Genomic DNA, 43,034 nt, shown 5'->3' on the forward strand with positions numbered 1-43,034 from the left:
AGTCGGTGATCAGCTCCGGCCTCTATCTCGTCGACGACAAGACCTACGGCGTGGCGATGCCGGCGCCGATCTTGCACTTTCGGCCCCCGACTCGGGGCATATACACCCTTTGTCCGGGCCCAAAGTGCAAGATCGCGGGCGCTGTACGGGAACGGGCGCGGCACGGGAACGGGCGCTGCATGGGCGTGAGACGCGGGGAGTGGGGCAGGGGGTGGGGGTTAGTCGCGGAGGGGGACGGACCAGGAGAGTTCCGTGCCGTGGGGCTCGGCTCGGCGTACGTCGAACTCGCCGCCGTGGCGTTCGGCGCGTTCGCGGAGGTTGACCAGGCCGCTCCGCGCGGCGGCCGGGTCGCAGCCCACCCCGTCGTCGGTGACGGTCACGGTGACCCGGCCGGCGTCGACCCGCACCGCCACGGAGACGCGGTCGGCCTGCGCGTGCCGTACGGCGTTGGAGAGGGCCTCGCGCAGCACGGCGGTGAGGTCGGGGCGGACCGCCTCGGGGACGGCGCTGTCGATCGGCCCGGTCAGCTCCAGGCGGGGCCGGTAGCCGAGCGACTCGGCGGCGACCTCGATGGCCTCCCGGATCTCGGTACGCAGCGCCGCGCTCATCGGGGTACGCAGCTCGAAGATGGTGCGGCGGATGTCCTTGATCGTGGCGTCGAGGTCGTCGACGGCCGCGTTGATCCGCCTGGCGACTTCCGGCTTCGTCGTCATCGGGGCGGCGCTCTGCAACTGCAGGCCGGTGGCGAAGAGCCGCTGGATGACCACGTCGTGCAGGTCACGGGCGATGCGCTCGCGGTCCTCCAGGACCACCAGCAGCTCCCGTTCCTCCTGCCCCCGGGCCCGCTCCATGGCCAGCGCGGCCTGCCCGGCGAAACTGCCGAGCAGGGCCATGTCGTCGTCGCTGGCGGCGGGCAACCTGTCGGGGCGGTGCGCGATCACCAGCACGCCGTGCAGGACGTCGGCCGTCGCCAACGGGGAGATCACCGCCGGCCCGGTGCTCAGCAGCGCCGGCCAGGGCGCGGCGTGCGCGAGATCCGCCACCTGGTCGTGCCGGCCCTCGGCGACGGCGGCGGCGAAGCTCGTCTCGGCCGCCGGCAGCGCGGTACCGATCAGGTCGCCGGCCTGCTCGGCGGCCCCGTCCACCACCTCGACGGTGAACTCTTCGGCGTCCGGGTCGTAGAGCAGCACCAACGCCACCTCCGCCTCGGCGACCTCGCGGGCACGCCGTGCCACCAGCGCCAGGGCGTCGGTGCGGCGTACCTCGCCCAGCAGCACGCCGGTGATCTCGGCGGTCGCCGCGAGCCAGCGTTCCCGGCGGTGGGCCAGCGCGTAGAGGCGGGCGTTCTCGATCGCCACGCCGGCCGCCGCGGCGAGCGCGACGACGATCTCCTCGTCGTCCTCGGTGAACTCGGGGCCGTTCTGCTTCTCGGCCAGGTAGAGGTTGCCGAACACCTGGTCGCGGATGCGCACGGGCACGCCGAGGAAGCTGTGCATCGGCGGGTGGTGCGCCGGGAACCCGTAGGACTTCGGGTGCTGGGTGATGTCGGGCATCCGCAACGGGCGCGGGTCGTCGATGAGCAGGCCGAGCACGCCCCGCCCGTGGGGCAGGTCACCGATCCTGGCGTGCAGTTCCGCGTCGATGCCGTGGGTGATGAAGTCGTGCAGCAGGCGGTCGTGGCCGATCACGCCGAGCGCGCCGTAGCGGGCGCCGACCAGCTCGCAGGCCGCCTCCACGATCCGTTGCAGGGTGCTGCGCAGGTCCAGGTCGGTGCCGATGCCGACCACCGCGTCGAGCAGGGCACGCAGCCGCTCCCGGCTGGTCACCACCTCGCCGACCCGGTCCAGCATCTCCTGGAGCAGCTCGTCGAGTCGTACCCGGGACAGCGGGCTGAGCCCCAGCGACGGGGTCACGTGGGATTCGGGGCGGGGGTTCGGTGTGCTGGCGGCCACCGGGCGATGGTATCCGCCCGGTGGCCGTGACCCAGGGCCGCTACGCGCCGGTCGAGCGTGCCGCCGAGGTGTCGACCACCTGCGCGACGTCGAGGCGCGGGGTGTGCGGCGGGCCGGCGTGCGCCGGGTCCGCGAGCCCCAGCCGGATCGCGAGGTACGGGTAGCCGAGGCCGGCCAGCAGCCCGCGCAGCGTCTGCCGGGTGCCTGCCACCTCCACCACCCCGCTCAGCGGCACCACGGAGACCCCGAGCCGGGTCGCGGTCAGCCAGGCGGCCGAGAGCGCCTCACCGGCGCGCAGCCAGCTGTCCGGCTCGTCCTCGGTGCCGTAGAGCACCCCGTACACGGCGGCCCGGTCGTGCCCGGGGCCGACGGGCAGGGTGCCGGGGCGGCCGAAGTCACGGGCCGGCACGGTGGTCCGCGGTGGCTCGGCGGGCAGCACCTCCGGCGGCAGGCCGGTGCCGGTGCCGCTCCGGCTGGTCCAGTACTCCAACTCCTCGCGCAGCTGCGAGTCCTCCGACTCGACCGACGCGGCGCGGCTGGCGACGGCGGCCAGCTCCAGGACGTTGTCGCGGTCGAGGAACTGGAGCTGGCAGCCCTCGGCGGCGACCGCCGCGGCGATCTCGGAGAGGGTGGCCGCCGGCACCGGTTCGTCGCTGACGGGGCGCCGGTCGGTGTGCCGCACCTGCATGCACTGCACCAGGCGCATGGCCTCCGGGTCGGCCCCCGTACGGACCAGCCCGGTCAGCCGGGCCAGCAGGTCCGCCTCGTTCGGGTCGGGCATCCGCTGCACCGCGGCCGTCCAGCCCTCCGCGGTCAGCGCGACCCGTGCGTGGTGCAGCGCGGCCCCGCAGCTGTACGCCACCAGCCGGCCCTCCGGGTCGGTCGCCGTCAACCGGGGATCGCGGACCACCCGCAGCTCCAGGGCGTCCGGCAGCACCCGCCACCGCCACGGTTGGCTGTTGTGCACCGACGGGGCGTGCCCGGCCGTCGCGGCGGCCTCCGCGAGTGCGGTGGTCAGCGGACGGCCCGTCGCCGGCGTCTCGTGGCTCATCGTCACGACCTTTCCGTTTCTCCCCATCGTGCCCCAGCCCTGCGGTGCCCCGGGCGGGGTTGCCGCTCCATCCTGCTCCATCCCCCGTGCCGACGTACGGTACGCAGGTCCCGACGCGGCCGGGCGGTTCGCCCCGCCGGTTCGCCCGGATGCCCTCGGGGGCACGGTGGGCGCTGAGACGATCCGCAGGTGGGATCGCAGCCGCAGGAGTGCGTGCCGGAGCAGCCGGTACGGCGGGACCGGTCGCGCCTGCTGCTGTGGGCGCCGCTGGCCGCGGTGACGGTGCTGGTGCTGGCCGGGGCGGCACTGCGGCTCACCGGCCACCGGAACGCGGCCGACCTGGTGTGGGCGTCCGCCACCGTGGCCGCCCTGGCGCCGGCCGCCTGGTCGACGCTGCGGCAGCTGTGGCGGCGGCAGTTCGGGGTGGACGTCATCGCCGTACTGGCCCTGGTCGGCGCGCTGGTCGTGCGGGAGTACCTGGCCGGAGCGGTGATCGCGGTGATGTTGGCCACCGGGCGGGCGCTGGAGGCGTACGCCCAGGGGCGGGCGACCCGCGACCTGCGCGAGCTGCTCGCCCGTGCTCCCCGCACCGCCCGGCGGCGCGGACCGGGCGGCGACATCGAGGTGGTGCCGCTGGACCGGGTGGCGGCGGGGGACCGGCTGCTGGTCGGCCCGGGCGACGTGGTGCCGGTCGACGGGCAGGTCGACGAACCGGTGACCCTCGACGAGTCGGTGGTGACCGGCGAGTCCCGGCTGGTGCGGCGCGGGGCCGGGGAACAGGTCGCCAGCGGCGTGGTCAACGCCGGCGCCGGCTTCGGGATGCGCGCGACGAGGAACGCGGCGGGAAGCACGTACGCGGGGATCGTCCGGCTGGCCGAGGAGGCGACCGCCCACAAGGCGCCGATGGTGCGCCTCGCCGACCGGTACGCCGCCGCGTTCGTGCCGTTCACCCTGATCCTGGCGGGGCTGGGCTGGCTGCTCTCCGGCGACTTCGTCCGGGCGGTGGCCGTGCTGGTGGTGGCCACCCCGTGCCCGCTGCTGCTGGCCACCCCGATCGCGATCGTGTCCGGGCTGTCCCGGACGGCCCGGCGCGGGGTGCTGGTCCGCGACGGCGGCTCGCTGGAGCTGCTCGGCCGCGCCCGCACCCTGCTGGTCGACAAGACCGGCACGCTGACCGCCGGCCGTCCCCGGGCCGCCGAGGTCGTGGCCGCCCCCGACGGAGACCGCGACGACGTGCTGCGCCTCGCCGCCTCGGTCGAGCAGCTCTCCCCGCACGTGCTGGCCCGCGCGTTGGTGGCGCAGGCGCGCGAGCGGGGCCTGCCGCTGACCGAGCCGGCGGGGGTGACCGAGGAACCGGGGCGGGGCGTACGCGGGACGGTCGACGGGCGGCAGGTCCGGGTCGGGCAGCTCGACGGCGACCTGCCCGAGTGGGCGGCGCGGGCCCGGTCCCGGGCCGAGTTGGCCGGTCGCTCGGTGGTCTGGGTCAGCGGCGACCGGGGCCCGCTCGGCGCGATCCTGCTGGAGGACCCGGTACGCCCCGACGCCCGCCGCACCGTACGCCGGCTGCGCGAGGCGGGGCTGCGGCGCATCGTGATGGTCACCGGGGACCGGCCCGACACCGCCGCGCAGGTCGCCCGGACGGTGGGCGTGGACGACGTGGTGGCCCGGTGCTCGCCGGCGGAGAAGGCGACCCGCGTACGCGAGGAGGCGCACCGGGCGGTCACCGTGATGGTCGGCGACGGGGTGAACGACGCTCCGGCGCTGGCCGAGGCACACGTCGGTGTGGCCATGGGCGCCACCGGGGCGACCGCCTCGGCCGACGTCGCCGACGCGGTGCTCACCGTCGACCGGCTGGACCGGCTCGCCGACGCCGTGGAGATCGCCCGGTACGCCCGCCGGATCGCGGTGCAGAGCGCCACCGTCGGGATGGGCCTCGCGGTGCTGGCGATGCTGGTTGCCGCCGCCGGCCGGCTGCCCCCGGTCGCCGGGGCGTTCCTCCAGGAGGGCATCGACGTGCTGGTGATCCTCAACGCGCTGCGCGCCCTCGGGGGTGGGCTGCGTGGCCGCGAGGTGCCGCCACGCACCCGTGAGCTGCTCGACCGGTACGCGGGCGAACACGGCGGGATCCGCGATGCGCTCGCCGCACTGCGGGACACGGCCGACCTGCTCGCCACCAGGCCGGACGCGCCGGAGTGCCTGCCGGCGCTGCGCGAGACGTACCGCCGGCTGACCGGGGAGGTGCTGCCGCACGAGGAGGCCGAGGAACGTCAGCTCTATCCGGCGCTGGCCGACCCGCTGGGCAGCGCCGAGGCGACCTCGACGATGAGCCGCGCCCACGTCGAGATCCGGCGGCTGGTGGACCGGGTCGGCGCGCACCTCGCGCAGGCCGGCGACGGGCCCCTGCGCCGCGACCAGCTCACCGACCTGCTGGCCGCCCTCTACGGCCTGGAGGCGGTGCTGCGGCTGCACCTCACCCAGGAGGAAGAGGACTACTTCTCCCTCAGCCCGGCCGAGCCGGCCGACGGCCGGTAGGTGAAGGAAGGTCCCCCTGCACCTCAGAATGCGACAGCAAGGGGCCCTTCCTCACATCTCACCGTTCCCGGACGACCGCCACCGGGCAGTGTGCGTGCTGGATGAGCTGCTGGCTGACCGAGCCGAGCAGCATCCCCTTCAGGCCGCCCCGGCCCCGGGTGCCGACCACCACCAGACACGCGTCGCGGCTGGCGTCGACCAGCAGGGACGAGGCACTGCCCTCCTCCACCCGCACGGTGACCGGCACGTCGGGGAACGTCGCATCCCACCGGACCAGCAGCTCGTCCAGTTCGGCCCGGTCGGCCGCCGTGGCCTCCCGCGCATCGGGGCCCGACGGCGGGCGCTGGCCGGTGGGCGGGTGCCAGGCCCGCACCACGTGCAGGGGCACCCGCCGGGCCGCGGCCTGCTCGAACGCGAAGCCCAGCGCCAGCAGCGAACACTCGGATCCGTCCACGCCGACCACCACGTGCCCGGTGCGCCCGCCGGCGGCGGCCTCGCCACGGACGACCACGACCGGGCAGTGCGCATGGGAGGTGACCGCGACCGCGGTCGAGCCGACGAGCAGCCCGCCGAAGCCGCCGTGCCCCCGGGTGCCCAGCACCAGCAGGTCGGCCTGCGCCGAGCGCTCCTGGAGCACCAGCGTGGGCGGCCCGTCGAACACCTCCCCGGTCACGGTCAGCTCCGGGTGCGCGGCGCCCGCGTCCGCCGCCGCCTTGTGCACCAGTTCCTCGACCTGCCGGCGGGCCGTCTCGTCCGGCCAGATGCCGGGAGCGACGCCGGGACCGATCCAGCCGGCCACGGTGAGCCACTCGAAGACGTACGCCAGCCGCACCGGCCGCCCGCTGCGGCCGGCCTCCCCCAGCGCCCACTCCAGCGCGGCGGAGGCGTCGGTGGAGCCGTCGTAGCCGACCAGGATCTCGTTGCTGCTCATCGCTTCCACCTCTCGATCGCGGCTGCGGGAAGGGCGAGGTCACTCCTCGCGCTCACGGTGCTTGCCTCTTGTTCGCGACTGCGGGGCTCGCAAGCTCACTCCTCGCGCTCACGGTGCTGGCCTTTCGTTCGCGACTGCGGGGCTCGCAAGCTCACTCCTCGCGCTCACTGGTCACCTCGCAGTCCAGGGTCCGTCTCGTGGACCCAACGCCACTCCGCGACCCGCGGGTCGTCCTCGCCGTGGCGGCGGGTGTGGTCGCGGCAGGACTGGCGCGCGTCGACCATCTCCTGACGCAGGTGGGCGGCCCGGGCGGCCAGCCCCGGCACCCGGTCGATCACGTCCATGACCAGGTGGAAGCGGTCCAGGTCGTTGAGCATCACCATGTCGAACGGCGTGGTGGTGGTGCCCTCCTCCTTGTAACCGCGTACGTGCAGGTTCTCGTGGTTGGCCCGGCGGTAGGTGAGCCGGTGGATCAGCCACGGATAGCCGTGGTACGCGAAGATGAGCGGCTTGTCCCGCGTGAAGATCGTGTCGAACTCCTTGTCCGACAGCCCGTGCGGATGCTCCGTCGGCGGTTGCAGGCGCATCAGGTCGACCACGTTGACCACCCGCACCTTCAACTCCGGCAGGTGCCGGCGCAGCAGGTCCGCGGCGGCCAGCGTCTCCAGCGTCGGCACGTCGCCGGCACAGGCGAGCACCACGTCCGGTTCGCTGCCGGCGTCGGTGCTGGCCCAGCCCCAGATCCCGAGGCCGCGCCGGCAGTGCTGCACGGCGTCCTCCATCGACAGCCAGTTCGGGGCGGGCTGCTTGCCGGCCACCACCACGTTGACGTAGTGCCGGCTGCGCAGGCAGTGGTCCATGGTGGAGAGCAGCGTGTTGGCGTCCGGCGGCAGGTAGACCCGCACCACCTCCGCCTTCTTGTTCATCACGTGGTCGATGAAGCCCGGATCCTGGTGGGAGAAGCCGTTGTGGTCCTGCCGCCACACGTGGCTGGAGAGCAGGTAGTTCAGCGAGGCCACCGGCTTGCGCCACGGGATGCCCCGGGTCACCTTCAGCCACTTGGCGTGCTGGTTGACCATCGAGTCGACGATGTGGATGAACGCCTCGTAGCTGGTGAAGATGCCGTGCCGGCCGGTCAGCAGGTAGCCCTCCAGCCAGCCCTGGCAGAGATGCTCGGAGAGGACCTCCATCACCCGCCCGTCGGGGGAGAGGTGTTCGTCGCCGGGCACGGTGCCGGCCATCCAGGCCCGGTCGGTGACCTCGAACGCCGCGCCGAGCCGGTTCGAGGTGACCTCGTCCGGGCCGAAGAGGCGGAACGTCTGCGGGTTGGCGGCGATCACGTCGCGTACCCACGGGCCGAGGGCGCCGGTCGCGCCGGCCACGGTCTCGCCGGGCCGCTGCACGTCGACGGCGTAGTCGCGGAAGTCCGGCAGCGCCAGGTCGCGCAGCACCAGCCCGCCGTTGGTGACCGGGTTGGCGCTCATCCGCCGCTCGCCCCTCGGCGGCAGCGCCGCCAGCTCGGCGACGGGTGCGCCGGTGGCGTCGAAGAGCTCCTCCGGCCGGTAGCCGCGCATCCAGCGCTCCAGCTCGGCGAGGTGCTCCGGGTTCTTGCGTACCTCGGACAGCGGCACCTGGTGCGCGCGGTAGGTGCCCTCGACCTGCTTTCCGTCGACGTCCCGCGGCCCGGTCCAGCCCTTCGGCGTACGCAGGACGATCATCGGCCAGCGGGGGCGCTCGACGGCACCACCCGAGCGGGCCCGCCGCTGAATGGCCGCGATCTCGTCCAGCACCCGGTCCAGGGTGCCGGCGAGGGCCTGGTGCACCGTCGCCGGATCGTCGCCGGCGACCACGTACGGCTGGTAGCCGAAGCCGCGCATCATGGCGAGGAGGTCGTCCTCACCGATCCGGTCCAGCACCGTCGGGTTGGCGATCTTGTAGCCGTTGAGGTGCAGGATGGGCAGCACCGCGCCGTCACGGGCCGGGTTGAGGAAGACGTCGGAGAGCCAGCTGCCGGCCAACGGGCCGGTCTCCGCCTCCCCGTCGCCGATGACGCAGGCCACCAGCAGGTCGGGGTTGTCGAACGCCGCGCCGTAGGCGTGGCTGAGCGCGTACCCCAGCTCGCCGCCCTCGTGGATCGAACCCGGCACCTCCGCCGCCACGTGGCTGGGGATGCCGCCCGGGAAGGAGAACTGGCGGAACAGCCGGGCCATGCCGGCCTCGTCGCGGCCGATGTGGTGGTAGAGCTCGCTCCAGGTGCCCTCCAGCCAGGTGTTGGCGACGATCGCCGGGCCGCCGTGGCCGGGGCCGGTGACGAACATGGCCGACAGGTCACGGGCGACGATGACCCGGTTGAGGTGGGCGTAGAGCAGGTTCAGGCCGGGACTGGTGCCCCAGTGCCCGAGCAGGCGCGGCTTGACGTGCTCGGGTGTCAGCGGTTCGCGCAGCAGCGGATTGTCCAGCAGGTAGATCTGCCCGACGGTCAGGTAGTTCGCCGCCCGCCAGTAGGCGTCCAGCCGCCGCAGCTCGTCTTCGGTCAGGGGGCTGTGCAGGTCGAGAGCGGTGTCCATACTGCATGAGCCTCTCGCGGATAGGGGAATCCTGCATCCTCGAAGCGCGGATTCGTCCGGGCCGGTCTCAGTTTCCCGGTCGCCACCGGTGTGGATCAGGGCCGTTGGTCCCGCGCGATGCTGGCATTGCGCCCGTCCGTCGGCACCTCCCTCAGCCCGCGTACCACGATCAGCGGCGCGGGAGAGTGGTAGAGCAGCGCCTGGCTCACCGCGCCGAGCATGCCCCGCCACGGCTCGTCGCCCCGGGCGGCGACCAGCGCCAACTGCGCGGAGCGGGACTGCTCCACCAGAACGGCGCCGGGATCGCCGTGGATCGTGTGGCACTCCGTGGCCACCGACGGGAACCGGCGCGAGGACCGCCCCACCAACCCCACGAGCAGCCCGGGATCCCCGGCGCCCTCCTCCGGCTCGACGACGCGGACCGCGAGCAGCCGCGCCGCCCGCCGGGCCGCGCAGTCGAACGCCCACTCCAGCGCGGCCTGCGAGCTGTCGGAACCGTCCACGCCGACCAGCACCGGACCCTGCGGCGGCGGCTCCCGGCGGACCACCAGCACCGGGCAACCGGCCCGGGCGGCGACCTGCACCGCCGGCGCCTCGGCCGGTACGCAGTCGCCGCAGGTCGCCATGCCGCCGTCCCCGACGGCGAGCAGGAACGCGGACTCCGAATGGCGGAGCAGGGTGGCCACGGGGGCGCCCTCGACGATCTCGCCGCTGACCGGCAGCCCCGGCTCGACCTCGTTGGCGATCTCCGCTGCCCGGGCGATCAACTCCTCGGCGTCGGCGCGCGGCCCCGCGATCGACGGAGCCTCCAGCGCGGCCGTCCAGTTGAACGCGTGCAGCAGGCGCAGCGAACGGCCGTGCGCGGCAGCCTCCAGCGCGGCCAGCCTGACCACCGGCAGGTTGCGTTCCGCGCCGAGCCCGACCAGCACCGCCGCGTCGGTGGCTACGGCCATCCGAATCACCTCCGCAGGCGTCGCGCCCGGCCCTCCTGTCGAGGCTAGTCCCGGCGACAGCACGGTGGGGCGGGATCGCGGCGTCGGCCGGTCGCGTCTCACGGTGCGGCGGCGTGGCGCGCCGACCGGTGAGTACGTTCATGCCATGCGCGACGCCGGGCGGCCGGAGGCCACCGCCGACGAACTGGACCGCCCGGGTGCCCGCGTACCACAAATTTCAGGAGGACAGATGACTTCCGACGACGAGAAGTTTCTCCGTCGTGCCGTGGAACTCGCCAGCCAGGCCGGGGCGTCCGGCGAACGGCCCTTCGCCTCGTTGCTGGTCGGTGCGGACGGCGCCGTCCTGATCGAGGACCACAACACCGTGCTCTCCGACTCGGACATCACCGCGCATCCGGAACTGAAGCTGGCCCGCTGGGCGGCTCGGGAACTCGCCACCGACGTGGCCGCCGGCACCACCATGTTCACCAGTTGCCAGCCCTGCCCGATGTGCGCGACCGCGATCGACCAGTCCGGCCTCGGCCGGGTGGTGTACGCCCTGTCCAGCGAGCAGCTCGGGGAGGTCAAGCCGGCCACCTCGCCGCTGCCCCCGGTGCGGTACGAGGGGCCGGCGCTGTTCGACGAGGCGCGCCAGCCGATCGACAACTACTACTAGCGCCTCCGGGGAAGCGCGCAGCGGGGGAGCCGGCGGATAAACCCGGAGCTGGTGCGCGTTATGTCACCGGCCGCCGGGTCGCTGCCCTGCCGGATCTGCTGCACACTGGCGCCGTGGACGCTCGACAGGACAAGCGACGCGCGGGGCGCCACGGCGGTCTGCGCTCCGCCGTGGTGGTCAACCCGGTGAAGGTGGCCGACCTCGACGAGCTGCGTCGTACGGTCCACGACGCCCTCGGCGCGGCCGGCTGGCCCGAGCCGCTGTGGTTCGAGACCACGGTCGAGGACCCGGGCCGCGGCCAGACGGAGAAGGCGGTCGAGGCCGGCGTGGACGTCGTCTTCGCCTGTGGCGGCGACGGCACCGTGATGGCCTGCGTCCGGGGCCTGGTCGGCACCGACGTGGCGCTCGCCGTGCTGCCCCAGGGCACCGGCAACCTGCTCGCGGCCAACCTGGGCCTGTCGAACGACCTGGCCGCCGGGCTGGAGGTCGCCGTCGAGCGTGGCCGCCGGCTGCTCGACGTCGGCGCGGTCGAGGACCACTACTTCACGGTGATGGCCGGCATGGGCTTCGACGCCCAGATGCTCGCCGACACCTCGGAGGCCACCAAGAAGCGGATCGGCTGGCCGGCGTACGTGGTGGGAGCTGCCCGGCACCTGCGCGACCGGCCGATGAAGGTCTCCATCCGCATCGACGACCAGCAGCCGATCCGCCGTCGGGCCCGTTCCGTCCTCGTCGCCAACGTCGGCCGCCTCCAGGGCGGGGTGCGTCTGCTCACCGACGCCGAACCGGACGACGGCTACCTCGACGTCGCGGTGCTCACCCCGCGTACGCTGCGGCACTGGCTCGCGCTCGGCTGGGCGGTCGTACGCCGGCAGGACCACGTGCCCCGGATGGAGGTCTTCCGGGCCCGACGGGTGGAGATCACCAGCAACCGGGCCCAGCCCCGGGAACTCGACGGCGACCTCATCGAGCCGGGCCGGACCCTCAGGGCCGAGATCCGGCGGCGGGCCCTGTGGCTCTGCGTGCCGCAGCCGGAGCAGGATCCCGACCTGGCCGAGGACGTGCAAGCGGCTGCCGAGCGCGGTGAGCAGCTCGTCGAAGAAGCGGGCCGTGAGTAGCACCCGCATCGTGCCGGAGACCCGGCTGATGTCCGACGAGGAACTCAACGTCGACGACGCCTGGCACACACTGCGCCGGCAGGGCGGCTGGCACCTGCTGCGGGACGCGTTCATCCGGTTCCGCTACGGCGACGGGTTCAGCCACTCCCGCGCCTTCGCGCTGCAACTCTGCCTCGCCGTGGTGCCGTTCCTGATCGCGCTGACCGGCCTGATCAGCGAACTCGGCGTGGAGGAGGGCGGCCAGGTCGTCGCCGACACGGTGCTCGCGCTCACCCCCGGGGCGAGCGAGCCGATGGTCGCCGAGCTGCTCGGCGAGGGCGACCGCACCGAACGCGCCGGGGAGTTGGCCCTCGGTCTCGGCCTGCTCACCGGCCTGGTGGCGCTGACCAGCACCATGGCCCAGATCGAGCGCGGCGCCAACCGGATCTACGGCGTGGAACGGGACCGGCCCGCCCTGTGGAAGTACGTCCGCGCCACCGTCCTCGCCCTGATCGCCGGCGTACCGGCGCTCACCGGGTTCCTGATCCTCGTCGGCGGTGGCCCGATGGGCGACTCGGTGCAGCGGCACTACGCCTGGGGCGAGCTCGCCAACCGCGTCTGGGACGTGGTGCGCTGGCCGCTCAGCCTGGGCCTGACCGTCCTCGCCGTCGCGGTGATCTTCCGGCACGCCCCCCGCCGCAAGCAGCCCGGCCTGTCCTGGCTCTTCTTCGGTGCCGGCATCGCCACCGTGCTGTGGTGGCTGGCCAGCCTTCTGCTCGCCGCCTACGTGCGGTTCAGCGGCGGGTTCGGCCAGACGTACGGGGCGTTGACCGGGATGATGGCGCTGCTGCTCTGGGCCAACCTGACCGGCATGGCGCTCTTCGGCGGCCTGTCCTTCGCCGCCCAGTTGGAGGCGCTGCGCATCGGGGTGCGGGAGCCTGCCCAGCCCGACCTCTGGGAGCCCGAGGCCGAACGCGAGGAAGTCCACGACACCGGCGAGATGACCTCGCTGTAGCCCCCACATCGGACACCCTCGGTGTACGCGGAGCGCGGATCGGGTAAAGCGGCACGCCAGAAGCGAGAGGGAGGCTGCCGTGGGCGCGGTCAAAGAGGCGTTGCGACGACCCTTGGGTCACTTCACCGAGCGTACGCTCGCCGGCCTGGCGCTCGTGCTCGGCGCCGGGGTCGGTTTCGGGGTGCTCCTCGTGCTGGTCCGGACCCGGTGGTCCCCGCTCCACGACGTCGACCACGGCGTGGCCGCCTGGCTCAACGACCTGGTCGCCCCGCACGGGCCGCTGGTGACCGTGCTCAACGCGCTCACCGACCTCGGTGGGCGGGCGGTCATCGTCTGGCTGGTGTCGGTCGCCGTGCTCGGCCTGCTGATCCGCCGGCAGGGCCGGCTCGCGGTCTTCCTGATCGTCACCGGTGTCGGCGCGCTCGTCCTCGACCCGGCGCTCAAGACGCTGGTCGGCCGGCTGCGCCCCGAGGTGGAGGTGCCCATCGGCGCCTACGCCGGGGACAGCTTCCCGAGCGGGCACGCGCTCGGCTCGATGGTCGCGTACGGGGCGCTGCTGCTGGTCTTCCTGCCGGCCATGTCGCGCCGCTGGCGCAAGCCCGCCATCGGCCTGGTCGCCGCCGTCGTGTTCCTCATCGGCCTGACCCGCATCGCGCTGGGCGTGCACTTCGTCTCGGACGTGCTCGGGGCCTGGCTGCTCGGCGCCGCCTGGCTGGGCGTCACCGCGTACGCCTTCCGGCTCTGGCGGCTGGAGCGTGGGCGTAGGGTCCCGGCGCTGACCGAGGGGTTGGAGCCGGAGGCCGCGCACGACGTGGCCCCCGCCCCCGACGAGGCGCACCTGCTGCCGCACCCCCGGGCCGCCGTGTTCGAGCTGATCGTCGGCTGGGTGCTGATCCTCGGCGCGCTCTACGGCTTCGGCATGTTCGTCAGCTACCACGCCGGCGGCACCTTCCTCGCGGCCCTGGACACCGACGTGCCGAGGTGGTTCGCCGAGCACCGCACGCCCGGCCGGGACGACTTCAGCCACTGGTGGAGCAAGGTCGGCGACACCCACGCCATCCTGCTCATCTCGCTGGTCTTCTGCCCGATCGTGCTCGCCGTGTGGCGGCGCTGGCGGCCGGTGCTGTTCGTGGCGTTGACCATGTTCGGGGAGCTGAGCCTCTTCCTCGCCTCCGCCGCCGCGGTCGACCGGCCGCGTCCGCCGGTGGGCAACCTCGACGGACCGATGCCGACCTCCTCCTTCCCGTCCGGCCACATCGCCGCCACGCTCTGCGTCTGGGTGGCGATCGCGGTCATCGTCTTCCCGCGTACCGACCGGTGGTGGCGGTGGCTCTTCGTGGCGCTGGCGGTGGTGATGCCGGCCGGCGTGGCGATCAGCCGGATGTACCGGGGGATGCACCACCCCACCGACTTCATGGGCGCGATCCTCCTCACCACCGCATGGATCGGGCTGCTCTACTGGGTGATCCGCCCCAACGAGGACGTGCGCGAGGGCAACCGGCCGAGCATCGAGTCCGAGGACGTGCACACCCTCGACGACGAGCTGACCAAGGCCGGTCGGGCGGACTGACGCCACCGATGCTGCGGGCGATGACCTGGAACATCCGGACCGGAGGACGGGACTCCGGCGGCGCCGACCGCCGCGACCTGCTGGTCCGGCTCGTCGCCGACGAACGGCCGGACGTGCTGGCGTTGCAGGAGCTGCGGGACTTCGACGCAGGCGACGTGCTCGCCGACTTCGCGGGCCGGGTGGGGATGCGCCCCCACCTGGCCCGGTCCTGCTTCGGCCAGCCGGTGGCGGTGCTGCTCCGGCCGCCGCTGCGTGCCCTCGCCGCGACCCGGGTACGCCGGCCGTTCCACCATGCCGCGCAGCGCGTCACCGTGGCCACCACCGCCGGCCCGCTGACCGTGCTGAGCGTGCATCTCGACCCGTACTCGGGGCTGCGGCGGCGCGTCGAGGCGGGCTGGGCCGCCGCCGCGCTGCGCCGCGCGCCGGGGGAGTTGGGGCTGCTGGCCGGGGACCTCAACACCCTCGACCCGCTGGCCGGGCACACCGAGCGGATCGCCCGGCTCCCGGCCGCGTACCGCCGCCGTCACCTGCGCCGGGACGGGCGGACGGCGGAGACCCGGGCGGTGGCCCGGCTGCTCGACGCCGGCCTGGTCGACCTGTATGCGGCGGCCAACCGGCCGCACGACGGCACGGCGGACGCCGGGCTGACCGCGCCCACCCGGCACGGCGGCGGGGCCGAGTTCTCGGGGATGCGGCTGGACTACCTGTTCGGCACGGCCGCGCTCGCCGAGCGGGTGCGGGACTGCCAGGTGTTGCGGGGCGGCGACACCGAGTACGCCTCCGACCACTACCCGGTCGTCGCGGACCTGGACCTCGACCCCGCCTGACTCCGCCCACGGCTGTCGGCTGCCGGCGCGGTGGGCGCGGGGAGACGACCGGGTGGAACGGGTAGGGCGCTCGGTTGGCGGTGCCGACTACCGTGAGCCGGTGATCGACTCGTCGCCACCGGCACCGCAGACCACCGCACCCGCCCCGCTGCTCGTCGCCGTCGCCCGGGGGATCGCGCTGGTCGTGGTGGTGCCGCTGCGGCTGGCCTGGGAGCTGGTCGCCGCTGTCAGTCGATGGCTGCACCGCTGGCTGCTCGCGCCGACCGGCAGGTTCCTCGCCCGCTGGCTGCTGCGCCCGCTGGGCTGGCTGCTGCGGAACCTGCTGTGGGTGCCCCTGCTGTGGCTGGGCCGGGGGCTCGCCTGGCTGGTCCGGACGCTGCTCTGGGTGCCGCTGGTGTGGCTGTGTCGCGGGCTGGCCTGGCTGACCCGGACGGTGCTGTGGGTGCCGCTGGCCTGGCTGGCGTACCACCTGGTCTGGCTGCCGCTGCGCTGGTTGGCCCGGTTCCTCGCCCCGCTCGGGCGCTTGCTGGTGGCCGGGCTCGCGGTGGTCGGCCGGTGGCTGGCAGCGGCGGTACGGGTGCTGCTGGACGCGCTGGCGTGGGCGTGGTGGGCGGCCGGCCGCCTGCTGTGGTGGTGCTACGCGCTCACCCTGCGGCCGTTCGTGCTCGGGGCGGGCTGGCTGTGGCGGCACGCGGTCCGTCCGGTGGGGCGGGCGGTCGCCGGGGCGTGGCGGGCGACGGTGTCGCCGGCTGCCCGCTGGGTGCGCCGCGCCGTCGTGGACCCGGTCCGCCAGGCGACCCGTGAGGCGCTGACCGCCCTCGGCCTGCGCCGCTGACGCGGGCCTGGGTTACAGGAGCAGGTTGAGCAGGACGGTCAGGACGATTGAGGCGACGATCGAGAAGAGGATCATCAGCAGGCAGCCCAGGCCGCCGCCGGCCGGCCGGATCTCCGTGTTGCCGATACGCATGTGATCACCTGTTCGTCAGCGAGGGGGCGAGGAGGGCGCGGATCGCGTTGGCGATCGGCGCCGGCTCGGTGGTGGCGACGTTGTGCGCGGCGGCTGTGCGTACGGAGCCCGTCGACCAGCCGCCACTCGCTGCTCAGCCCGGCGGCCGGTTTCGGGGCGGCCAGCGCGACGCGCAGCTCCGCCGGACCGAACCGGCCCGGCGGGGTCACCCGGAGTCGCCGGGGCGGTGTCGTCCTCACAGCTCGCGCAACCTCGGCAGGAGCTGCTCCTGCGCCCAGTCCAGGAACATCGGCTGCGTCCCGCCGCCCACCTGCACGATCGCCACGTGGGTGAAGCCGGCGTCGACGAACTTCTTGAACGCCTCGACGTGCCGGTCCACGTCGGGCCCGCAGGAGATCCCCTCGGCCACGTCCTCCTCGCGGACGAACCGGGTGGCGGCGGCGAGCGACTCCGGCCCGGGCAGGTCCGCGTTGACCTTCCAGCCCAGCCCGAACCAGCGGAACTGGTCGTGCGCGATCCTGCGGCATTCCGCCTCGTCGGGGCCGTAGCAGATGGCCACCTGACCGTAGCGGGGCTGCCCGGCGCCGCCGGCCTCGTCGTACATGTCGATGATGTGCGGGTCCGGTTCGGTGGCGACGAGGCCGTTGCCGTATTCGGCGGCGAGGGTGACCGACTGGCGGCCGGAGGCGGCGACGGCCATCGGCACCGGCTGGGAAGGCCGGTCCCAGACGTGGGCGTCGGGCACGTCGTAGTGGTTGCCCGAGAAGGTCAGCGTCTCCCCGTTGAGCAGCGGCCGGATGATCTGGAGGGCCTCCTCGAACATCTCGTGCCGCTGCTGCACGTGCGGCCAGCCGCCGACCACGTGCTCGTTGAGGTTCTCGCCCGCGCCGAGGCCGAGGGTGAACCGGCCGTCCGAGAGCACCCCGACGGTGCTGGCCTTCTGCGCCACGACCGCCGGGTGGTAGCGGCGGATCGGGCAGGTGACGAAGGACATCAGCTCCGCCCGTGAGGTGGCGTGCGCGACCGCGCCGAGCACCGACCAGGCGTACGGGGAGTGGCCCTGGGAGTCCAGCCAGGGGTAGTAGTGGTCGGAGATGACGAGCTGGTCGAAACCGGCCGCCTCCGCCCGTACCGCGTGGTCGACCAACTGCTTGGGACCGGACTGCTCGCACATCAGCGTGTAGCCGACGTTGACCATGGTGTCTCCTTCCGACCCGGGCGGATCATGCCCGTTTACCCGGGGCAGGACGGGCCAACCATCGGAAGGCCCCTGCTTAACCGGTTCATTGCGTGGCCCGCCCGACCGGCCTACGCTGATCCCTGCGCCGCCGGGAGCCGGGCGGCGGCTGACGGGCTACAGCCGCCATCCCCTGTGACGTCCCACCCCCACCTGGGCAGCGGGGGTCCTCCCTTGAGGAAGGCCATGAAGAAGAGACTCTCCGCCGCCGGTGCGGCCCTGCTCGCGTTGCTGGTCGCCGTGCTGGCGTTCGGTCAGCCCGCGCGGGCCGCGACCGGCTTCTCCGTCGCCGACGGCAAGCTCTACGACGCCAACGGCAGCGAGTTCGTCATGCGCGGTGTCAACCACGCGCACACCTGGTACCAGCAGCAGACCAGCTCGTTCGCCAACATCAAGGCGCTCGGGGCGAACACGGTGCGGGTGGTGCTGGCCAGCGGCCAGCGGTGGGCGAAGAACGACACCGCCGACGTCGCCAACGTCATCTCGCTGTGCAAGGCCAACCGGCTGATCTGCGTACTGGAGGTGCACGACACCACCGGCTACGGCGAGCAGAGCGGGGCGGCCACCCTGGACCAGGCGGTCGACTACTGGCTCAGCGTCTCCAGCGCCCTCACCGGCCAGGAGAAGTACGTCATCGTCAACATCGGCAACGAGCCGTACGGCAACCAGGGCTACGGCACCTGGGCGACCGACACCGCCAACGCGGTCAAGCGGCTGCGCGCCGGCGGCCTCACGCACACCATCATGGTCGACGCCCCGAACTGGGGCCAGGACTGGTCGTTCACCATGCGCGACAACGCGGCGTCGGTCTTCGCGGCGGACCCGCAGAGGAACACGGTCTTCTCCATCCACATGTACGGCGTCTTCGACACCGCCGCCGAGATCAGCGACTATCTCGGCCGGTTCCGCGCCGCCAAGCTGCCGATCGTGGTCGGCGAGTTCGGCTTCGACCACTCCGACGGCAACCCCGACGAGGACGCCATCCTGTCCTACAGCCAGGCCAACGGGATCGGCTACCTGGGCTGGTCGTGGAGCGGCAACGGCGGTGGCGTCGAGTACCTCGACATGGTCACCAACTTCAACCCGGCCACCCTGACCACGTGGGGCCAGCGCATCTTCAACGGCGCGAACGGCATCAAGGCCACCGCGCGGGAGGCGACGGTCTTCGGCAGCACCCCGCCGACCACCCCACCGCCGACCTCGCCCCCGCCCACGACGCCCCCGCCGACCACGCCTCCGCCCACGACGCCTCCGCCGACCACGCCGCCGCCGGGCGGCTGCACCGCGACGTACTCGGTGGTCAACCAGTGGCAGGGCGGCTTCCAGGGTGAGGTGAGGGTGAGCGCGGGCTCGTCGGCGATCACCGGCTGGACGACGAGGTGGACGTTCGCGGGCGGCCAGACCGTCAGCCAGTCCTGGAGCACCGTCCTGAGCAGCAGCGGGTCGACCGTCACAGCCCGCAACGCCGACTGGAACGGCCGGTTGAACGCCGGAGCCAGCACCACCTTCGGCTTCATCGCCAGCTGGAACGGCACCAACGCCACCCCTGCGGTGACCTGCACGGCGAGCTGAGATCCAAGCACCACCGGTGGCCGGGTCCCACGGACCCGGCCACTGTCCTCGCCCCGCTTCCTTCCGGCCTCGGCCGCTCTCGCCCCCGCCCGGCCCGGCCTCGGTCCGGTCCGGTCCGGTCCAGCTTCGGTCACCGACCTCGCCCCCTCCGGTTGCGCACCGCATCGAGCCCCGCACCAGCCCTCAGCCACTGGTAGGGGCGGGTCGGTCTGCATGATCCGTTGATGGAAAACCGGGCTTCGAGGGCTCGCAGCACCGGGAGAACGTCAACTGATCATGGGGCCGTAGATCCAGCCGGGTCGCGAAGCGAGCCAGGGTGCGAAGTCAGCCGGGGTCCGAGAGGCTGGTTGAGGGCGCGGGTCCAGCCGGCTTCGCGGGGTGCAGCCGGCTTCGCGGGGTGCAGCCGGCTTCGCGGGGGCAACCGGGTCGCGGGGCCATCCATGTTCGCGAGGCACTCGGGGTCGCGGGGCCAGCCGGGTACGTCAGGCCGGCCGGGGTGCGTCGGCCGGCGGAGGGTCGCCAGTTGCCGCGAGGCGGGCGGCGCGCATCGTCAGGTACCGCTGCTCGGGCAGGCTCGTGGTCAGGGCGGCGGCGGTCCGGTACCCGGCCACCGCGCGTTCCCGGTCGCCGGCCATTTCGTGCAGGTGTGCCCGGGCGGCGGGTAGCCGGTGGTGCCCGGCGAGGCGGGGATCGGCGTCCAGCACATCCAGTGCCGCCAGACCGACGGCCGGGCCGTGCACCATGGCGGTCGCCACCGCCCGGTTGAGGGAGACGACGGGGCTGCCGGAGACACGTTCCAGCACCTCGTACAGGGCGAGGATCTGTGGCCAGTCGGTCTGATCGGTGCTGGGCGCCTCGTCGTGCAGGGCGGCGATGGCCGCCTGGAGCTGGTACGGCCCGACCGGCCCGCGCGGCAGCGCCCAGGTGACCAGGGCGACTCCCTCGGCGATCGCCGAGGCGTCCCATCGGCTGCGGTCCTGGTCGGCCAGGGAGATCAGCTCACCCGAGGGGCCGGTGCGTGCGGCGGCACGGGCGTCGGTGAGCAGCATCAGCGCGAGCAGCCCGGCGCCCTCGGCGTCGGCGGGCAGGAGGGCGCGCAGGGCGCGGGCCAGCCGGATCGCCTCCTCCGACAGGTCGACCCGGCGCAGGTCGGGGCCCAGGCTGGCGGTATGCCCCTCGGTGAAGATCAAATAGAGTACGTGCCGCACGGCAGCCAGCCGGGCCTCCCGGTCGGCTGGCTCGGGCATCCGGAACAGGGTGCCCGATGCGCGGATGCGCTGCTTGGCGCGGCTGATCCGCTGGGCCATGGTGGCCTCGGGCACCAGGAATGCGCGGGCTATCTCGGCCGTGGCGAGGCCGCCGACCGCGCGCAGGGTCAGCGCGATGGCCGACGCCGGCGAGAGCGCCGGGTGGCAGCAGAGGAAGAGCAGCGTCAGGGTGTCGTCCCGGTCGGCGGTCAGTTCCTCGTCCGGCGGCGGCGCGCTGCGCCGGTCGTCCGGCTCGCGGCGGGCGACGAGGTCCTCGCGCCGCCGCCGGGCCGTCTCGCCGCGGACCAGTTCGACCATCCGGCGGTACGCGACCTGGATCAGCCAGCCGCGCGGGTTGCCGGGCAGCCCCTCGACCGGCCACTGGGTGGCTGCCGCCAGCAGCGCCTCCTGCACGGCGTCCTCGGCGGTGGCGAAGTCGCCGAACCGGCGGGTGAGCACGCCGAGGACCTGCGGCGCCAGCTCGCGCAGCAGGTCCTCGACGGGCGGTTCGGCGGCGTCCAGTCGTCACATCTCCTGTGGGGGCGCCGACATGACGGGGTGCACCTCGATCGGCATGTTGAGCGGGCGGCCGCCGGGGCCGGGCGCGGTGGAGATGTGCGCGGCGAGCGCGACGGCCCGCTCGGGGCTGTCGCAGTCGACGATCCAGTAGCCCGCCAGGAACTCCTTGGTCTCGGCGAACGGACCCTCGGTGACCACGGGCGCACCACCCGCACCCGCCCGGACGATCTTCGCCTGGGCCGGACCGGCGAGCCCCTGCCCGTCGACCAGTTCGCCGTCGGCGACCAGCTTGGCGTTGACCTCGCCCATGAACCCGATGTGCGCCCGGATCTCCTCGGACGTCCACGTCCCGATCGGGGGGAAGTCCGTGCCGGCGGCGCTGAACTGCATCAGCAACATGTACTTCACGTCTGACTCCTCACGACTACGCGCCATCATCGGCGCTCTCACCCGTTGGTAGAAGCCGGCACTCCGGTTCTCGACATCCGCGCCGGAAGAAATTCCGGAGAATCAGCCGGCGGCGGTGACCTCCAGCAGCGGGGTCTGCTCGGGATCGCCCGGGAGGCCAGGGACGTGCACCGGTGGGCGGGGTGCGCACACATCGGTGTCGTGCAGCAGGTGGATAGAGTGTTCGCGATTCGCGCTCACGAACGGATGCTCGGATGAACCCCTCCACGACATCGGCTCCGCCGGCCTGCGACGGCTGATGATCGGCCCGTCGCAGGCCGGCGATGCCGCCCGCGCGATCGCGTCAGCGGCCCTGGGCCGCGACCCCGGCCCGATGAGCACCGTCGACAGCAGCTCCCACCACGTCTACGTCGGCTCCAACGTCGTCGTGAAGATCATCGACGCAACCGGCCACTCGCGGCTGAACCGGGAGATCGCCCTCGCGCCCCACCTGCCCTCCGGCATCACGGCCCCCCTGCTCGGCAGCGGGCTCCACCAACTCGGGACGGGCGAGGTCCGCTACGCCTGCTACGCCCGGGTGCCGGGGGCGGCTCCCGGCATGGGCCTGCCCGGTGTGGACGCGGCAACGGCGCGACTGTTGGCCGAGGAGGCGGTCCAGCGGCTCCACGTACTGCACGGTTGGACGCCACCGGCCGACGCCGGGCAGACGTTGGGAGAGGAACTCGACCACGGTGGGTTCGTCAGCCAGGCCGCGCTCTTCGCCGAGGTGGAGAGCCTTGCCGCCCTCGACCGGGACGGAATCGTCCCTCGGCGTCTGCTCGATGGTCTGACGGCGATAGCGGAGCGCGCTCCGTCGTACGCACGGGCAGTCGTCCCGGTCCACGCGGACTGTCACTGGGGCAACTGGCTCGCCCGGGATCGGAGCGTGACCGCGCTGCTGGATTTCGAGTGGGCCCGCTTCGGCGATCCGCTCGACGACTGGTTCTTCCTGGCCCGGTTCAGCGGCCCGCACCTGGAGGCCGTTCTCGACGTCGTCGCCCACGCGACCGAGACGTCCCTGAACGCCCTCCGGGCGGAGTGCGAGGTACGCGAGGCGTGCTACCTGGCCGCTGACCTGCGTGTCGCGCTCCAACGTCCCGGCGCCTCGGCACCGGCCGTTGCCGACAACGTCCGTGATCTCGAGGAGCTCATCGTCGAACGCCTCTGGTGGCGCCGAGCCCGGTGACGTCGGTCGCGGCGACCCAGGCAGCAGCGTCGAGCCCTCCATGACACAACCGCCACCCGCCACCCCCCCCGCACGACGTGCGACCCCTGGTGATCAGGGCGCCATGGACGTTATCCGGCCCTTTTAGGGTCCATGGTGTCCTGATCACCGTTGGGTGGGCCGTGTGCGTGTGGCGACCGCGTCGACCGGGGTGGTGGCAGCGCGGCCGGCGGGACAGGCCGGACGGCCTGTGGTGTTGTTTTCGGCACGGCGTGCCCTCACAGGCACTTCACAGCGCCTCCGGATAGTGTCCCGGCTAGTCAGCGACCGGCTCCAGGGTGGAGCACGGTGACATTGCGCGGGAGTTCCGATGGTCTTCAAGAAGATGTTGAGCGCGTTCGGCGTGGGCGGGCCGAGCGTCGACACCGTCCTGACCAACCCGAACACCCGACCCGGCCTGACCCTCGAGGGCCAGGTGAACCTGCTCGGCGGCGACGCGCAGGCCAACATCGAGCAGGTCGTCCTCGGCCTGGTCACCCGGGTCGAGATCGAGGGTCACGACGCGGAGTACGCCGGCGTCATGGAGTTCCACCGGATGCAGGTCAGCGGCCCGCTCCAGCTCGCCCCGAAGCAGCAGCTCGCCATCCCGTTCCAGCTCCCGGTGCCGTGGGAGACCCCGATCACCGACGTCTACGGTCAGCGGCTGCGCGGCATGACAATGGGGCTGCGCACCGAGCTGGCCATCGCCCGGGCGGTGGACAAGGGCGACCTGGACCAGGTCAACGTGCACCCGCTGCCGGTGCACGAGCGGATCCTGGAGGCGTTCCAGCAGCTCGGCTTCCGGTTCAAGCACGCCGACCTGGAGCGCGGCCACATCCGCGGCACGCAGCAGACGCTGCCGTTCTACCAGGAGATCGAGTTCTTCGCCTCGCCGCAGTACGCGAGCACCATCAACGAGGTCGAGCTGACCTTCGTCACCAGCCCGCACGGCGTCGAGGTCATCCTGGAGTGCGACAAGCGCGGCGGGTTCCTCACCCCCGGGCACGACGCCTTCGGCCACTACCGGGTCTCGTACGCCGAGGCCGAGCGGGCGGACTGGGCACAGGTGGTCGACGGCTGGCTGCGGGAGACCACGTCCCGCTACGGCAGCCTGCGCGGTGCGCACGGCTTCGGTGGACAGGGCCACGGCTTCCACGGGCACGGTCACGGTCACGGCCGGGGCGTCGGCATGGGCGGCGTGGTCGCCGGTGCCGCGATGGGTGCCGTCGGCGGCATGATCGTCGGCGACATGATCGGGGATGCCTTCGAGGGCGACTCCGATGAGGACTTCGGCGGTTTCGACGAGTAGGACAGCCGCGAACGACGGTCCCTCGGCGGTGACGTCCGGACGATTCAGTCGACAGCGTGAACAACGGTGGCCTCCGGGACGTATCCCGGAGGCCACCGTCGTGGTGTCGGACGGTCAGCGTCGACGCATGCTGCGCTCGGCACCGGAGCGGCGGGCGCTACCAGCCTTGGCCAGGCCCCGGCTACCCAGGTATCCGACGGTCAGGATGGTGAGGTACCACCATGCCTGGTTCGGGTTGTTGATGTTCAGCCCGTTGGTGGCGGGGCCACGCCAGAACGCGGCGATCACCACGACCGCGACCGCGGCGGCGTAGATCCAGAACTCCGTCGTCAGGAACGACTGCTTGGTCTCCGTCCCCGGCGACGGCATCTGCTCCCGGTGCCCGTCACCCATCGCCGGCATGGGACGGGTGGGGGCCTCCTGCATCGCGCGGTTGGCGTCGTGCGCCGGGCGGTTCATCGGCCTGGTGGAAGCAGCCTGCGTGCTCATCTTGTCCTCCTCAGGATGCGATGAGTCGTACCTGCGTTCCCTCACCCCGCTACCGCGTGTCGGCCACGGCACGGTTCGCGTTCATGGCGGGGACACCCCCCGTCTACCCGAGCCGACGGAGGCAGTAACACCCACGGCGGCCGGAAAATCGGCCGACCTCGGCCCGGCCAGCCGCACGTTCACGCCCCGGGCGGCGCGTCCCGACCTGGCCGGCGCGCCCGACCCGGCGCGCCCGACCCGGCGCGCCCGACCCGGAGCGCCGCCGCCCGACCCACCACCGCCCCCGCACCCGGCACCACGGCGCGGCCCCGGCGTGGGGCGGAGGCCGATACGGCGTGGGTGGCCATAGCTCTCCGGTCCGGCTGGCCCCGGTCCGGCTGGCCCCGGTCCGGCTGGCCTCGGTCCGGCTGGCCCCGGTTCCGCCCGCCTGTGTGGTGTGGCCCGCGCGGGGTACCGGGGCCTGGACCGGCTGGCCGCCGGGGCGGGTTTGTCGGCCCGGCCGTCGGGCACGCAACCGGACCGACACTTCTGCGAGGTGATGGACGTGCGTGAGGACGACATGCGACAGGACGCCGCCCGGCGGGCCGAGGAGCGGATCGCCGGTGGCGTGTACGGCGAGGGCGCCCTGGACGAGGTGACCGTGCCCCGCACCGACGTGCAGCGCGTCATCCAGGACGAGGACCCGGACGACCCGGCCCACGTTCCCGTCGACCCGGAGGTGCTGCGGGACGGCGGACCCACCCGGGGGCAGGGCGCGATCACCACGACGGGTGGCACCGCCGGCCCGGCCAGCGTGCGGCGGTTGGCGCGGCAGCCGGAGCGGCACCCCGGCAGGGTGGCCCCGACCACCACGGGCGACGCCACCACCGGCGGCCTGAGCACCCCGGCGGGCGGCTCCACCAGCGACCAGTCCAGCAGCGCCAGCCAGGTCGGCGACTTCACCAACGAGTGACCCCGTCGCGCCTGGCCGCCCGGTTCGTCCTGCCTCGGGCGGGCGGGCCGGTGGGGGCCGGACCGGGCGCAGGACGGACGGGCGGGCGGGCCGGTGGGGTCAGGCCGGGGCGCAGGACGGGCGGGCCGGCGGGGCGGTGGGGTCAGGCCGGGCGCAGGATGCCCAGGCGTTGGGTGGCGCGGGTCAGGGCGACGTAGAGGTCGCTGCGGCCCCGCGGCGACTCCGCCACGATCCGGTCGGGGTCGACGAGGAGGACCGTGTCGAATTCGAGGCCCTTGGCCTGGCCGACGGTGAGTACCACGACCCGGCTCTCCAGTTCCGGGTCCTCGCCGACGGCCGCCTCGGGCAGGGCGGCGGTGAGCGTGGCGCCCAACTCGTCGACCAGCCCGGCCGGCACGATCACACCGAGCCGGCCGTCGTCCAGGCCGGCCGCCTCCCGGGTGGTGGCGGACACCAGCTCCGCCGTCAGCCGCTCCGGCGCCACCGCGCGGTCCCACGGCGGCACCCCGCTGGAGCGTACGGAGCGGGGTGGGCGTAGCGCCGGGTCGATCTCGGCCAGCACCTCGGCGGCGACCGCCATGATCTCGGCTGGGGTGCGGTAGCTGACGGTCAGCTCCTCCAGCCGCCACCGCTGCGCCACGTACGGCTCCAGCGCGTCGGCCCAGGACGGGGTGCCGGCCAGCGCCCCGGTCTGCGCCACGTCGCCGACGATGGTCATCGAGCGGCTGGGGCAGCGACGCATCAGCAGCCGCCAGGCCATGGGCGACAGCTCCTGTGCCTCGTCGACGATCACGTGCCCGAACGCCCAGCCCCGGTCGGCTGCGGCCCGCTGGGCGGTGGTCAGCCGGTCCGCCTCCTCCTGCCGCTCCAGCAGCCGGTCGGCGTCGAGCAGGTCGGTCACGCCGAGGATCTCACCGCCGTCCGCCTCGTCCTCGACGTCGATGGAGCGGGAGCCCCGGGCGATCTCCAGTACGCCCTCGGCGTACTCCCGTTGCAGGGCCCGGAGCCGGTCGCGGCGGGCTGCGGCGGCCCGCTCGTCCTCGCCGAGCAGCTCGGCCGCCTCGTCCAGCAGCGGCACGTCGGCCGGGGTCCAGCCGCCCGGCTCGCGGTGCAGCAGGGTCCGCTCGGCGTCGGTGAGCATGGGCGCGGCGGCGGCGAGCCGGTCGGGGTCGGCGTACAGGTCGGCGAGCAGGCGTTGCGGGGTGAGCACCGGCCAGAGCCGGTCCAGCACGGCCTGCACCTCGGGCTCCTCGCGCAGTTCGCGGCGGATCTCCGCCACGTCGGCTTCGTCGAGCAGGTTCTCCCCGCCCAGCGGGTCGGCGCCGATCCGCTCGGCGACCTGAGCCGCGAGGGCGTGGACGATCTCGACGTCGAAGAGCACCCGCGCCAGGTTGTGCGGCCGGTCGGCCCGGCGGGCCCGGTCGCGGGCGGCCCGTACGGTCTCCGGGTCGAGCCGCAGCACCTCCTGCTGCGGCAGCTCGATCTCCAGCGGCCCGTCGGGTACCCACTGCCGGTCCCGGACGGCGGCGGCCAGCACGTCGACCATGACCGCCTGGCCCTTGAGCGCGGCGGTCGCGGCGGGTTCGGCGCGGCGGGCGCTGACGCCGGGGAAGAGGTCGCCCTGGGTACGCAGCAGCACGCCCGTTTCCGCCAGCGCCGGGAGCACCAGGGAGATGTAGCGCAGGAACGTGGCGTTCGGGCCGACCATGAGCACGCCCCGGGTGGAGAGCTGCTCCCGGTGGGTGTAGAGCAGGTACGCCGCGCGGTGCAGGGCGACCGCGGTCTTGCCGGTGCCGGGGCCGCCCTGCACCACCAGCACGCCCGGCAGGTCGGCACGGATGATCCGGTCCTGCTCGGCCTGGATGGTCTCGACGATGTCGCGCATCCGGCCGGTACGGCCGGCGTTGAGCGCGGCGAGCAGCGACGCCTCGCCGGTCAGCTCCTCGTGTGCGGTGGGGGAGGCGGTGGCCAGGTCCAGCACCTCGTCGTTGAGCGCGATCACCTTGCGTTCCCGGGTCCGCAGGTGCCGGCGGCGGCGTACCCCCTGTGGGTTGGCCGCGGTGGCGAGGTAGAAGGCGCGGGCCGCCGGGGCACGCCAGTCCATCAGCAGCGGGTCGTAGTCGCCGGCGGTGTCGAAGATCCCGATCCGGCCGATGTAGTGGGGGCCGCCGTCGTCGGTGTCGAGCCGGCCGAAGCAGAGGCCGCTCTCGACGGCGGAGAACTGCTCGACCTGGTCGGCGTACATCCGCACCGCGCTGTCGCGTTGGGAACGGGCCTGGAGGGTGCCGCCGGTCGCCCGCAGCTCGTCGGTCAACCGGTGGGCGGCCTGCTCACGCAGTTCGTCCAGCCGGCGGTAGAGCATCGAGACGTATTCCTGTTCGCTGCCGATCTCGTCATCGGGCTGCAATTCGGCGGAATCGGCGGAATGCCTTGACAAGCCGTCTCCCAATTGGTTAGTATCTTCCTCAAGAACGGCTGTCGACAGCCGTTCTTTTTTATTGCCTGAACTGAGAAAGATACCGCGCGCCGGCCGTCTCCACCAAGCGCGCCGGGCCACGCCACAGGACGTCCCACAAAGACAGCGGGGGCCCGCCGTGGCGGGCCCCCGGAACCGTCGGCTCGTCAGCCCTTGGCCACCTCGTAGAGCCGCTCCGGCGTCACCGCGCCGACGATCAACCGGCCGTCGTCGGTGAGCAGCGCGCTGAACAGCTTTCCGGTCAACAGCCGGCCGCTGCCCCAGTCGCCGCTGACCTTCGGCAGCGCGCCGAGCAGCGCCGCCGGGTCGGCGACCGAACCGCTCCCGGGGCGGCCGGGGGCGGCCCCGGCCTGGTCGGCGGGCGCGCCGGCGCCGTCGAGCCGCGCGACCACCACCGTGGCCCAGCTCTCGCCGACGGCACGCACGTCAGGCCGCTCGGCGGGCTGCTTCCCGGGCGCGCGGGCGGGCCGCTTCCCGGCGGTCTCCTCGGTCACCTTCACCCCGGGCGGCGGGTTGAAGGCGAACTGGTCGGCGTCGGGCCGGGCGTACGACACCTGGGTGAAGGCCATCTCGAAGGCCGGCTTGTCGCTGCCGTCGGCGAAGACCTCGAAGCGCAGCGGCACGTGCTCGCGCGCGTCGATGGCGATGCGCACCTGGTGCACCAGCGAGGCGGCGTCGCGCGGGGCGAGCACCAGCTCGTACGCGTCCCGACCGGCGACCGTGGCGGAGCGGCCGACGCTCACCTCGGTGCTCGGGTCGATCGCCGCCAGGGCCCGGTCGGCCGCCTCCCCGGGGGTGACCGGCAGCTCCGGTGCGTCGGCGCCGGCGGTGTGCTCGGGCAGGGTGCGGTGGGTGGCGGTGTTGGCGCGGCTGTCCCAGACCCACACGTCCCGGCCGTTGCGGATCACGTCCCGCTCGCCGAGCGTGTCCATCAGGGCGATGCGCTGCCGGTCGGGCCCGGAGTGCCAGACCCGCAGCGTGTGCGTGCCGGTCAGCAGACCGGCCAGGCCGTCGCCGCCGATCAGGCCGGCCAGCGGCGGCAGGCCCAGGTCGGCGCGCTGCACGACCGTGCCGGAGAGCCCTTCCAGCCGGGAGGTCTGCAGGTCGACCAGGAGCTGGGCGGCGGTACGCGGCGGCAGGCTCGGCTCGGCCTGGGCGGCGAACGTGCCGAGCGCGGCGCCGCCGCCGATGACGGTCACGACGGCGGTCACCGGGACCAGCCACCGCAGGACGGGACGGCTCTTGAGAGCGGACATGTGACACCTCCTGCCGGACATCCTGCCCGGTCGACCCTGTGAGGGCGCTGAGGACGACGGTACGACCGCCCGCACGGGTGGCACCCTTGACCCGTGCGGTTGCTGGTGGTGGAAGACGAGTCGCGGTTGGCGTCCGCGCTGCAACGGGGTCTGCAGGCCGAGGGCTTCGCGGTGGACGTGGCGGCGACCGGCCCGGACGGGCTCGACGCGGCCCGCTACGGCGGCTACGACGCGATGATCCTCGATGTGATGCTGCCCGGCCTCTCCGGCTACGAGCTGGTCCGCCGGCTGCGCGCCGAGGAGCACTGGCTCCCGGTGCTCATGCTCTCGGCCAAGGACGGCGAGTACGACCAGGCCGACGGGCTGGACTGCGGGGCCGACGACTACCTGACCAAGCCCTTCTCGTACGTCGTGCTGCTGGCCCGGCTGCGGGCCCTGCTGCGCCGGGGCGCCCCCGAACGCCCCACGGTGCTCGCGGTCGGCGACCTGCGGCTCGACCCGGCCCGGCGGCGGGTGACCCGGGCCGACGCCGAGGTCGCGTTGACCAGCCGCGAGTTCGCGCTGCTGGACTACCTGATGCGGCGTCCCGGCGAGGTGGTCTCCAAGACCGAGCTGCTGGACCACGTCTGGGACGCCAGCGTCGAGACGGCGCCCAACGCGGTCGAGGTCTACGTCGGGTACCTGCGGCGCAAGATCGGCCGGGAGCGCCTGGAGACGGTCCGGGGCGCCGGCTACCGGCTCGCCCCGTGACCACGGACGAAGGAAGGGCTCCTTCCTATCGCCCAGGCGATAGGAAGGAGCCCTTCCTTGCCCGCAGGGGCGGGCTCGGGTTGCGCGGGCGGCTGATGGCGGTCGGGGTGCTCGGCGTCTCAGGAGGGCTGGCCGTCGGTGGGCTCGTCCTGCTCGCCGTGCTGGGCTGGGCGCTGCAACGCGCCGTGGACACCGAGGCGTTCCGCACCGCCGACGCGGTCACGCTCCTCGCCGCCGAGGAGGCGCTGCCCGACCCGCTGCCGGTGGCCGGGGGACAGGTCCGGGTTCAGGTGATCGACGCCGCGGGGAGGGTGCGGGCCGCCTCGATCGACGCCGACCGGTTGGTGCCGATGGTGTCGCCGGAACGGATCGACGTGGGCGCGCGGCAGCGGCTGACGGTGTCGGGGGAGCGGGTCGGCCTGGCCGGGCCGGTCCGGGTGGTGGCCGTACCGGCGGGAACCTCCGCCGACCCGCTCACCGTCCTGGTGGCCCGGTCGCTGGCGGACGTGCGGCACAGCGCGTACGTCGTCCGGACCATCCTGCTGGTGAGCTTCCCGATGCTGGTGGCGGTGCTCGCCGCCGTGGCCTGGCGGGTGGTCGGGGCGACCCTGCGTCCGGTGGAAACGCTGCGCCGGGGCGCCGAGGAGATCACCGGGCGGGACGGGGGCGGGCGGCTGCCCGTACCGGCGTCGCAGGACGAGATCCACCGGTTGGCGGTCACGCTCAACGGGATGCTGGGTCGGCTGGAGTCCGCCCGGGACCGGCAACGGGCGTTCGTCGCCGACGCGGCGCACGAGCTGCGCAGCCCGCTGACGAACATCCGTACCGAGCTGGAGGTGGCCCGGCGGCTGGCCGACCGAACGGACTGGACGGCGGTGTCGGCGAACCTGCTGGCCGACACCGAGCGGCTCGGCCGGCTCGTCGACGATCTGCTGCTGCTGGCCAGGCTCGACGAGGGGCCGCCGGTGCGGGCCACCGGGCCGGTCGAGCTGGGGGCCCTGCTGGCGGCGGTGGCGGCCCGGTACCCGTCGCCGCCGGTGCGCCTCGACGCGCCGACGGCACCGTTGTGGACCGAGGGCGACCCCGACGAGCTGCGGCGGATCCTGACCAATCTGGTCGACAACGCGGTCCGGCACGCTCGCGGCGAGGTGGTGCTGGCCGCCGGGCCGCCCGCCGGCCCCGGGGAGGGCGACGGCGGTGCTGCCGGCGCGGGGGCGTACCACCTGGTGACGGTGACCGACGACGGGCCGGGGATCGCGGCCGGGGACCGGGAGCGGGTCTTCGGCCGGTTCACCCGGCTGGACGACGCCCGGGCCCGGGACGACGGCGGCGCCGGCCTCGGCCTGGCCATCGTGCGCGAGCTGGTCCGCCGGGCCGGCGGCGGCATCGACCTGACCGACGCCCACCCCGGCCGGGCCGGCGGTCCGGGGCTGCGGGTACGACTGCTGCTGCCGGCCCTGCCCGACCCGGAGCGGCCCTGACCGGCACGGCGATGCCCGGGGCCACAGCGGCCCGGCCTGCGGGACCCGTGCCGGCCTGTCAGCCGCGGCGGGTGCAGACCTCCTGCGCGCGGGCGATCGTGTCGGTCGACCACACGACCGCGACGGTGAAGCAGTAGTCGGTGCTGCGGTTCAGGCCGTAGACGACGAAGGCGGTGGTGCCGGCGGGCAGGTTGGCGAAGGCCGTCTGCGCCTGGCCGGCCCGGCCGCCCGAGATGACCACCGGGCCCTCCCCGCCGGCCGGGTACGTCCAGCGCAGTGCCACGTTGTCCCGGTTGTCGCGCAGCGTCACCGAGCCCGGCGGGCTGCCGGGGGAGGCCACTGCCCCGTTCGTCGGGCCGGCGGCGGGCGGGGTGACCGTGCCGGCCGGGGTGGAGGCCGGTGCCCCGCTCGCGGCCGGGGGCGCCGGGTCGGCGTCACCGTCCACCCCGGCCACTCCGGCGATCACCGCCGCCGTGCCCAGCAGCACCACCGCGATGCCACCGACGAGGAGCGGCAGCCGCCGGTTGTCGCGCCGGAACGGGGCGCGGTGCACCGGCACCGGCAGCAGCCGCGACGGCGGGTAGGGCTCCTCGGGCGCGTCGTGCTGGCGCACCCGGTGCACCCCGTCGGCCTCGCCGGTGCCGCCGCCGGCCAGGGGGACGACCGCCGGTGGCACCGCGCTGTCGGCCGGCTCGTCCTCGGCGGGGGCCTCCGGGGGCCACCAGCCGGGCGGCGGGTCCTCCGCCGGCTGTCGGGGCGTCGGCACCTGCTGGGGCGGCCCGGCGTACGGGTCCGGCTCCGCCGGGCGGTAGCCCGGCTGCGAGGGGTGCTGCGCCGTCGACGGCCCGTCGCCCGGGGGCGGGGTACGCGCGGACGGCACGATCGGGCCGTCCCGGCCGACGGGGGCGGTGTCGGCGCAGACGTGCTCCGGGTTGGCCGCCGCCCGGGCCAGTGCCGCCACCTGCACCGCCAGCGGGTCGTCGGCCGGCAGGTGTTGTCGGCACAGCTCCCTGGCGAGCGCCAGGTTGTCGTGCGCCTCGGCGAACTGCCCGCAGTCGCGCTGCATCGCCCCGAGCCGGGCGAGCATCTTGACGCCGCTGGGGTGCCCGTCGCCGTAGACCTCGCGGTGCAGCTCCCAGGCGTCCTGCAACCGGTCGCGGGCCGTCTGGCACTGGCCGCGCGCGTACTCCACGGTGGCCAGGTCGGCGTGGGCGGCGAGCACCCGTAGCGACTCGGGACCGTCCAGCGCGGTCAGCTCGATGATCACTTCCTGGTAGAGCCGGGCGGCACGGGACCAGCTGCCGACCCGGTGCAGCACGGCCGCGAGGGTGGCCGCGGCGGCCACTGTGCGCTGGTCGCAGCGCCCGTGCAACCGGCTCGTGGCCGCGTACGCGAACGCGGCCCAGGCCCGGGCGGAGTGCGGCTCGCCGAGGGCGACCAGCACCCGGGCCTGGAGGCTGGCGGCCTCGGCCAGCTCGGGTGTGGCGTTGGCCGGACGTGGGTCGGCGTCGGTCAGCGCGTCGGCGAGCAGCCGTTGGGCGCCGGCGAGGTCGCCGGAGGACACCAGGTGGTGCGCCTGGTCAGTCAGTTCACCGAAGCCGGAAGGCACGCCCCATCGTGCTCATCCGACGACGGTATGTACAAGACCCGAACCGGAGTGGATTGGTCAGGAACTGGTCAGGTGCGCGGCGAGTGTCTCGCTGATCCGGCGCAACTGGTCCACCTGGGCGGGGCTCAAGGCGTCGAACAGGTGCCGGCGTACCCCCTCGACGTGGCCGGGCGCCGCGGCGGCGAGGGTGGCGAATCCCTCGTCGGTCAGGACCGCGATCTGTCCCCGCCGGTCGGTGGGGCAGTCCTCGCGGCGGACCCAGCCGGCCGCCTCCAGCCGGGCCACGGCGTGCGAGAGCCGGCTGCGCGAGGAGCCGCTCGCCTCGGCCAGGTCGCTCATCCGCAGCCGCCGCTGCGGGGCCTCGGAGAGCCGGACCAGGATCTCGTAGTAGGCGTGCGGCATCCCGGCGTCGCGTTGCAGCTCCCGGTCCAGCGACTCCATCAGCGCCCGGGAGGCGGTCAGGTACGCGCGCCAGGTGCGCTGCTCGTCGGGATCCAGCCAGCGGGTCATGAGGTCCAGCATACGGCATGTAGTTGAACGTTCAACAAAATCGCGCTAGCGTCGGGGCATGGGAATCCACCGCCTCAACCACGCCGTGCTCTACGTCAGTGACCTCGACCGCAGCGTCGCCTTCTACCGCGACGTGCTCGGCTTCCGGCCGATCCCGATGACCCCGGACGGCTTCCGGGGCGCCGCCTTCCTCCAGGCGCCCGGCTCCACCAACGACCACGACCTGGGCCTGTTCGAGGTCGGTGCGGACGCCGGCCGCTCCACCGCCGGCCGCGGCACCGTCGGGCTCTACCACCTGGCCTGGGAGGTCGACACCCTCGACGAGCTGGAGGCCACCGCGCAGCGGCTCGCCGCCGCCGGCGCCCTGGTCGGCGCGTCCGACCACGGCACCACCAAGAGCCTCTACGGCCAGGACCCGGACGGGCTGGAGTTCGAGATCGTCTGGCTGGTGCCCGCCGACCGGCTCGACGACGCCGCCCTGGCCGCGCGCAAGCGGATCGGCCGGCTCGACCTGGACGCCGAGCGGCGGCGCTACGGCGGCCAGACCCGCGGCGGGGTGGGCATCTCCGTCCCGGCATGACCAGCCAGGCGCCGCGCCCGCACCCGACCCGGGGTTCCGCGACGCCCGGTCCGGCCGGGGGAGCCGGCCCGGCCGGACCGGGCGTGCGGTAGAACGGCAGCATGCCGACCGACGCCGTCCTGCGCGAGCTGCTCGTCCGACACCTGGAGACCTGGCTGCCGGGGGCGCTGCACCGCGCCCGCCGGGCCACCCTCGCCCTGGCGTACGCGGGCGGCGACGCCGGCTGCGCGGAGGCCGCGCTGCGGGTGGTCGCCGGACACGCCGACCGGCTGCGGGGCCGCCAGCTCACCGTGCTGGTGCTCGCCGACGGCACCGAGGAACTGCCCGCGCGGCTCGGCGCCGTGGAGGCGGAGCTGCCGGCCAGCGTCGCCGTGCACCTCGTGCCGGGCGGCCCGGCCCGGCTGCCGGTGGCGGTGAAGGCAGCGGGTGCGGCCGGCGCGCCCCTGCTGTCCGTCGTGGACGCCGCCGCCGACCCCGCGGTGCTGACCGCCGCGGCGGCCGGCAAGCCGGCGGACGTGCTGCTCGCCCCCGCTCCCGGCGCGACCGCGCGCGCCGCCCTCGCCGACGCCGGGTTCCCGCTGACGACCGAGGTGGAGGTGGTGCCCGCCGATGGCGCCCCCGCGCGGCTGTTCGCCTTCGCGACCGGGTCGGACAAGAGCCTGGAGGCGTTCAAGGAGGCGCTCTGGGCGGTCGGGGAAGCCGTCGGCGGGCGCTACCGGGACCCGGCCGGAGGGCTGCTCGACGTCGTCGGTGCCCCCGAGCCCGGCCCGCTGCGCCGCGAGTTCCTGGCCGAGCTGGCGCGCTCCGGCCCGCGTACGGTCACCGAACTGCGCCGTCACGCCCTCACCGCGACCGCCTACCGGTCCTCCGACGCCGTCCGGGCGCTGACCGGGCTGCTCGACGCGGGGGAGGCGGCCCGTGACCCGGAACACGGCCGGCTCGGCGGCGACGTGGTCATCTCCGCCCGGGACACCGGACCGGCCGCCTGATCCGGCGGCGCCGCCCGGCGCAGACGCCGAGCGGGGTGCCGGTGAAGCACCGGCACCCCGCTCGACCTCGGGACATCACGCCCGGGACTTGTCCTGCTTCCAGGACAGCGGACCCGGCAGGTCGACCCGGTGCGCCTTGGCCCGGGAGTTCCAGGACCAACGACCGATCTTGATGCTCCAGGACGAGAAGCCGTTCTCGGTGAAGTTCAGGATGATCGGGCCGTACTTCTTGCGCTTGCGGAACATCAGACCCATCGTCGTGCTCCCTTCGATTCCCTTCCCTGCCCTGTCGAACCCGAACATGCCCGGATCGCCGAATCGCGAAACCCCCGGCACGTCCGACATGGACGGTGCCGGCGACCGGGGAGATCCCTCAGAACAGGGCGCGCGTCACCCGCCGGCACAGGGGCCCACCTCGACACCGGCCGCCGCCGGTCCCGCTCTCGACAGGGGGCATTGACCGGGGGCACGGCCGCCGGCAGCATAGGGCGATGACGCAGCGGGACGATCTTCACCACACCGCTCGTGTGCCCGTCCACGAGGTGCTGCCGCGCACCACCGGCGCCCACCCGGTCCCGGTGCCGTGACCACCGGGCAGTGGTCCCAGTCGGGGGCCGCCGACCTGCTGCCGGTGGACCGGGACCTGTTCCGGGCGCTGCTGCGCCGGCAGGCCGCCACCGTCACCGTGGTCACCACCGTCGCCCCGGGCACCGGCGGGCCGACCCACCCTGACGGCTCCGGCGAGCGCGTCCGGGCCGGCTTCACCGCCACGTCGTTCACGTCGCTCTCGCTGGATCCGCCGCTCGTCTCGTTCTGCCTCGGGACCGCCGCGTCGAGCTGGCCCGTGTTCGCCCGGGCCGAGCATGTCGCCGTGCACCTGCTCGGCGCGCACCAGCGGGAGGCCGCCCGGATCTTCGCCACCGGCGGGATCGACCGGTTCGCCGCGTACCCGGACTGGGCGCCGGGGCCGTTCGACGTGCCGCTGTTGACCGGGGTGCTGGCCCGGCTGCTCTGCCGGGTCGCGCACCGGGTGCCGGTCGGCGACCACACCCTCTTCGTGGCCGAGCCGCTCGCGCTCGAGGGCGGCGAGGACGGGGACCCGCTGCTCCACCACCGGGGCGGCTACACCACGACAGGCCCGCCGGCGCGATCGTGACGCGCCCGCGCGATCGGGCCCGCGAGGAAGTCGGGGCGGGCGGGGTCAGGCGGTGGTGCGGTCGACGACGAGCACGCGGGTGACGCTGCCGTCCTCCTCGGCGATGTCACGCTCGTGCACGAAACCGAGCTTGCCCAGCAGGGCCAGCGAGGCGTGGTTGGCCTCGGCGACCGTCGCGTACACCCGGGGCAGGCCGAGGGTGTCGAAGCCGTGGCGCACCAGGGCCCGGGCCAGTTCGGTGCCGAGGCCGGCGCCCCAGGCCGGCTTCGCCAGCGCGTAGATGATCTCGTGGCCGTCGACCTGGTCCGTCCGCTTGACCTCGGCGTGCCCGACGTGGCGGCCGTCCCGGCGCACCGCCCACACGTCGAAGAGGTCGTCCGCGTACACCTTCGTGAACACCCGCCCGAAGAGGGCACCGGCCTCGTCGGCGGTCAGCGGCCCGTCGCCCATGAACCGGCCCACCTCCGGGTCGGTGAGCAGGGCGATGAAGTCCTCGGCGTCGTCCGGCCGGTAGGGCTCCAGCAGCAGGCGGCCCGTGTGCAGGGTGGGGGTGGGCATCAGCGCGGCTCCCAGGCGTCGGGCAGCGCGGTCAGCCTCTTGACGTGGGCGGGCAGCCGGCCACTGACGATCTCCGCGAGGCTCACCTCGTCGACCACCCGCCGCACGGCGGCCCGCACCGCCACCCAGAGGCCGGGCAGGTTCTCCGCCGCGCCCTCGTAGCGGGTCTCCTCCGGGCGCAGCCCGCGGACCCCGGCCAGCGGGCCCTCCACCGCGCGCAGCACCGCGCCGACGGTCACCTCGCGCGGCGGCCGGGCCAGCGTGTAGCCGCCCTCGGCGCCGCGCTGCGCCCGGACGACGCCGGCTCGCCGCAGGTCGGCCAGGACGGCCTCCAGGAACTTGCGCGGCATGTCCTGCTCCGCGGCGATGGCCTGGGTGGACATCAGTCGGGGGTACGCGGTGGCGAGGCTCAGGGCCGCCCGGACCGCGTAGTCGCCGCGCGCGGAGATCTGCACCCCGACATCATGCCCCGCGTGGGCGGCCGACGGCGTCGGCGGGCGGGCGCGGCCGGACGACCGGCGGGGGTAACGGCTGCTCACGGGCCGCGCGGAACCCGCCCGGGCTCACCCCCACCTCGCGGGTGAAGAAGCGGCCGAAGTTCGTCGGCTCGGAGAAGCCGAGCCTCCGGCCGATCCGGGCGATCGGCTCGTCGGTGGCGGCCAACAGCCGGCTCGCCTGTAGGGCCACCCGCTCGTCGACCACCTGCTTGGCGCTGCGCCCCGTCACCGCCAGGCAGGCCCGGGTGAGCGTACGCACCGAGCAGCCCAGCCGGACGGCGTAGTCCTCGACCCGGCGGGTGTGCTGGTAGCCGCGTTCGACCTCGCGGCAGAGCCGGTGGAAGGTGGCAGTCTCCGCCCGGGTTGCCGCCTGGGCGGGCTCGGGCAGCAGCGACAGCCGCAACAGCAGCACGGCGAGCTGGTGACGCAGCAGGCCACGCGCGGCGGCCACTCCCCGGTGCCGCTGGCAGTCCACCACCAGCTGGCTCACCTCGGTGATGACCGCGTCCTCGTCCTCGCCGGCGAGCTGGACCCGGGCCGGGACGGCGTCCGGGTCGACGTCGAGCCCGCGTAGTGCCCCGGCGTCCCAGCGCACCACGGTCGCGTCGAACTGCGCGCCGACGCAGCGCAGCACCTGGCCGGCGCGCACCCGCAGCAGCGTGCCGGGCCGGCAGGGTAGGGCGCGGAAGTCCAGCTCGGCGGTGCCGTGTCCGCCCGTGGTCAGCACGAGCAGGTCCCTGTCCAGCAGCACCGGACGCTGCCAGCGCGGGTCGGAGGCGAGGTCACCGAGGGTGACCGTGTCGATCTCGGCGGAGGCGGTCGCCGCGGTACCGGGCGGAGCGGGGGAGAGCTGACCGGAAGAGACCATCGCCTGCGACGGTAGCCCGGCCCGACGATCAACGCATCCCGAGGCGCCGCGGACCCGACTGGCTGAGCCCCCGTGGTGGCCGTCGTGCCTCTGGCCGGCCCACGACCCGGCCGGCCCTCCCCCCGAGGCCCCGTCCCCGGCTGGGCACCCCCCCGAGGCCCCGTCCCCGGCTGGGCACCCCCCCCCGAGGCCCCGCCCCGGCTGGGCACCCTCCCCCGAGGCCCGGCTCCGCCCCCGGCTGGCGCCAGAGCCCGGGTGACGACGTGTCCCCGGCCCCGGCCCTACGGCACCCGTGATCCTTTGACGTTTGACCGGTGCCGCGAGCCCTCGCGCACCGGCAGAACGTCAAAGGATCACGCAGACACACCGCCGCGAGGCGGGCGGCTGGCGGGGCGGCGGGTTGTCGGGGCTCGTGGGGCGGGCTACGTTACCGAGCGGTATCGCCGTCCGGCGCGGCGTCGGCCGGCACCGCCTCCGAGCCGATCGGGTCGCCCGCCGCCCCGGCGGGCTCGACTCGCGATGGGATGGGGCATGACGGATCTGTTCTCGGTCGAAGGCAAGACGGTCCTGGTCACCGGCGGCTCGCGGGGGATCGGCCTGATGATCGCCCAGGGCTTCGTCCGGGCCGGCGCGCGCGTGATCATCTCGTCCCGCAAGGCGGACGTGTGCGAGGCCGTGGCCAGGGAACTCTCCGCCGAGGGGCGCTGCGAGGCCATCCCCGCCGACCTCGGCGACGACGCCGGCGCCGAGGGCCTGGCCGCCGCCGTCCGGGAGCGCGTCGACCACCTCGACGTGCTGGTCAACAACGCGGGCGCGACCTGGGGCGCGCCGCTGGAGTCGTACCCGGCGGGCGCGTTCGACAAGCTCTGGGCGGTCAACGTCAAGGCCGTCTTCCGGCTCACCACCGCACTGCTGCCCGCGCTGCGCGCGTCAGCCAGCGCCGACGACCCGGCCCGCGTGATCAACATCGGCTCCGTCGACGGCATCCGGGTGCCGGCGATGGAGGTGTACGCGTACTCGGCGACCAAGGCCGCCGTGCACATGCTCACCCGCAGCCTGGCCCACCAGCTCGCCGGTGAGCAGATCACCGTCAACGCGATCGCGCCGGGGCCGTTCGAGAGCAAGATGATGGCGTTCGCGCTGGACGACCCCGCGTCCCGGGCCGCCATCGAGGGGCAGGTGCCCCTGGGCCGGATCGGCCGGCCGGAGGACATGGCCGGCACCGCGATCTACCTGTCGTCGCGCGCCGGGGCGTACCTCACCGGCGCGGTGATCCCGGTCGACGGCGGCATCACCACCCACGGCTGAGCGCGGCGTGGGGCGGGAGACGGTGCGCGTACGTCATGGTGGGCCGAAGCCGCGCGGACTCGGCAGATCCGCGCGGCTCCGGGCGGCCGGTGTGGCCGGTGGTTCAGCGACCGGCGAGCAGCCGGGTCACCGCGGTGTCGACGTCCAGGTGCTCGGCCTCGCGGCCACGCGGGACGACGACGTAGGTGCGCCGCAGGAAGCGCACCAGGACGCTGCGCGGCACCTCGAAGAGAGCGTTGCCGTCGGGCGACGACAGCGCCAGCGCGACGAAGTCCCCGCGCGGGGTGGCCCAGGGCCAGACCCGCACGTCGCCGATGCCGGCCGGCTCGTCGAGGCCGGTGACCAGCAGCTCCCGGGCGAACGACCAGCTGACCGCCTCGCCGCCAGCGGATTCGGCGTGGAACAGGACATGGACCGCATACGGATCAGCAGGGTCGTAACGCAGACTGGCACGCACCGGCAAGGCGGTGGCGTCAGGTGCGACGAGCCTTAGCGACGTCTCGACCTCTACGGTCGTCGGTCGGATGACACTCATGGACGATCTCCCCCCGGCACCGCTGCGGAACGCGCGTGTCCCGCTTTTCCCATACTCAGGTGCTACTCCTGGCTACGCTCCGCCATACGCTGACTTCACCCAGTGGTGGGAAGGGGGTCGGAAAGGCCGCGTGAATGTGAAGATTCATGTAGGATTTCCGGTTCTGCCCAGTGCGTGATCCCGCCCGGCATCGGGTGGTTCAGTCGTCGACTTACTCCGGTAACGTCCAGTCGTCTGTTCCAGTGACGGGCGCGAGCCACACTGGGAGAGGAAATGGCCACGAAACGATCCTCATTGGATCCGATGGCAGCACCGGGCCCCGCCGAAAGTCGCGGCCCGGGCGGCCGAAAGGCGGGGGTACGGGGTGCCGATGGAGCAGCACGACCGGACTGGCCGGCCCGCGTCCGAGGGGGGTGGCGCCGGCGGCACGGCGCTGGCCGAACGGCGGCAGCGACCGCGCTGGCGGCAGCGGCTGAGCACCACCCTCGACCTGATCCGGGCCAACCCGACGGGGCGCGTCACCCTCAAGGTCATGGTCGCCATCGCCGGCGCCCTCGTCGTCACCATCGGTGTCGCCCTCATCCCGCTGCCCGGGCCGGGTTGGTTGCTGGTGATCGCCGGCCTCGGCATCTGGGCCGTCGAGTTCCACTGGGCCCGCCGGCTGCTCGGCTTCACCCGCCGGCACGTGCACAACTGGACGCAGTGGGTGAAGGAGCGTTCACTCGCCGTACGCTGCCTGCTCGGCTCCGTCGGCCTGGTCTTCGTCGGCTCGGTGGTCTGGCTGTCGCTGAAGTACAGCTTCGGCATCGACGTGGTCGCCGAGGCGCTGCACTACCTGGCGACGCACTGACCCGTCCGGTCTGCCGTGGCGACGCGCGGACCCCGGATTTCCGGTCCGGTCCCTCGATCAGGTAGAGTCAGCGGCGCTGAGGGCGATTAGCTCAGTGGGAGAGCGCTTCGTTCACACCGAAGAGGTCGCTGGTTCGATACCAGCATCGCCCACCACAAAGAGGGCCAGGTCACATCGATGACCCGGCCCTCTTTCCGTGTCCGAGTGACCAGCTGGGTTGCCTACGGGCGCGGCGGCCCGAAGATCTCATCCGTAACCCGTGCGCCGCCGAGGGGAACGGGTCGCAATTGATGCCGGTAGACCTTCTCGGTAACCGTCGTGCCGGCGTGCCCGCGGAGATCCGCGATCTCTTCGAGGCCCGAGCCGGGTGGGGGAACGGGCGCAGTGCCACTTCGGCGTAGACGCAGCGAAGCCCCCGCCCGGTTGGAGCCGAGCGGGGGCTTCACTGCGCGGGAGCTACTGGGAGATCCCTGGTCGGGTGATCAGCGGGTGCAGATCAGTGGTGACTGCACCCGGTAGAAGCCCGGCATCAGCTGCGTCGTGACGTACTGGCCATGCCCGCACTGCGTGGCCGTGTTGAATCCGTCCGCGCTGGCGAGGGAGACCGCATTGTGCTGGGCGAGAAACAGCGCCGTGGAGTGGCTGGTGCTCATTCCGGTGCCCCAGAAGGTCTTGGTTTCGCCGGCGAATGCCGGTCCGGAGAGCAGGATGGACGCGGACACCGCCCCAGCCATGGCTGTGGCTGCGACGATCCGACGAAGTGCAGGCATGTGGGCTCCATGACGTTCGATTCGAAGCTCGATCTTGACACAGACAAGTATGTATATCAAGTGCGACAGGCAGTGGCCCCGCCCCACCACGTCCCACCTGTCGGCCGTCACCGCCGACACCGGCCAACGGGCCCGCGCCAGCCGCGTTGCGTTGTGCGTCAGGCTGACGACCCGCGGCCCCTTCCGCCGATCGGCGGAAGGGGCCGCAGGTCGCCGTGCCGACGTGACTAGAGGGTCAGCGTCCAGCTGTCGATGTACCCGGTATCGCCGCTGGCGGCGTCCTGCACCCGCAGGGTCCAGGTGCCGTTGCGGACCTCGTTGGAGAGGTTGACGGTGTAGGTCTGGTTGATGTTGTCGGTCGTGCCGCCGGTCCGGTTGTGCAGCGCGTAGGTGCTGCCGTCCGGGGCGACCAGGGTGACCACCAGGTCACCGATGTAGGTGTGCACGATCTGCACCGCCACCGTGCTGGTGGGCGAGGCGTTGCCGGTGCAGCCGCTGACCGGGATCGTGCTGTTCACCGTGGCGTTGTCGCTGATCGTCACGTTGGTGGCGTTGCTGCCGCCGCAGGACGGGGGTGCGGAGCCGGTGAGGTTGAGCGTCCAGGTGTTCAGGTAGCCGGTGTCCCCACTGGCCGCGTCCTGGACGCGCAGCTTCCAGGTGCCGTTGGCGACCTCCCCGGCCAGGTTGACGGTGTAGGTCTGGTTGATGTTGTCGGTCGAGCCGCCGGTCCGGTTGTGCAGCGCGTAGGTGCTGCCGTCCGGGGCGACCAGGGTGACCACCAGGTCACCGATGTAGGTGTGCACGATGCCCACCGCGACGGTGCTGGCCGTACCGGCGTTACCGGTGCAGCCGGAGATGGTGATCGGGCTCTCCACCGTGGCGTTGTCGGCGATGGTCACGTCGGTACCGTTGGTCTGCGAGCAACCGGGCGGCCCGTTGACGGTCAGGTTGTAGGTGGCCGTACGGGTCACCGCCGCGCCGGCCCCGTTGACGGTCACCGAGTAGGTGCCCGCCGGGGTGCTGGCCGAGGTGCTGATCGTCAGGGTGGCGGAGCCACCGGAGGTCACCGAGGCCGGGCTGAACGACGCGGTCGCACCGGTCGGCAGGCCCGTGGCGGAGAACGTCACGGTCTGCGCGCTGCCGTTGGTGATGGCGGTGGCCACCGTCGCGGTGAGCGAACCGCCCGGGTTCACCGAGCCGGCGGCTGGCGAGACGGAGACCGAGAAGTCGTTGCCGACCGGGCAGGCCGTGTCGCTACCGGCCACGTTCACCGCGGTCCAGGCCGCCTGGACGGCCTTGTACTGGGTGCTGCAGATGCCGTGGAGATCGGTTGCGGCCTGCAGGGTGTAGGCCCGCGCGGTGTTCGCCGGGTTGCTGGTGTTCACGTACGAGGTGTTGGAGGTGAAGTAGACGTCCAGCGCCCGGAACCAGATCTTCTCGGCCGTGGCCCGGCCGATGCCGGTCATCGCGGGAGCGGAGCCGCAGATCGGCGAGGTGCCGTACGGGGTGGCCCCGGTGCCCTCGGCGAGGTTGAAGAAGAAGTGGTTGGCCACGCCGGAGGAGTAGTGCACGTCGACGTTCCTGGTGCTGGTGGACCAGCAGGAGTGCGACGAGCCGTCCAGCGTCGGGTTGTACATGTAGCGCAGTGGGGTGCCGTCACCGTTGATGTTGATCTTCTCGCCGACCTGGTAGTCGCCCGGGTCGGCAGGGCTGTTGGCGTAGAACTCGACCATGTTGCCGAAGATGTC

At 73.7% G+C, this 43,034-nt stretch carries 38 protein-coding genes, 1 tRNA gene and 2 pseudogenes; 19 read left to right on the forward strand and 22 right to left on the reverse strand.

Annotated features, from left to right (window positions below; translation table 11 throughout):
• Window positions 1–218: 218 nt before the first annotated feature.
• Both AB0D32_RS30730 and AB0D32_RS30735 read right to left on the reverse strand, forming a co-directional pair.
• Window positions 219–1,850 (reverse strand): GAF domain-containing protein, encoded by a 1,632-nt coding sequence (locus tag AB0D32_RS30730; protein ID WP_357097784.1) that lies wholly within the window; start codon window positions 1,848–1,850, stop codon window positions 219–221.
• A gap of 142 nt (window positions 1,851–1,992) precedes the next feature.
• A pseudogene (locus tag AB0D32_RS30735) lies at window positions 1,993–3,040 on the reverse strand (nitroreductase).
• Window positions 3,041–3,192: 152 nt separating this feature from the next.
• On the opposite strand from AB0D32_RS30735, the gene AB0D32_RS30740 reads away from it, so the two are divergent.
• A complete protein-coding gene (locus AB0D32_RS30740) occupies window positions 3,193–5,535 on the forward strand; it encodes a heavy metal translocating P-type ATPase (protein WP_357097708.1) in 2,343 nt (780 codons plus the stop codon).
• Between the two features lie 58 nt (window positions 5,536–5,593).
• On the opposite strand, the gene AB0D32_RS30745 is transcribed toward AB0D32_RS30740, so the two are convergent.
• The 3 genes from AB0D32_RS30745 to AB0D32_RS30755 form a co-directional block, all read right to left on the reverse strand.
• On the reverse strand, window positions 5,594–6,466 hold the full coding sequence (locus tag AB0D32_RS30745; protein WP_357097710.1) for a universal stress protein: 873 nt from the start codon (window positions 6,464–6,466) through the stop codon (window positions 5,594–5,596).
• 164 nt (window positions 6,467–6,630) lie between these two features.
• The gene (locus AB0D32_RS30750) at window positions 6,631–9,033 is read right to left on the reverse strand and encodes a phosphoketolase family protein (protein WP_357097712.1); all 2,403 of its coding nucleotides are present in this window, start codon (window positions 9,031–9,033) and stop codon (window positions 6,631–6,633) included.
• A 95-nt stretch (window positions 9,034–9,128) separates the two neighbouring features.
• The gene (locus AB0D32_RS30755) at window positions 9,129–9,986 is read right to left on the reverse strand and encodes a universal stress protein (RefSeq protein ID WP_357097714.1); all 858 of its coding nucleotides are present in this window, start codon (window positions 9,984–9,986) and stop codon (window positions 9,129–9,131) included.
• Window positions 9,987–10,215: 229 nt separating this feature from the next.
• Here AB0D32_RS30755 and AB0D32_RS30760 point away from each other — a divergent pair, with 229 nt between their 5' ends.
• The 6 genes from AB0D32_RS30760 to AB0D32_RS30785 all read left to right on the forward strand — a co-directional run bounded on the left by AB0D32_RS30760 (window position 10,216) and on the right by AB0D32_RS30785 (window position 15,985).
• On the forward strand, window positions 10,216–10,641 hold the full coding sequence (locus AB0D32_RS30760; protein WP_357097716.1) for a nucleoside deaminase: 426 nt from the start codon (window positions 10,216–10,218) through the stop codon (window positions 10,639–10,641).
• Window positions 10,642–10,754: 113 nt separating this feature from the next.
• On the forward strand, window positions 10,755–11,759 hold the full coding sequence (locus AB0D32_RS30765) for a diacylglycerol kinase family protein (RefSeq protein ID WP_357097718.1): 1,005 nt from the start codon (window positions 10,755–10,757) through the stop codon (window positions 11,757–11,759).
• Window positions 11,752–12,753 (forward strand): YihY/virulence factor BrkB family protein, encoded by a 1,002-nt coding sequence (locus AB0D32_RS30770; protein WP_357097720.1) that lies wholly within the window; start codon window positions 11,752–11,754, stop codon window positions 12,751–12,753. The genes AB0D32_RS30765 and AB0D32_RS30770 overlap by 8 nt, the downstream gene beginning before the upstream one ends.
• Window positions 12,754–12,832: 79 nt before the next feature.
• Window positions 12,833–14,323, forward strand: coding sequence for a phosphatase PAP2 family protein (locus tag AB0D32_RS30775; protein WP_357097722.1), 1,491 nt, complete (start codon window positions 12,833–12,835; stop codon window positions 14,321–14,323).
• A gap of 8 nt (window positions 14,324–14,331) precedes the next feature.
• On the forward strand, window positions 14,332–15,150 hold the full coding sequence (locus AB0D32_RS30780) for an endonuclease/exonuclease/phosphatase family protein (RefSeq protein ID WP_357097724.1): 819 nt from the start codon (window positions 14,332–14,334) through the stop codon (window positions 15,148–15,150).
• A gap of 100 nt (window positions 15,151–15,250) precedes the next feature.
• The gene (locus AB0D32_RS30785) at window positions 15,251–15,985 is read left to right on the forward strand and encodes a hypothetical protein (protein WP_357097726.1); all 735 of its coding nucleotides are present in this window, start codon (window positions 15,251–15,253) and stop codon (window positions 15,983–15,985) included.
• 367 nt (window positions 15,986–16,352) lie between these two features.
• Here AB0D32_RS30785 and AB0D32_RS30790 read toward each other — a convergent pair whose 3' ends face one another.
• Entirely contained in the window at window positions 16,353–17,315 is a 963-nt protein-coding gene (locus tag AB0D32_RS30790) for a TIGR03557 family F420-dependent LLM class oxidoreductase (protein WP_357097728.1), read from the reverse strand.
• Between the two features lie 225 nt (window positions 17,316–17,540).
• Here AB0D32_RS30790 and AB0D32_RS30795 point away from each other — a divergent pair, with 225 nt between their 5' ends.
• A complete protein-coding gene (locus tag AB0D32_RS30795; protein WP_357097730.1) occupies window positions 17,541–18,926 on the forward strand; it encodes a cellulase family glycosylhydrolase in 1,386 nt (461 codons plus the stop codon).
• Window positions 18,927–19,408: 482 nt separating this feature from the next.
• On the opposite strand, the gene AB0D32_RS30800 is transcribed toward AB0D32_RS30795, so the two are convergent.
• The 3 genes from AB0D32_RS30800 to AB0D32_RS30810 all read right to left on the reverse strand — a co-directional run bounded on the left by AB0D32_RS30800 (window position 19,409) and on the right by AB0D32_RS30810 (window position 21,340).
• Window positions 19,409–20,695: a sigma-70 family RNA polymerase sigma factor gene (locus AB0D32_RS30800; RefSeq protein ID WP_357097787.1), complete on the reverse strand. Its 1,287-nt coding sequence runs from the start codon at window positions 20,693–20,695 to the stop codon at window positions 19,409–19,411.
• 3 nt (window positions 20,696–20,698) lie between these two features.
• Window positions 20,699–21,091, reverse strand: coding sequence for a YciI family protein (locus tag AB0D32_RS30805; protein ID WP_357097790.1), 393 nt, complete (start codon window positions 21,089–21,091; stop codon window positions 20,699–20,701).
• Between the two features lie 111 nt (window positions 21,092–21,202).
• Window positions 21,203–21,340 (reverse strand): hypothetical protein, encoded by a 138-nt coding sequence (locus tag AB0D32_RS30810; RefSeq protein ID WP_357097732.1) that lies wholly within the window; start codon window positions 21,338–21,340, stop codon window positions 21,203–21,205.
• A gap of 133 nt (window positions 21,341–21,473) precedes the next feature.
• On the opposite strand from AB0D32_RS30810, the gene AB0D32_RS30815 reads away from it, so the two are divergent.
• Window positions 21,474–22,325, forward strand: a complete 852-nt coding sequence (locus tag AB0D32_RS30815; RefSeq protein WP_357097734.1) for a phosphotransferase — start codon at window positions 21,474–21,476, stop codon at window positions 22,323–22,325.
• Window positions 22,326–22,674: 349 nt separating this feature from the next.
• Complete coding sequence (locus tag AB0D32_RS30820; RefSeq protein ID WP_357097736.1) at window positions 22,675–23,652, forward strand: sporulation protein; 978 nt, start codon at window positions 22,675–22,677, stop codon at window positions 23,650–23,652.
• A gap of 114 nt (window positions 23,653–23,766) precedes the next feature.
• On the opposite strand, the gene AB0D32_RS30825 is transcribed toward AB0D32_RS30820, so the two are convergent.
• Window positions 23,767–24,141 (reverse strand): hypothetical protein, encoded by a 375-nt coding sequence (locus AB0D32_RS30825; RefSeq protein WP_357097738.1) that lies wholly within the window; start codon window positions 24,139–24,141, stop codon window positions 23,767–23,769.
• 544 nt (window positions 24,142–24,685) lie between these two features.
• On the opposite strand from AB0D32_RS30825, the gene AB0D32_RS30830 reads away from it, so the two are divergent.
• Complete coding sequence (locus tag AB0D32_RS30830; protein WP_357097740.1) at window positions 24,686–25,093, forward strand: hypothetical protein; 408 nt, start codon at window positions 24,686–24,688, stop codon at window positions 25,091–25,093.
• 142 nt (window positions 25,094–25,235) lie between these two features.
• Here AB0D32_RS30830 and AB0D32_RS30835 read toward each other — a convergent pair whose 3' ends face one another.
• Both AB0D32_RS30835 and AB0D32_RS30840 read right to left on the reverse strand, forming a co-directional pair.
• Entirely contained in the window at window positions 25,236–27,455 is a 2,220-nt protein-coding gene (locus AB0D32_RS30835; protein WP_357097793.1) for an ATP-binding domain-containing protein, read from the reverse strand.
• 260 nt (window positions 27,456–27,715) lie between these two features.
• Window positions 27,716–28,825, reverse strand: coding sequence for a sigma-E factor regulatory protein RseB domain-containing protein (locus AB0D32_RS30840; protein WP_357097742.1), 1,110 nt, complete (start codon window positions 28,823–28,825; stop codon window positions 27,716–27,718).
• A 93-nt stretch (window positions 28,826–28,918) separates the two neighbouring features.
• Here AB0D32_RS30840 and AB0D32_RS30845 point away from each other — a divergent pair, with 93 nt between their 5' ends.
• Window positions 28,919–29,575, forward strand: coding sequence for a response regulator transcription factor (locus tag AB0D32_RS30845; RefSeq protein ID WP_357097744.1), 657 nt, complete (start codon window positions 28,919–28,921; stop codon window positions 29,573–29,575).
• A 95-nt stretch (window positions 29,576–29,670) separates the two neighbouring features.
• Window positions 29,671–31,056 carry an ATP-binding protein gene (locus AB0D32_RS30850; RefSeq protein WP_357097796.1) on the forward strand — a complete coding sequence of 462 codons (1,386 nt, stop codon included), beginning with the start codon at window positions 29,671–29,673 and terminating at the stop codon, window positions 31,054–31,056.
• A gap of 58 nt (window positions 31,057–31,114) precedes the next feature.
• Here the strand turns inward: AB0D32_RS30850 and AB0D32_RS30855 are convergent, their stop codons facing one another.
• Window positions 31,115–32,665, reverse strand: coding sequence for a tetratricopeptide repeat protein (locus AB0D32_RS30855; protein WP_357097747.1), 1,551 nt, complete (start codon window positions 32,663–32,665; stop codon window positions 31,115–31,117).
• Between the two features lie 57 nt (window positions 32,666–32,722).
• Window positions 32,723–33,187 (reverse strand): MarR family transcriptional regulator, encoded by a 465-nt coding sequence (locus AB0D32_RS30860; RefSeq protein ID WP_357097749.1) that lies wholly within the window; start codon window positions 33,185–33,187, stop codon window positions 32,723–32,725.
• A gap of 46 nt (window positions 33,188–33,233) precedes the next feature.
• Here AB0D32_RS30860 and AB0D32_RS30865 point away from each other — a divergent pair, with 46 nt between their 5' ends.
• A complete protein-coding gene (locus AB0D32_RS30865; RefSeq protein WP_357097751.1) occupies window positions 33,234–33,755 on the forward strand; it encodes a VOC family protein in 522 nt (173 codons plus the stop codon).
• Window positions 33,756–33,856: 101 nt separating this feature from the next.
• A complete protein-coding gene (locus tag AB0D32_RS30870) occupies window positions 33,857–34,744 on the forward strand; it encodes a hypothetical protein (protein WP_357097754.1) in 888 nt (295 codons plus the stop codon).
• 75 nt (window positions 34,745–34,819) lie between these two features.
• On the opposite strand, the gene AB0D32_RS30875 is transcribed toward AB0D32_RS30870, so the two are convergent.
• Entirely contained in the window at window positions 34,820–34,999 is a 180-nt protein-coding gene (locus AB0D32_RS30875) for a DUF4236 domain-containing protein (protein WP_007075522.1), read from the reverse strand.
• A 328-nt stretch (window positions 35,000–35,327) separates the two neighbouring features.
• On the opposite strand from AB0D32_RS30875, the gene AB0D32_RS30880 reads away from it, so the two are divergent.
• Window positions 35,328–35,900, forward strand: coding sequence for a flavin reductase family protein (locus AB0D32_RS30880; RefSeq protein WP_357097759.1), 573 nt, complete (start codon window positions 35,328–35,330; stop codon window positions 35,898–35,900).
• Between the two features lie 45 nt (window positions 35,901–35,945).
• Here the strand turns inward: AB0D32_RS30880 and AB0D32_RS30885 are convergent, their stop codons facing one another.
• Genes AB0D32_RS30885 through AB0D32_RS30895 form a run of 3 tightly spaced genes read right to left on the reverse strand, consistent with a single transcriptional unit; the run spans window position 35,946 to window position 37,823 of the window.
• Window positions 35,946–36,458, reverse strand: a complete 513-nt coding sequence (locus tag AB0D32_RS30885) for a GNAT family N-acetyltransferase (RefSeq protein ID WP_357097762.1) — start codon at window positions 36,456–36,458, stop codon at window positions 35,946–35,948.
• Window positions 36,458–36,913 (reverse strand): Rrf2 family transcriptional regulator, encoded by a 456-nt coding sequence (locus AB0D32_RS30890; protein WP_357097765.1) that lies wholly within the window; start codon window positions 36,911–36,913, stop codon window positions 36,458–36,460. Before AB0D32_RS30890 ends, AB0D32_RS30885 begins: the two co-directional genes overlap by 1 nt.
• Before the next feature lie 7 nt (window positions 36,914–36,920).
• Window positions 36,921–37,823 (reverse strand): AraC family transcriptional regulator, encoded by a 903-nt coding sequence (locus AB0D32_RS30895; protein WP_357097768.1) that lies wholly within the window; start codon window positions 37,821–37,823, stop codon window positions 36,921–36,923.
• A 531-nt stretch (window positions 37,824–38,354) separates the two neighbouring features.
• Here AB0D32_RS30895 and AB0D32_RS30900 point away from each other — a divergent pair.
• Window positions 38,355–39,131, forward strand: coding sequence for an SDR family oxidoreductase (locus AB0D32_RS30900; protein WP_357097771.1), 777 nt, complete (start codon window positions 38,355–38,357; stop codon window positions 39,129–39,131).
• A gap of 103 nt (window positions 39,132–39,234) precedes the next feature.
• On the opposite strand, the gene AB0D32_RS30905 is transcribed toward AB0D32_RS30900, so the two are convergent.
• On the reverse strand, window positions 39,235–39,666 hold the full coding sequence (locus AB0D32_RS30905; protein ID WP_053653619.1) for an SsgA family sporulation/cell division regulator: 432 nt from the start codon (window positions 39,664–39,666) through the stop codon (window positions 39,235–39,237).
• 370 nt (window positions 39,667–40,036) lie between these two features.
• On the opposite strand from AB0D32_RS30905, the gene AB0D32_RS30910 reads away from it, so the two are divergent.
• Both AB0D32_RS30910 and AB0D32_RS30915 read left to right on the forward strand, forming a co-directional pair.
• Window positions 40,037–40,516 (forward strand): TIGR02611 family protein, encoded by a 480-nt coding sequence (locus AB0D32_RS30910; protein WP_357097774.1) that lies wholly within the window; start codon window positions 40,037–40,039, stop codon window positions 40,514–40,516.
• 80 nt (window positions 40,517–40,596) lie between these two features.
• Window positions 40,597–40,671, forward strand: a tRNA-Val gene (locus AB0D32_RS30915).
• Between the two features lie 66 nt (window positions 40,672–40,737).
• Here the strand turns inward: AB0D32_RS30915 and AB0D32_RS30920 are convergent.
• The 3 genes and pseudogenes from AB0D32_RS30920 to AB0D32_RS30930 all read right to left on the reverse strand — a co-directional run.
• Window positions 40,738–40,872: pseudogene (locus tag AB0D32_RS30920) on the reverse strand (integrase); the annotation flags it as partial.
• Between the two features lie 126 nt (window positions 40,873–40,998).
• On the reverse strand, window positions 40,999–41,286 hold the full coding sequence (locus AB0D32_RS30925; RefSeq protein WP_357097777.1) for a hypothetical protein: 288 nt from the start codon (window positions 41,284–41,286) through the stop codon (window positions 40,999–41,001).
• Window positions 41,287–41,513: 227 nt separating this feature from the next.
• Window positions 41,514–43,034, reverse strand: a 1,521-nt coding sequence (locus AB0D32_RS30930; RefSeq protein WP_357097780.1) for a proprotein convertase P-domain-containing protein, incomplete at its 5' end; no start/stop codon positions are given.

The organism is Micromonospora sp. NPDC048170 (genome assembly GCF_040652795.1).
Lineage (GTDB): Bacteria > Actinomycetota > Actinomycetes > Mycobacteriales > Micromonosporaceae > Micromonospora.

Bases quoted from the DNA above. Each gene is read 5' to 3' on its own strand.
- AB0D32_RS30865 (WP_357097751.1), top strand. From the start codon at position 33,234: ATGGGAATCCACCGCCTCAACCACGCCGTGCTCTACGTCAGTGACCTC.
- AB0D32_RS30850 (WP_357097796.1), top strand. From the start codon at position 29,671: ATGGCGGTCGGGGTGCTCGGCGTCTCAGGAGGGCTGGCCGTCGGTGGG.
- AB0D32_RS30835 (WP_357097793.1), bottom strand. From the start codon at position 27,455: ATGCTCTACCGCCGGCTGGACGAACTGCGTGAGCAGGCCGCCCACCGG.
- AB0D32_RS30840 (WP_357097742.1), bottom strand. From the start codon at position 28,825: ATGTCCGCTCTCAAGAGCCGTCCCGTCCTGCGGTGGCTGGTCCCGGTG.
- AB0D32_RS30790 (WP_357097728.1), bottom strand. From the start codon at position 17,315: ATGGTCAACGTCGGCTACACGCTGATGTGCGAGCAGTCCGGTCCCAAG.
- AB0D32_RS30760 (WP_357097716.1), top strand. From the start codon at position 10,216: ATGACTTCCGACGACGAGAAGTTTCTCCGTCGTGCCGTGGAACTCGCC.
- AB0D32_RS30750 (WP_357097712.1), bottom strand. From the start codon at position 9,033: ATGGACACCGCTCTCGACCTGCACAGCCCCCTGACCGAAGACGAGCTG.
- AB0D32_RS30815 (WP_357097734.1), top strand. From the start codon at position 21,474: ATGAGCACCGTCGACAGCAGCTCCCACCACGTCTACGTCGGCTCCAAC.
- AB0D32_RS30910 (WP_357097774.1), top strand. From the start codon at position 40,037: ATGGAGCAGCACGACCGGACTGGCCGGCCCGCGTCCGAGGGGGGTGGC.
- AB0D32_RS30820 (WP_357097736.1), top strand. From the start codon at position 22,675: ATGGTCTTCAAGAAGATGTTGAGCGCGTTCGGCGTGGGCGGGCCGAGC.
- AB0D32_RS30755 (WP_357097714.1), bottom strand. From the start codon at position 9,986: ATGGCCGTAGCCACCGACGCGGCGGTGCTGGTCGGGCTCGGCGCGGAA.
- AB0D32_RS30730 (WP_357097784.1), bottom strand. From the start codon at position 1,850: ATGCTGGACCGGGTCGGCGAGGTGGTGACCAGCCGGGAGCGGCTGCGT.
- AB0D32_RS30900 (WP_357097771.1), top strand. From the start codon at position 38,355: ATGACGGATCTGTTCTCGGTCGAAGGCAAGACGGTCCTGGTCACCGGC.
- AB0D32_RS30795 (WP_357097730.1), top strand. From the start codon at position 17,541: ATGAAGAAGAGACTCTCCGCCGCCGGTGCGGCCCTGCTCGCGTTGCTG.
- AB0D32_RS30870 (WP_357097754.1), top strand. From the start codon at position 33,857: ATGCCGACCGACGCCGTCCTGCGCGAGCTGCTCGTCCGACACCTGGAG.
- AB0D32_RS30925 (WP_357097777.1), bottom strand. From the start codon at position 41,286: ATGCCTGCACTTCGTCGGATCGTCGCAGCCACAGCCATGGCTGGGGCG.
- AB0D32_RS30875 (WP_007075522.1), bottom strand. From the start codon at position 34,999: ATGGGTCTGATGTTCCGCAAGCGCAAGAAGTACGGCCCGATCATCCTG.
- AB0D32_RS30895 (WP_357097768.1), bottom strand. From the start codon at position 37,823: ATGGTCTCTTCCGGTCAGCTCTCCCCCGCTCCGCCCGGTACCGCGGCG.
- AB0D32_RS30905 (WP_053653619.1), bottom strand. From the start codon at position 39,666: ATGAGTGTCATCCGACCGACGACCGTAGAGGTCGAGACGTCGCTAAGG.
- AB0D32_RS30780 (WP_357097724.1), top strand. From the start codon at position 14,332: ATGCTGCGGGCGATGACCTGGAACATCCGGACCGGAGGACGGGACTCC.
- AB0D32_RS30825 (WP_357097738.1), bottom strand. From the start codon at position 24,141: ATGAGCACGCAGGCTGCTTCCACCAGGCCGATGAACCGCCCGGCGCAC.
- AB0D32_RS30805 (WP_357097790.1), bottom strand. From the start codon at position 21,091: ATGTTGCTGATGCAGTTCAGCGCCGCCGGCACGGACTTCCCCCCGATC.
- AB0D32_RS30860 (WP_357097749.1), bottom strand. From the start codon at position 33,187: ATGCTGGACCTCATGACCCGCTGGCTGGATCCCGACGAGCAGCGCACC.
- AB0D32_RS30745 (WP_357097710.1), bottom strand. From the start codon at position 6,466: ATGAGCAGCAACGAGATCCTGGTCGGCTACGACGGCTCCACCGACGCC.
- AB0D32_RS30885 (WP_357097762.1), bottom strand. From the start codon at position 36,458: ATGCCCACCCCCACCCTGCACACGGGCCGCCTGCTGCTGGAGCCCTAC.